The sequence below is a fragment of the Renibacterium salmoninarum ATCC 33209 genome, assembly GCF_000018885.1.
Classification (GTDB): domain Bacteria; phylum Actinomycetota; class Actinomycetes; order Actinomycetales; family Micrococcaceae; genus Renibacterium; species Renibacterium salmoninarum.
In genome coordinates, this window is sequence record NC_010168.1 from 1,938,710 (window position 1) to 1,995,088 (window position 56,379).

The window sequence follows — 56,379 nt, forward strand, 5'->3', positions numbered from 1 at the left end:
TGGGGTCCTGCAGCTTGCGGGCGGAGATCGCGTCGACACCGTTTTGCATGAGCTCGCGCAAGTAGACCTGCGGCGTCGAGTAGATGTGCCGACTAAGCAGGTCGACGACGCCGCGCAGGTCAACCTGAAACGGCCGCTCGGTAGATTCCTGAGTCACGCTTCCCCTAGATCGATTGCGGGTTGGTAGTTCTCCAAACGATATCGCGCGGGGTGGGTGGTTCCCTACTTACTCTCGGGATACAAGTACTGCTCCCGCGTTGCTCCGGGAGTGAGGACGTACTTGAGGTTCTCAAGTTGCTTGATTGGGTCCCAATTTGTTGGAGGACCGCCCCAACCGTGACGCCATTGCATTCCATTTGCTGCCCATTCAGCAGTCAATTCAGCATGACGCTCCGGAAGCTCGTCCAGGCTCCTTACTCCGTCTCGAGTCCCAAACTCTAAACCGCAACAAGGGCAAATATCAAAGGTTGATATTCCGTCGGCATCAAATGGAGGTTCGTCGAATCCAACATATCCGCAGACTGGGCAGATGTATTTCACTTACTGCCTTCTTGGATGAAATATTGAACATTTGACATTTTATTCCTCTTTGGATCAGGGATATAATATGTTCGAATTGCGCCATCCTTAGTCAATATTCCAAAATGATTTGTTTCCGGATTAAACCGAACAACATCTCCATTTTTCCGAATCATTTGCATGATCAGCAATCCATCCCTGTTGGTCTGCAGGAATTTTGCCGCCATTTCCTCATATTCTTGAGCACTCTTGGCTCCGAAATCCGCACCGTGATCTGCCTAATGGCCTGCAAGTTTTCCATTTGCGAATTTTCCATCGTAAATCGGCACCCCACACGGTCCCGACAGCTGAAGCACCCGAACCACCACTACCGCAGTGGAACCTCCACCCATTAAAATTCCGGTACCAGGCCCCGCTCCGGCGAGCGGCGTCTTACCTGGCTTCGGCTTTGGCCGAGCACCCGGCCCTGCTTCGGCAGTGAATTTCTCAATGAGCTTCGCAGCGGCTTTGAATTTTTCAATTCGCTCAGCGATCATCGGTAGCTTTGATGAGTAGCTTACCGACTGCACCGATTACCTTGCCGAGCTTCCCCCAAGGAATAAATCCTACTGCGGCCCAAAAACACGACCCTATATCGCCAGTACCTATACAGCGCTCAATGTCCTTGTAGCCAATTATTTCCAGGAACGCGTCCCCGAGCTCTTTGCCAATGATCGACCAAACGTCGCCTTCGGCGACAACTTTCCTGGCGTCCTGAAGCTCCTTCGATTCGTCAGGACTATCTGCAACGAATGCGTCAACAGTTTCAGTACTCGGGGGATTTAAGTCCGGCAGGTGGGTTTCCTAGACGAGTCAAATCCTCAAATTGGCGCTTTTGCGCAACTGCAGCCCAAGCCTCGGTCGAAGCGGCAGCGGCCGCGTCGGAGTCTTTGCCAGCTTGCACCGCAGAAGCTTCCGCCTGCTTCGCTGCTTCACTAGCGATTGCGGCAGACCTTCTTGCCGAGGCTGCCGAAACTTCCGCTTGAGTTGCTAAGCCAGCTGCCTCACGTGCATCAGAACGGGCCTGGCTCGCGGCGTCGTTAGCAAGTTTTGCAGATGCCGACGCGTCCTCAGCCGGCTTCTGCGCTTGCCTCGAATATTCAGCGGCTTGATCAGCATCAACTTTCGCAGCGTCGGCTGACCGACGCGCTTCATCCTTGAACCGGATCGCGTCATCCGAAGCTTGTTTCGCAAGCGCAGCCGATGCTGCAGCTTTTGCTGCGTTGGCCTTGGCGATTCCAGCATCATTGAGAGCCTTACTGATCAATCCATTGATCGCAGCATCGTGCGCAGCGGCCACCTGATCGCGCTTGATCGCTTCAAGTCGCCCAGTTGTCCAGAACGTCTTTAGCGCATAATCGGGCCCCAGATAGGCAATCTGAGCCGCCGCTTTAAGTTCCTTCGCTTCGGCCGGCCACGATCCGGCAAGCGCGAACGCCGCCTTACGTTGGTCTTTCCGCGCTGCGTCGAACTGTCCTTTCTCCAGAAATTCGCGAAGGGCCTGGCCTGTCCCCGCATTCAAAGCAGCCTGTGCACCCTTTTTGACCTCTTCGCCACCAGAACCGACCAGTCCGTAAACGGTCTTACGGTCGGCCGCTTCGCTGAGTTTCCAGCGATCAACCTGTAGGAATTCAGTAACATTTTCGGGTCCCGAATACATCGCGATCTGGGCCGCAAGCTGGGTCTCCAAAGAATTCTTGTTCTGGACATCAAAGTAGGGATAGATCTCATCCCATTGATCTTGCTCGCGCGCCGTCTTGAGACCTTTGACGATGAATTCCTTCATCGATTCTGGACCAGAGACAACCCCTCGCTCCGCAGCAGCCTTCTGCCACGGTCCGCCGGTTTCGACAACGCCGACTACCGCTGCCTTTACTTCCTGGATCTGCGCATTCAGATCGGCGCCCGGCGTCGTCAGCTTGCCAAGAAGGTCCGAGGTCGTCGCTGCAGCCGCCTGTGCCACCGCTGCGGCGTCATCTCGAGCCTTCTGTTTCGTGTCAGCCATTTGCTTGTCCTCGGCGGCCTGTTCCATTTTGTATTTAGTTTCAGCAGCTAACCGATCTATGTCTGCTTTGCGGGCCTGATCTCGGACAGCTTGAGCCTTCTTTGCTGCATCCGAAGATGCTTCGGCCGCATCTTTAGCGGCCTCGGCGTAACCTTTAGCTCGATCAGCGGCCCTAGCAGAGTTATTCGCCTGCCGAGCCGCTTCATCAGCATTGTCCGCGGCGTTATTGGCGTGCTTCGCCGAATTAAGCGCGGCAGTTTGTGCCTCAGTAGCAGCATCAGCAGTCTGCTGCGCCAACGAATTCACTTGCCCAGCGGCAAGCTCCGCTCGATCAGCCGCAGCCCTAGCTCGATTTGAGGCCGCTCGCGCAATTCCTGCTTCGTAGCCAGCGACGCCCGATTGACCAGCGGCGTCTGCAGCAGACGCCGCTGCATCTGCCGAATTTCGACTTGCACTTAGCGCAGCAAACGAAGCATCCAGCGAAGCCTTCGTTGACTCAGCAGCCTTACCCGCGGCAGCGGCTGCCGCCGCAGCGCCCTGCGCATTGGACGCTGCTTGCTCAGCTCGGGCCGCGGCGGCAGCGTTGGCGGCTTGCGACAATGCCTGCCGAGCCTCTTGCGCTGCATTAATTGCAACCTGGGCTGCGCGTGCGGCTTGATCGGCCAAAGAAGCCGCACGCATTGCAGCAGCACCTGCTTTGACTGCGGAATCCTTCGCCGCTGCGGCTTCGCTGGCTGCCCGCTGCGCTGCTTCCTTAGCGAGTTTTGAGGCAAAGACGGCCTGCTCCGTTGCAGCTATAGCCTTTTTATTGAAATCAATGGCCTGGTCGCTAGCACTCTTAGCTTGATTAGCCAGCTGGCTGACTGTTGCGGTCTCAGCGTCTTGGGCTGCAGCTACATATTGGCCGTATCGCAAGAAGTCGTCGAAGGCTTCTAAGTGTATTTACCTGAATAACTTCGCCGGCAACCTTCTTCACCGTTGGCGAAGAATAAAAGAGCTTGTAGATCTCTTTACGCTTATCAACAGTCTCAGCAGCAGTTTTTCCGGTCGCAACAAACTCTTGTATGGCGGCATCACCAGCGGCAATTGCATTCTTAGCTGCCGTTTTGACGCTTGGGGTGCCGTCCTCGACTGCGGAAAAAGCGTCTTTACGATCGTCAATGAGCCATGCTGCTTTCCAACCATCGACGACAAATTTTTGGAGTACCTGCCAGCTGCCATCTGCTAGCGCCGCCTCGGCAGCTTTTCTAGTATTAGCCCGTGCAACAAGCGATATTTGAATAGCAGTTGTACGGTAATCCTGCTTTAGTGCATCGTACTGTCCGGAGTCAATGAACTCTTTGAGTTGTACATCGTCGCCAAGCAAGGCGGCTCTTGCTGATAGCTTCGTAACCGCCCCACCCTGTTGCCAGAGTTTAAGGACACCCTGCTTGTCGGCAGCGGGGCTGATGGCTGAGTTAGATCCCAAGCCAACCGAGTTATCAGCCAGAGCCTGCTGAGGCGAACTCCACGCCGGTAAGACGCCCGCCACCAAGGCAACCGCCAGAAGTGCACCGACTGCAATCCGACACAGATTCACAAATGACACGAAGAAGCGTCGACGACTCACGAAGAGTCCTCCATCTATCGAGATTTGGAAACGCGATGCCTCCCTGTGCGCGGCCTTAACAAGAAAACACAAATAAATCGAATGGGCAAGACGGCTCACGAAGAATTCATGACTAGATAAGTGTGATCAATTCGATATCGGAATTGTCGATTTCTACTGTTACGCTGTGAGGTGGACAAACTGTTCGGCTGTCCGCCCAAAATCAATTCCAATTCCTTGATGACCTATGTCAAGAACTGATCGCCAATGCCCAAACCAGGGGGAACTCTTGATCAAAACAACTAGATACAGGCGAAGATCGCATCTCGTCATCGCAACAGCATCAGCGGTTTGCCTTACCGCAGCAGCAGTGCCGGTGGCGCAGGCTGCTAATCAAATAGCTACAGACGAAGGCCCTGGGTACACCGTAGAGCCCTTTGGAATTCCGTTGGAAGCCGGATATACCGTTGAAAACGGTGTTCATCCGGGCGCAGAAATGATCGCTGCGAAAACGAAAATTCTACTCAAAGAAGGCGACGGCAACATTATGTATGCCGAGTGCACTGGCGCCAAAGATCAAATTCGAATCGACGGCAGCACCTTCGAACACGTTTGTTTCCAGCCCACAGGCCCAGCCGGTTGGCTAAAAATGGAAATCCCCGATTCCTTCGGTGTAGCCACCAGAACATATGATCTCTCAGTCACATCCACCGATCAGGGAAAAACTGACACTAAAGATTTGTACGCGAAAGACGGTGGCGGACCCATTTTCAACCGAAGCACCGACAGCAACGTAACCGTGGTCGAAATTCGGATCAAGGGCACTTCTTGAACAACCGCGTTTACGCCACTCTCCTTCTTCCAGAAAGTACTGAAAAAATGTTCAAACGACGGGCATCCAAACTCGTCGCCAGCGCCGCCATCGCCACTTTTACGATCACCGGCCTGAGCGTCACCCCAGCCTCAGCCATCAGCAAAGGCTCCGAGATCCCAAATCGCGCAAAATGCCAACGTCGTCAAAGTAGTCACCGGATACGGCAGCTGCACGGGCACTCTCGTTGACGCGCAATGGATCGCAACCGCAGCATCCTGCTTTAGTCAAAACCCAGCCAACTACAGCGCACTAACGGAAAGCGCACCGGGTCTGAATGCTAGGGCAATGTTCGGCTCCAACACCAATGTTCAGACGGCGGTCGCGATCACATGGATCAAGCCTTTCAAGGGTCTTGACGACAAAGCTGACGATCCTCGCGATCTAGTCCTTGCAAAACTCGCCACCCCTGCCTTCAACACCAGCCCTATGAAACTAGCCACCACCGCACCCGCCACCGGAGCGCAACTGAACTTCATCGGCTGGGGTCGCACCGCCACCGAATGGATGCCTAAAACCGCTAAGAACGGCACCTTCAAGGTCTCCTCCATCGACGCCAAAGAAATCACAATCCTCGGCACACCCACGCCCCCGAGCTCAGAGAGTCCAAGCCTCTGCCTGGGCGACTCCGGAGCCCCCGGCATCCGCACCACACCCAACGGCCAAGAACTCACCGCGCTGAACTCCCGCTCCTGGCAAAAAACTGCCTCGGATCCCGACAAACCAAAGACGGCGCCTACGCAACCCGCCTCGACGACATCACCCCCTGGATCCAAGACACCATCAACAACGGCAAAAAGCTAGCCGGCATCGAAAACCATCAAATCGTTCGCATCAACCCGGCGAGCGACAAGGATCTCTGTGTAACTTATTTCGCACCGGAGCCAAGGACCGCCGACCATACCGCATATAAAGAAAAATGCGATAAGAGCTACAAAGCCAACTCACAACGTTTCGAGCTCATCGAACGTGGGCTAGCTACCTACCTGATCAAAGACTGGAACGGACGACAGTGCCTCACCAACACCAACGGAAAATTCGTCGTTCAGGCCGTGTGTGATGAGAACTCAAACGCTCAAAAGTGGGAATTCGTCCCGGGCGCAAACGACAGTCGCTATATCAAGAATGTGGCCAATGGGAAAGTACTAGACCTTGAAGGCAACAATCTCATTCAGACCGATCTAAACACTGAATCAACCAACCAACGCTGGGCTGTCACCAAAGAAAGCAAGGCACTTTACAACCTGTCGGCACTCGGTAGCTATGTCTCTGTCCAGACCACGGCTCCCGGAACTCCGCAATCTATCCGACACACCAATGGCGTCGGGCAAGTCGCGTTGATCACCACCAATTCCCCCGAACTCGATCGCAAAAGTTCGACCTGGAAAATAGTGCCCGGTTTGTACGACAAAACTTGTATTAGCTTCCAATCACTTAATTTCCCACAGCAGTACCTATCGGCTCGTGACGTTAATGTAGCTACTCGTGGTACCGACGCTTCAGTAGGTGGACTCCTACCAGGAGAAGGGACTTTCTGCCCGCGAGTTGGATCTACACCTGACACGATGAGCTTCGACTGGTCCGGCAATCAGGGATACGCTCTGCAGAACGTTGGCGGAGTGCTAAAGATTGGCTACCGCCAGTCTGATAATGGCGACTTCGAGCGGGATACCGCATGGAAGTTCGGCCAGGCTTGGGCTTCACCGACCCCGTAGTAACTGCACCTGGATAACCCACTGTGGGGCTCGGCAATCGCCGAGCCCCACAGTGGGTCTGAGAAACAAATACCCCTCGGGAACAACCACACAGTAGACTCGGTTTAACACTTTTAGTTACAAGTCATTAACCGATACTGAAGGATTCCAGCATGAGCAACCCCGATGATGTGGTCATTCTCGGCGGAGCACGCACTCCGCTCGGCAAGCTACAAGGTGCCTTGGCCAGTTTCCAGGCCGTAGACCTCGGTGGCTTCGCGATCAAAGGCGCTTTGGAAAAGGCAAACGTCAAAGCTGAAGACGTCGACGCCGTCATCATGGGACACGTCGTCCAGGCTGGTTGCGGCCAGAACCCAGCGCGGCAGTCCGCTATCAAAGCTGGCATCGGCTGGAACAGACCTACCGTAACCATCAACAAAGTCTGCCTCTCCGGCTTGGCTGCAGTAACAGATGCGGCTCGTTTGCTGCGCAGCGGCGAAGCCTCCATCGTGGTCGCCGGCGGCCAGGAATCCATGACCAACGCCCCGCACATTCTGCCCGGCTCGCGCAGCGGCTGGAATTACGGCAACTTCACCGCCATCGACTCCGTTGCGCACGACGGCCTGACGGACGCTTTTGACGGCGAGTCGATGGGTGCCTCAACCGAGCGGAAGAACACCGAACTCAGCCTCGGCCGCACCGAACAAGACGAAGTAGCCGCCGCCTCACACCAGCGTGCCGCGAAAGCTCAAGAATCAGGGATTTTTGACGACGAAATCGTGCCGGTCAGCCTACCCCAGCGCAAAGGCGATCCCCTTCTAGTCAGCCAAGATGAAGGCGTCCGCGCCAACACCACAGTTGAAACGCTCAGTGGACTACGTGCAGCTTTCGCCAAAGACGGCACCATCACGGCAGGCAACTCGTCGCCGCTGTCCGACGGCGCCGCCGCCTTGGTGCTGACAACCCGTGCCAAGGCCGAGGAGCTAGGCCTGAAGTGGATCGCCGTCGTCGGTAAGCCAGGACAGGTTGCCGGACCGGACACCTCTTTGCACTCCCAGCCGTCTAATGCGATCAAACAAGCCCTGGGCCGCGCTGGCTGGACCGCCCAAGACTTAGATTTCATTGAGATCAATGAAGCTTTCGGCTCGGTCGCGGTCCAGTCCCTCAAGGACTTGGATTACCCGCTGGAAAAGACCAACATTCACGGTGGCGCAATCGCCGTTGGCCACCCAATCGGTGCATCCGGTGCCCGCTTGGCGTTGCACGCAGCGCTTGAGCTCAACCGACGCGGCGGCGGCAAAGCCGCAGTGTCGCTCTGCGGCGGCGGCGGTCAAGGCGAAGCGCTCTTACTCTACACCGATTGATAAGCTCCGGTACATGAGTACCGAACGCTTTCTGGTCGCCCCGCACGCCAAAGGGCTCGACGTCGAAATCATTGAACGTGCCGCAGCGGGCAGTCTCGAGGAGGCTGCCCGCCTACTCGGCATCCAGCCTGCGGATATCGTCAAATCACTCGTAGTGAAACACAAGGATGGGACATTTCTCTTCGCGCTCATTCCCGGCGACCGGCAAATCTCGTGGCCCAAGCTGCGTGAATTGATCGGCGTCAATAAACTCTCGATGCCGTCAGCTGAGGTGGCATTAGCCGCAACTGGCTATGAGCGTGGCACCATCACACCGATCGGCGCCGAGGGCGATTGGCCCGTCTATGCGGACGCTTCGATCCGTGGAAAACGAATTTCGATGGGTGCCGGCGCGCACGGCTACAGCGCTTTTCTGGATGCTGACGCCCTAACCACGGCATATAACGCCAGGGTTGCTGATATCAGCGAAGCGCTCTAAAGCGTTAGCGTTACTCCAGCTGCCGTGCAGGCGCTGCTCGTTTGAAGCACCGAATCAGAGACCGCTGTCTCTTTTGTCTTTGGGCACCGACCCACCATTGGCATCTGCCCGAGCAAACGCCAAGTCAGAAAGCTTAGTCAAAGGCGCAGACACGTTCTCCGGGGATCGACCAGCAATATCGATCATCTTTGCCCCTAACAGCAGCCAATTCTTATTAGCCGCATCCTTCACGCCATCGCGGTAATCCACGAAGCCGTCATTGAATGCCTGACAAGCTGCCTTGGCATCCAACGCCACCGGGGTACCAGCGGGAGTTCCCGTGGTAGGAACTCCCGCTGACTGCTCGGCCACATCAGAAGGAGCTGTGGACTGCGCTCATGAAGATTCACCGCTGGCAGAATTGGGAGCCGTCGTTTGACCAGAGCATGCGCCCAGTGCGAGCACCAAACCAAAACCGAGCAACGCAATACGAGGCAAACGAGACACAATCAACTCCACTTTGAGACGACAATTCATCTACGCTATCAAACCAACTCTGGATATTCCCTGGCGTTTCCCAACAAACTTCAGTGACTTAGGCCCTGCGGAACCGCAAAGTCACAATCTGGAACGGCCGCAGCTGCAACTCCAACTCACCAGATTCGCCAACTGAATCGCCCCGGTGTGTCCGGAGACTTTCTTGTTTGAGAGGATCAGGACATGGCAGGGAAAACTACGACACGGTATCCGCAGGAGTTGAAGGATCGTGCGGTGCGCATGGTGGCGGAGATGGAGGGTGCATCTTCGGAGTGGGCGGCGATGCAAAAAGTTGCCCAGCTTTTGGGTGTGGGTGTGCCGGAAACGGTGCGTAAATGGGTCCGGCAAGCCGAGATCGATGTTGGTACTAGAACTGGAACAACGAGCACGGAATCGGCCGAGCTGAAACGGTTACGGCGTGAGAACACTGAGCTGAAACGGGCGAACGCGATCCTTCGGAGTGCTTCAGCTTTTTTCGCGGTCGAACTCGACCGCCACAACACTGATCGTGAAATACATCAAGGACCATGCCGGTCACCGCGAGAATAATGGATTGCGGTGGGGTGTCGAGTCGATCTGCCAGGTGCTTACTGGGACGGGGTGAAGACCACCCCGTCCACGTACTACGAATGGGTGGATAAAACACGATCTCACCGAGAACAACGTGATGAGGTGCTCAAGCCCGTGATCCAGAAGGTGTATGCCGCTAATTACGGGGTGCACGGCACCAGGAAAGTCTGGTTGGCGATGAACCGTGAAGGTGTGCCGGTGGCCAGGTGCACGGTAGAACGGCTCATGGGGTTACTTGGCATACAGGGTGCGGTCCGTGGCAAGGTCAAACGCACCACGATCAAAGACTCGAAGGCAGCCCGAGCGAAGGACTTGGTCCGCCGTGATTTCACACCAACGGCACCGGATCGGCTATGGGTAGCTGATTTCACCTATGTTTCGACCTGGTCCGGGTGGGTCTATGTTGCCTTCGTGATCGATGCTTACTCTCGGAGGATCCTGGGCTGGTCAGCGAGTGCTTCTATGAACACCGTGCTAGTGCTCAACGCAGTTAATCAGGCAATCTGGAGTCGTGAACGGGCCGGGGCTGAGATTTCCGGGGTGATTCATCATCACGATGCCGGGGCTCAATACGCCTCCTTGGCCTTCACCGAACGCCTGGCCCAGGCCGGTATCCGCCCCTCGATCGGTTCTGTGGGTGATAGTTACGACAACGTCTTGGCGGAAACCATCAACGGGCTTTATAAGACCGAGCTGATCAAACCCGGCAAGCCCTGGCGGACTCTAGAAGAAGTCGAAATCGGCACTGCTGAATGGGTCGATTGGTACAACCACCGAAGGCTCTACCAGTACTGCGGAGACATCCCACCAGTAGAGCTAGAAAACCACTACTACAATCACTACCAGAGCACGGCAGCCGCCGACAGGCTCATCGTCTGAGAAACCCTCCGGACACACCGGGGCGATTCAGTGCCGCTTTAGCAGAGACCTTGCCTTTGATCGAGATCGTGCGACTAGCGCCGACGGCAAGATTACCAACGGCGCAACTGACCGTCTGCCCCGTTACGGTGCAGGCACTGCCCGCATCCACTTGGCCAGAGCCACCAGTAATGCTTGCGGGCAAGACGTCGCGCGTGGTCACACCAGTGGCTGGCCGCGGCCCGTTGTTCTTGACGGTCAGTCGGTATTCGATCGGCTGACCGTCAAGGGATATTGCGTGACCTGCTCTTTGGTAATTTGCAGATCTGCTGCTGAGGCCACCGGCGTAGTGACTGTGTTGGAGTAAGAGGTTTTGGCCGCGTTGTTATCCAGCGGATCTTGATAGGAAACCGATGCGGTATTTCGTACCGTGCTTGCCGCTGAATCAGCGTTGGCAGTAACTCGGAAAGTGATAGTCGCTTTCGCGCCGGGGGCTAATATGCCACCCGCACTGGCTGTCGCAGCGTTACCCAGGCGCACGGTGACTTGATCTTGGCTGGCGTTATATTCGCCGCGATCATCGCCAGCAGCATCGGTTAAGTTTCCGATTCCGGTACCCGCGGTGATTTTGAGCGATCCCGGAACATAAGTTGTTCCAGTGGGGATTTGATCGGTCAAGACGCTCAAGGGGGCGTCCGAACCACCCGAGTTAGTAACGTCCACCTTGTACTCAAGGGTGTCACCGACTCGCACCGGTGAGTTGCCGCTGATATTTATCACAGACTTATCCGCGGTTAGACACGGAGAGTTACCAAATTTGATGTCGTCAAGGAGATTTCCTGCGCTGGGGCTGCCACCAGAAGTAGAGACTTGAGTCAAAGAGGAATCGCGTGGTGGTTTGACCAGCCGGAACAGTATAGAACCCGCTGTATGTCCCCCAAGCAGTGTTGCCATCCGTAATGTTGGGACCCTGTTGCGTCTGCACCGTGGTGCTGCCAGCTCGGACTCGCATGGTATCCGTGCCATAACGACCGCGGTGTTGAAGTGACCATTTAACGACTTGACCCGGCGTCGTCGCCACGTCTTGATAGAGCGATGCCACGACATTGGCGTTCAACTCCGCAAGCTGGTTTCCGTCCGGTGCGTTAACTCCTTGCGCGCCCTTGCCCCATATTTCGATTTTTCCGTCGGCGGCGGTGGTCTTCCATCCGGGCACATTGGCCTGGTCGAAAAGCACGACGGCGTTGTTAGCTACAGTTGGTTGCTAAAAGCTGCCATTGGTGAGCGTGACCTGTGCAGGGTAAGTGGTCTGGGTCGGATCGGTTACGGCATAATCTTCAACTTCGCCATCGGCCGCCGCGCCAGTTGGGTTGGCGACGTCGTCGGCATCACTCGCGATTCGAAAGCGCGCAACCAGGTCAGTTCCCGCACCGGTAACTGCCGGCAGGTTGGTCCAGTTGAGCGTTGCGACGCCGTTCTGACAGGTGGCGGTGGCAGATTCGTTGGCGTCAAAAACACCGTTTTTGTTGGTGTCCAGCCAAGCCTTCACCGTGCTGCCGGGACCGGTGCATAGAACTTGGACGGAGTAATTTTTCTGTCCGGGAGTGTACAGCGGAAAGCTGTTGGCACCATTGGCTAACAGCTGGGTGACACCTTCATCTGCGGTGCCAGTGGAATCATCCGCGCTCAGCGTGGCGCCAGTTCCGGCTTCTGAGTCCGGGGCAACCCGGCCAAGGTAAACCCCGGCAGATTCGGTGAGCGCTGGCGGATTGAGAAGGCTTTGTGCCGATCCGCTAGCCGTCTGCGGCACCAAATGCTGGGCCACTCCGTAGCTTGCCGGCGCATCTCCGTAGTCGAATGGCAGCATCAGGCCGAACGCGGCGGCTTGCCGCCCGCCACCTTCAATGCGAGTGCTCACCTGAGTGGTGTCACTGAACACGAACGGCGTAGAGGCTGTTCCTTCAGTGTTAGTCAACCGCAGTTGTTTTCCGGACAAGGTTCCGGCCCACATCGTCGAGCCCTTGCGGTAATCCTGGAAATCTACCCAGTCAGTTCCAGTGGTGTTGTACTGCAGAGCCTCAGAAGGGCTGGCGGTTGCTTCACCGTCAGTTGCCACCACGCGCGGAGTAATGGTGCGGCCGTTAATGGTCAGTAAAAAGTTAAAGGTGGCCGCTACTTTGGCTCCGTCAATGTCATTAGCGATCGCGACGTTTCCAGCGGGCGCGTAGGCTTGGCCAGCCGGGCTGCCAACATAAGAACTCAAGCTCTGCACGCGCAAATCCGTCGAGCCGGAGATGCTGCTCTTGGCGGACATCGTGACGGTAGCGCTGACTCCTGGTGCTGGCGAGAAAGTCTTCGACCCGCCAACAGTATTGACCGGGAATCCGGTCATATCGAACCAATAGATCCGCGGTTGATACGGCCCAGAACCAGCGGTCGCATAGTCGGCGTTGGCCGGCGCGATGCCGCCGACGAAACCTACCACCATTCCCGAAGCAACGAGAGCGAGCGATGCTGTGGCAGCCAAGGTGCCATGTAGGGCGCTCTTTGCCATCTTGAGCGCTTGCCGTCGTCGTTGCGAGACACCTTTGAAGTGCCGGCCGGTCCGAACGTGTGCGTTGCGAATCATTGTGTCCCCAAATGGCTCGACCACCGGCCAGCCAAATCTCGTCGTTCCCGCGGAAGAGACAGCGGTCAATCAGCCCTGCTGATGACCGCCGTACACCGAGGAAAATTATCTGTGATTCATTATGCTACCGGGACGTACACCAGGCTGATACCCACATCGTGGTCACATCTTGGTCTAAACTTCGCGGTCTTTGGCGGCAGCAGCCTCGACCACTTCATTCAAATCGTCCTGGCTCAATGTTTCTTTACGAAGGTGTTTGGTGCGGTATCCGGCCCGACCAACCATATGCGCGGAGACCGGAACCGTGAGGAGCTGGAAAATCCAGGCGACCAACAAGATAGGCAGCACGGACCAGCTGCGAAGTTGCAGCGCCATCGCAGCAAGAAGCAAGAAAAGCCCTAGAACCTGCGGTTTTGTCGCCGCATGCATCCGGCTCATCAAGTCGGGAAAGCGCAGTAGACCAATCGCAGCAGCCAAGGAAAGCAATGCACCCAGAATCAAAAAGATCGCGGTGAGCAGGTCGATGAAGCCGTCAAATGCGGTTTGAGTCGCAATCATTGCGGCCTCCTATCGGCTACGTATCTAGCCACCGTGACTGAACCGATGAACCCAATAACAGTGAGTCCAACTAATAGCGGCAAATTGTTCAGATGGTGGTTAACCGCCATATCCGTGGCCAAAGCGGCGGAAAAGATCGCTAACAACACATCGGCGGCAAGAACCCGGTCGAGAAGTGATGGGCCGACGGCGATGCGGTAGATAGCGCCCAGCGCGGCCAGGCTCAAAATCACCCCGACCACAATCAAGACCAAGGTCATAAGCGGCATTCCGAAGACGCTCATCCTGGCATCACCGCCGTCGTCCGCTCCGCGTTCAAGGCGGCGAGCTCGGTTTTACTGCCCATAATCCGAATCAGCCAAGCTTCGGTGGCCCGAACGTCTTCGCGGACTTTGCGGACGTCTTCTTCGTTGCGCACGTTGAGCGCGTGCAGGTACAACGTCGACGTCGAACGGTCTACCTCGATGACCAAAGAACCAGGAATAAGCGAGATGACGTGCCCAGTGGCGGTGACCATGAGATCAGAATGGCTGCGTAATGGCACCGCCACTACCGCATTGGTGATCTTGGGACCCCGTGCCAGCAGCAAGTAATTTACCTGCGCGCTGGCGAGCGCGATTCGCCAGAGGAAAACAAAGGCGTAGCCCACGAAATTAATCACATTGAACCGGCCACTCAGCTCAACTGGCGGCAGATAGAAGATTCGCGTCACGATCAGCGCGATGATTGCACCGAAAATGAGATTCCCGGGACTGAAATCCCGCCACAGCGCACCCCACACTAAGACCAGCCAAATCAGCAGGGGTAATTCCTGCTTGAGCGAGATCCGCTTTTTCGTCATGGTTTACCGCCTTGGTTCACCAGTTCTGGTCTGCTCGCATCAAGTGCTTTGACGCCTTCATCGCCTAGCACCGCGTGCACATACGAATGCCGGTCCAACATTTCTCGGGCAGCATTATCAGACAGCTCCACCAGCGGGCCGGCAAAAATCGTGAGCAATAATCCAACGCCGACCAGGCCCGCAGTGGGTCCGACCATCATCTTCGGCAGCGCAAGTGATTTGCGTTGCGCTTTGAGCGCGCTTTGCGTTTTGATCTGGCCGGGCTCCGCGTCGGTACCAGCCAAAAGCACCGGCTCCGGATTTTCTGCCTCTTCTGGACTGCGCCAAAATGCTCGATTCCAAACGCGGGCGATGGCTAGGAGAGTCAGCAATGAAACCGCGACGCTGCCACCCACAAGAACCCAAGCAAGCGGAGTGCCCAAGGCAGATCCGGCCTGTAGCAGGCCCAATTTGCCCAAGAAACCGGAGAAAGGAGGAATGCCAGCAAGGTTCATTGCCGGAATAAAGAACAACACGCCCAGTATTGGCGAGAGTTTAGCTAACCCGCCTAAGCGATCAATCGAGGTGGTGCCACCGCGCCGCTCTATAAGACCCGTGACCAGGAAGAGGCTCGTTTGAATCGTAATGTGGTGCACTACGTAATAGACCGCAGCTCCCAGGCCCAGTTTGGACGATATTGATAGGCCAAACACCATGTAGCCAATATGGCTAACCAAAGTAAAGGAGAGCAGACGTTTAATATCCGTCTGCGCAATCGCACCTAATATCCCGACCACCATGGTCAGAAGAGCCACCACCATTAAGAAGTCATTGAGCGTGTCTCCCGGGAATAATAAGGTCTCAGTTCGGACCATCGCATAAACGCCGACCTTGGTCAGCAATCCAGCGAACACCGCGGTAACCGGGGCAGGGGCGGTTGGGTAAGAGTCTGGTAGCCAAAAACTTAGCGGGAACACCGCAGCTTTGATGCCGAAAGCGATCAAGAGCATTAGGTGCAGCATGGTCTGCGTGCCCTGGTCTAGGTTGGCTAGTTTGACGGCAAGGTCGGCCATATTGATGGCCCCGGTTGCACCATAGATCATCGCAATGGCAATCAGGAACAGCAGCGACGAAACCACGCTGACCACTACATACGTGACCCCTGCCCGGACCCTTGGCCCGGTCCCACCTAAGGTCATCAGGACATAGCTCGCGGTGAGCAAAATCTCGAATCCCACGTAGAGGTTGAAAAGATCGCCGGAAAGAAAAGCATTGGAGACGCCGGCCATCAAAATCAAGTAGGTCGGGTGGAAGATCGACACCGGGCCTTCTGCATCGCCGTCGGCCGCGCCCTGACCCGTAGCGTAAATCAAGACGGCCAGGCCAACTACTGAAGAGACCACCAACATCAGCGAAGAGAACTGGTCTACCACCAGGACCACTCCCCACGGTGGCAACCAACCGCCCAAATTGACCGCTACCGTGCCACCATTCCAAACTTGCGCTAACAAGCTAAGTTCTAACAGCAGGGTTATGGTCAGCACGCCAATGCTTACGGCTTGTTGTGCTTTGGGGTGCCGAATCAGTAAAAAGGCTACGGCCGCGCCGAGAAACGGCAAGATAATTGCCAGCGGCGTAAGCGATGCGAGTGTGAGGTTCATGGTTTCTTCCCCCACTTATTTGATTTGCTCGATTGTTTGCTGATCGGGACGTCGAATTCAGTGGTCTCCAGCGGGATTTCCACATCCTCTTCAGCGTCGAAGCTGGGCTGGTTTGCCACCTTCCGGTCTTCGTCGTCGTCCTGAACTTCATCCCGGCGGGCCAGCACCCACGTCCGGTAGATGATGCCGAGCATAAACGCGGTAATCGCGAAAGAAATCACAATCGAAGTCAAGATCAGCGCCTGCGGCAGCGGATCGTTGTAGCTTTCGGCTGGCACTGATTTGCCAAAAAGCGGCGCGAGGCCGGCATACCCGCCAGTTGTCAGCAGCAGCAGATTGGTGCCGTTGGCCAGCAACATCAATCCCATCAGCACTCGGGTCAAACTACGTTCAAGTAACAAATAAATTCCGACGGCGTAAAGCACGCCCATCACTAAAAGCAAGGTCAGGTTGACGGTCATTCGGCCACCACCATGTCGTCACGACGTTCTTCTTCTCGCTCATCGATCTCAGCACCCAAACTGCGCAAAACATCGAGCACTAGGCCAACCACAATCAAGTAGACGCCAATATCGAACACTGTTGAGGTAACAAATTTAATATCGCCAAAGATCGGTAGCGAGAAGCTCCAAATTGCGGTTTGGAAGACCTGCCCGCCAAAGAACAACGGCGCAATTCCGGAAAGCGCTGCAGTGCCCAACCCGGTGCCCAGTAAAGCCCCAGCACTAATCGGCGTAGCCTCGGCCAGTTCTGCTCTGCCGCCGGCCAAATAACGCAACGTCAAAGCGAGGCCGGCCATCAAACCACCAGCAAAGCCGCCACCGGGGAAGTTGTGTCCGGCGAGCAGCAAATACACCGAGAAGATAATCATCGAGTGGAAAAGCAACCGGGTGATCACTTCGAAGATGATTGATCGCCGTTCTGGCGCAAGGGTTCGGCCAGCTACCAGCCAAGCGTCCCGGCCAACCGTGGCGAACTTGCGGGCTAACCGCAGCGCCGCGACGTCACGCGCGCCATCTGTCGAGCCGTGATGCCTGCGGCCAATGCTGCCAGTTTCCAGCGTGACCGCTCTAGGCAGCGCGTCTCCGCGATTGCGCACAAAGATCAAGCTGGCAACGCCAGTCGCGGCAATGGCCAATACCGAAATTTCGCCGAAAGTGTCCCAAGCACGCAAATCCACCAGCGTCACGTTGACGATGTTGAGCCCACCGCCGATGTCATAGGCAAGTTTGGGGAACTCTAGCGATATCGGCGCATCCACGCGCGCACCAAGCGCGATGAGTGCCACCACAACCATCGTGGCACCAAAGGCAATACCAATGAGCATCCGAATAAAACGGTGCGAACCCCTGGTCCGGTCTCGCAGCTCCGGGGGCAAGGAACGCATAGCCAAAACAAAAGCAACCAAAATGATTGATTCAACAAACATCTGCGTCAGCGCCAAATCGGGCGCACCCTGGAACGCGAAGATCAAGGCAATGCCATACCCGGTAACCGAGACCATTAACACGGCAAGGAAGCGCTTATTTGCCCTTGCCGCCGCGACCGCACCAATAATGATGACGACGGCGGCAACCAGCTGCGCAGGCGAGCCGGGGTCGAAGAAATACACTTCGGGGAACGGTCTGCCGCTCATCAGAACTGCAACGATATTCACACCGACCGTGGCCGAAAGGATCACGGCAAGGTAGAAGAACAAGGAACCACGCTGAGTGCGTCCAGTTACCCAGATTGCGACGTCGTCGATCGCGCCGATGATGTTTCGGTAACCCTTTTCGGCATCAATAAGCGGGTAAATCTTGTCTTGTGCCCGTTCGATCCGCTCACGGAAAACGAAAAGCAGCGCGCCAACGCTCAGGGTCAGTACGCTCAGCCAAAGTGCAAGATTGAAGCCGGAAAACAAGCTGAGATAAGGGTCCTTTTCACCGGAAGTCAAAAATTTATTGCTGTACGGTTCAATCCAACTCTGCACCGGGACAAACCAAATTCCCGCCACAACGGTGAGCACGGCAAGAATTGCTGGCGCCGCAAGAAACTCGGTAGAGACTTTGCCAAATGCGGTGGCCATTCCCTTGGATTTCCGTGCGAATCCGCCCCACCAGAACCTTGCGCTGTAAGCGACGGTGAGCATTGAACCAATGACTGCGCCGGCTACCACCCAAGGATTCTCAAAGTTGATCAAGGCCTGGTAAACCGCTTCTTTCGCCACGAAGCCAGCCATCAGCGGCACTCCGGCCATCGAAGCAGCACCAATTGCGGCAATCACGCCGAGCACCCGTGACGCCCGGAAGACGCCAGAAAGCTTCCTAATATCTCGAGTTCCGGTCTGATGATCGATGATGCCAACCACCAAGAATAGGGTTGCCTTAAACAGTCCGTGCGCGAGCAAAAGCGCCATACCAGCAAGTGCCCCAGCGGGTGTGCCAAGGCCGACCACAAGCGTCAGGAACCCCAACTGGCTCACGGTTCCATAGGCCAAAATCAACTTCAAATCGTTCTGGCGCAACGCTCGCCAGCCGCCCACCAGCATGGTGCCCAAGCCCAACACGATCACGGTTGGTTGCCAGAACGGGGTGTGCGCAAAAGCCGGCGCCAGCATCGCGATCAGGAAGATGCCGGCCTTAACCATGGCCGCAGCATGCAGATAAGCGCTAACGGGTGTTGGCGCTGCCATTGCGCCAGGTAGCCAGAAGTGGAATGGGATCAATGCGGATTTACTGACCGCACCGATCAAAATCAAGAACACGCCGATGTCTACCAACGTTCCGGTGGGTACGTGGTTCAGAATTTCGGAGATCTGATACGTTCCGGCCGCTTGGCCCAGCATGATGATGCCGACCAGCATGGTCAGGCCGCCAAAGGTGGTCACCATAAGCGCCTGAAGCGCAGCTCGCCGCGCGGCGATTCTGGTTCTCGAGTAACCGATCAGCAGGTAGGACAAAACCGTAGTCAGTTCCCAAAAGATGAAGAGCAAGATCAGATCGTCGGCAGCAACCAAGCCAAACATGACCCCAGCAAACGCTAGGAGCTGCGCACCGAACCCGGCGCCGTGCGCCCGGAAGGCGCCGTCGTCAGTTTTGAAATATCTTGCACAATAGGCCAGTACCAAAGCGCCAACGCCAAGGATTAACAGCGAAAGCAACCAAGCGAGGTCGTCCAACTGGAAAGAGATATTGAGGCCGAAATCCGAGATCCAGGAGAAACTCTCCATGGGCGGTTTGCCATCTTCGATCGCATCGTATTGCGCAAGGAGCCAAATAAATGAGCCAGCGGGTACCGCGGCCAGCACGTAGAACGCGTTGCGTCCCAACCAACGGAAGAAAAATGGCGCTATCAACGCCACCACAAAGTGGGCGGTGAGGATAGTTAGCACGATCGGCTCCGTCTGCTGGATTCGGTCGGGTTTGGTTATTCAGTCTATCAATTTTCATCCGCATATTTTCCTCTCGCCTCGGTTTTGCATTGGCTGGTAGCATTCACGGTATGACCGGACTCACAATGCCCACCGGAGTTGACTCACCCGCCCCCAGCACTAAGCGACAGATTGTTGCTTGGGCTGCCTGGGATTGGGGTTCGGCCGCCTTCAACGCGGTGATGACCACCTTCATCTTCACCGCGTTTTATCTCACCACCGATATTTTTGGCGGTGCAGATCACGCCTCGCAGGTGCTCGGACTGGCATTGGGCGTGGCCGGAATTCTGATGGCGCTGCTCGCGCCAGTCGCGGGCCAACGAACCGACCACAGCGGCCGACGTCGGCTCTGGTTGGGCATCAATACGCTGATTGTGGTGCTACTGACCGCGAGCTGCTTCTTTGTGTTGCCAGACCCAGCGTATTTGCTACTCGGCTGTGCTCTTTTAGCTGCCGGACACGTATTTTCTGAGCTAGCCTCGGTCAATTACAACGCGATGCTGTTACAGATTTCGACGCCGAAGACGATAGGCAAGATTTCCGGCATCGGCTGGGCATCGGGCTACTTAGGCGGCATCGTGCTCTTGGTGGCGTTGTACTTTGGCGTACTTTCGCCCGGGGTGGACTTTTTCGGTTTGGATGAAAACACCAAATACCGAGCGGTAGCTTTGATTTCCGCAGCCTGGATTGCGGTTTTCTCAATTCCGGTCCTTTTGGCGGTGCCGGAAAATCCGCGTGATTCGGTTGCACCCAAAGTTGGCTTTTTTGCTTCCTAAATATGCAGCTGTTTCGGACCATTGCTCGGCTCTGGCGAGGTGAACGGCACACACTCTACTTTTTGATTTCCAGCGCAATATTCCGCGACGGGCTGGCAGCCATTTTCACCTTCGGTGCGGTGATCGCCGTCGGAACTTTCGGTTTCGCCAAAGGAGACGTGTTGATCTTCGCGATCGCGGGCAATGTCGTGGCCGCAATCGGCGCGTTTTCGGCCGGCTATTTCGATGACAAGCTCGGACCCAAAACGGTGATTGTGATTTCGCTGGTTGGCCTGCTGGTCTCCGGCGTGGTGCTGTTCTTTAGCTCCGGAAAGACGATTTTCTGGATATTTGGCCTGTTACTTTGCCTGTTTTTGGGGCCCGCCCAGTCCTCGGCACGGACCTTCGTGGGGCGCCTCGCGCCGGCTGCTGTACGGGCTGTACGCAACGACGGGTCGAGCGGCGTCGTTCATCGCGCCCATGCTGTTCGCAGCCTTCATAGCCTGGTTCGGCACACAGCGCTGGGGAATTTTGGGCATCATGATCGTGCTCCTCGCCGGTCTAGCACTGTTGCTCCCGGTCAAATCCCCCACCCGAACCTAACCCCTCCCCGTCTCCCCTCCCACCTCCCGTCGAGTGTCGACGGTAGGTGGGAGGGGTGTTAGGCAGATCTTTTCCAGCCACGCTCGAGCAGCAAGCGCCGAATCATTTGCGCCACTCCGGGATATCCCCGATCTCGGGTCATCTCGCGAGTCACCTTTATCGTGATCCATCCTGCACGGGCCGTTTCTAAATCGCGACGAGCATCTCTAGCCTGCTGTTCGACGCTTAGGTGATGGCCGCCGTCGTACTGGATGGAGATTCGATACTGGCGATACGCCAAATCGGGCCAAGCGATTTCAGTGCCGCTTGAATCAAAAATAACCAGTCCCATCTCCGGTTCAGGTGTCCCGGAATCGACCAGAGCCAGCCGCAAATACGTTTCTGGTGGCGAGTCCGCACCCACCCGGATTGCGTCGAGGGCCAGGCGCGCCAATCTGATGCTGCGCGCACCCTTGTGATTTTCAATGATTTGGGCAAGATCCGACGTCGAACAAAGCGCAGTTCTCGCCGGACCGAAACTCCGCTGATACTGACAGACCATGGCATCACCCATCGCCACTAGCTCTGCAAAACTCAAGAGCCCAGCGAGATCTAGCCAGGTTCGCGCCGGCGAAGTGACCGCTAGCCCATAAAGGTCGGTAATCTCAGACGCACGCAGCCGCAACCTATGTGCTCGCACGCCCGCCCGCAGAATGGAGCTACTGGGCGAAAGCTTTGCGACGTGGATTTGCCGCTCCGATTGAACCCACCCCGGAATTGGTAACTTCCAAAGCTTCGCCGCTGAGCCATGACAAAGGACAGCTCGCGGCGTCACCTTGAGAATAGGAGCAACGACCGACGCAAAATCCTGCTGCACACCCCACGGAACACGAATACCGCGGCTGGCAGTGAGCAAGTCCTTACGCCTGGTTCTCGCTCTGCTAACACCCAGTTCCGCCGCTTCCGAAGTGGAAAATGACCTCTCTCGAATTTCCGCCGGCAATTGTTCAGGAGAATTCATTTCTCCATCGTGGAAGAAAAATCAGTCCGCCATGACGTTATCCACAGGGTAGAACTCCCCATCCTGCGCCGAGTGTCGACTTGTGGCTGGTTTTGACGCCGAAAACCAGCCACAAGTCGACACTCGGCGGGGGAAGGCGGAGAGGGCGGGGGGGGTTAGATTTCGGTGCGGTGGAAGTTTTGGTGGCTTCGCGACGCCGTTGGGCCGCGCTGGCCTTGGTATCGATTTCCGTATGCTCCCGAACCGTAGGGGTGCTCAGCGGGCGAGGAAAGTTGGAAGAAGCAGAGCTGACCAATTTTGGAACCGGGCCAAAGCTTGATCGGCAGCGTAGCCATATTAGAGAGCTCCAGCGTTACGTGCCCAGAGAATCCTGGGTCGATAAAACCAGCCGTCGAGTGCGTCAAAAGTCCCAACCGGCCCAGCGAGGACTTGCCTTCCAAGCGAGCAGCGACGTCGTCGGGCAAGGTTACGGCCTCATATGTGGAGCCCAGGACAAACTCACCAGGATGCAAAATAAAGGGCTCATCCGCAGCAACTTCGACCAGTCGAGTCAGCTCGGGCTGCTCCTCGGCCGGATCAATGTGCGCATATTTGTGGTTGTCGAAAAGCCGGAACAGCTTGTCGATCCGCACGTCCACGCTTGACGGTTGCACCATAGACGGCTCGAAGGGATCCAGCACAATGCGGCCAGAGTCGATTTGGGTTCGGATGTCGCGGTCGGAGATCAGCACCCTAATAAAATAGCCTACTTATCCCCGGTCATCCTCAGCGTCCGCAGCGCCTTGGCTAATCTCGGTGCGCACCGCGAACAGTTCTGGGAAGAAAGTCAGCTCCAGGGCGCGCTGCAAGAAGCCGACGCCGGAGGATCCACCAGTACCGGTCTTCATCCCGATCGTGCGCAGAACCGTCTTCATATGCCGGAACCGCCAGAGCTGAAAGTTATCCTCCAAGTCCACCAGCTCTTCGCAAGCTTCGTACAGATCCCAATACTTTTCGGTATTTTCATAGATCTTTCGGTAGAGCTGCACCAAATCTTCAGAAAACACGTGCGCCTCGGAAACATCCCGATCCAATAGCGCTGCCGGCACATCGAATCCGCGACGCGCAAGCAGCCGGATGAATTCGTCATAAATACTGGTCTCGCCTAGCAAACCGCTAAGTAACTGCTCTGCGGCCGGATCGGCCTTGAAGACTTTGATCATGCCAGCGTTCTTGTTGCCCAATAAGAACTCGACGGCGCGGTATTGATAGGAATGGAAGCCCGAGGATGCGCCCAAATCACCGCGGAATTGTGTGTACTCAGTGGGCGTCAGAGTGGCCAATACGCTCCACTGCTCGGTGAGCGAGCGCTGTATGTGCTTGATTCGGGCGATGCATTTCATCGCCATGCGCAGATCGTTCTGCTGCAAGGAGGATCTCACCGTTCGCAGCTCGTGCAAGACCAGTTTGAGCCACAGTTCGGAGGTTTGGTGCTGGATGATGAACAGCATCTCATCGTGGTGTTCGGGCGAACTCACCGGGTGCTGCGCAGAAAGCAGCTCGTCCAGCGCAAGGTAACCTCCGTAGCTCATTTTGTCCCGGAAATCGGTTTCAATACCCGTCTCAAGACTTCTGGTGTTCTTCTCTACGCTCACGCGTCAAGGTTACGCTGCCGGGCCCCTCCAAGCCCGCAGCGCCGCATCTCTTGACAGCTCGGATTCAAGGATCTACATTTAACATATTCGTTAATTAACGAATATGTTAAATGTAGAAAGGGTCAGATGGCTACCGACCAGCTCAGTACGGTCTTCCAAGCTCTGGCTGATCCAACTCGACGCGCAATTTTGGCCAGGCTTTCCGACGGCGATGCAAACGTTTCAGAATTAGCAGAGCCTTTCGAAATTAGCCTGCCCGCAATCTCGCGGCATTTAAAAGTTCTTGAAGCTGCAGGGCTGATCTCCAGGGGTCAAACCGCACAGTGGCGCAGCGCAAAATTGGAACCGATCGCGCTCGAGGAAGCATTCGAGTGGATGGCACCGTACCGGCAAATCTGGGACACCAGACTTGGCCGGCTGGAAAAACACTTGAAAACCGTTCAAGAAATGCAGGAAGAAAAATGACTGAAATCGGCACCGAACTTGTCATTGAACGAATCTTCGATGCACCGCGTGAGTTGGTCTACCAAGCCTTGTCGACGAAGACCAGATTGCGCAGTGGTTTGGACCGGTCGGCGTCGAAATCGACCGAAGCACCGTGAGCGTCGATGCCCAAACTGGCGGGCACCAGCGCCTGATGATGCGTGGTCGCGCCGATCAAGGCGACTGGGCTGGCTTCGAATGTGCCGTTGACCGCAACTTCACCGACGTCGTCGAAAATGAACTCATCGTCGGCACCGAAGAGATATTTGGTCCAGACGGATCCGCACTCATGAACACCCGCTTCGAGTTCCACGACGCGCCCGAGAACAAAACTAAATTGATCATTCGCCAAGGGCCGCTGACGGAATCCCTCGCTGGCCAAAATCGATACGGCTGGGAAAGCTCATTCACCAAACTTGATGTCCTACTGACTGCCGCCGCCTAGACCCCCAGCACCGCCTGGTGACAGACCGGTCATCAGATTCGGCTACACTTGATCTACGGATTCGCTAGAATCCATAGTGCGGGCGTAGCTCAATGGTAGAGCGCTAGCTTCCCAAGCTTGATACGCGGGTCCGATTCCCGCCGCCCGCTCCACTGTGCGAAATTCCCCCCCCCCCCCCTTGGGGGGGAATCGCAATCCCGCTGATAATCAGCGAAGACCTCTTCAGAGCAATTTCATTCTTCCTTCCAGGAGATTCCCATGAGCTCAAGCCCCAATGTTCCTGTCAAAACTCACACCCTAGACGTCGACGGCGCCAGCCTGCACTACGAAGTGCGCGGCCAAGGCCCACTGCTGGCGCTGATCGGCGCACCGATGGACGCAAACGCCTTCACGCCAATGGCCGAGCTACTTGCCGCCGACCACACCGTGCTCACGGTAGATCCACGCGGCGTTCAGCACAGTACCGTGCAGGACGCCAACCAAGATTCGACGCCGGAAATTCGCGCCGAGGACCTTTCACAACTGATCACGGCCGTCGACGCCGGCCCCGCGATCGTTTTCGGCTCCAGCGGCGGCGCGGTCACCAGCTTGGCACTAGCGCAAGCGCATCCTGAGCAGCTCAGCACGGTGATTGCGCACGAGCCACCGCTCGCGGAGCTGCTGGAAAATCATGAACAGATTTTGCGTGAAACCGACGCCACGATTGCCGCTTATCAATCCGAAGGCCTGCTTGCCGGCTGGAAGCTCTTCTTTGCCCACGCATCAATCGAGATGCCACCAGGCGCTCTCGAGTACATGTTTGGCGGCGAGCGCACCGCGCAGCAGATTTCTGACGACAATCACTTCTTCTTACACGAGATGAAACTCAGCACACATTGGCAACCCGGTATCGCTCGGCTGAGCTCGGTGCCGATCAATCTCATCATTGGGGTGGGAGATGACTCAGCGGGCCAGTTTTGTGACCGTACCTGCACTGCTCTCGCCAGCGCGCTGAACACCGAAGCAGTCCACTTTCCCGGCGGCCACACGGGTTTTGTCGAAGATCCGGCGGGCTTCGCCGTGCGGCTTCGATCGGTACTAGCTGAGGTTCGATCGTGACAGATCAGACTTATCCGCAACAGATTGACCTAAAGTTCTCCGGGCCGACTTTTGTTGATGACACCAGTGGCTGGACCTTCATCACGGTGCCAGATTCCGTATCGCACTTCGGCACGCGCAAACATGTGAAAATCGAGGGAACCGTTGACGGCCACCCTATTGCGGCAACATTGATGCCTTCGGGCGACGGCACGCACTGGCTGCCGCTGAAAGCAGCGGTGCGCAAAACCCTTGGCATCGGAAGGTGGCGACTAGGTCAAGGTCCATTTGCAGAACCGCCTGACCTAGCTGCCGTTTGCTCTGCCGTAGGTTGGTGAGTACAGAAGTAGCTCCGAGCAGACAGGAACCCCCATATGACTCATCGCGTCAAGGGCGTCGTAGCCAGCGCCAAGAACGCCCCGGTAACCATTGAGACCATTTTGGTCCCTGAACCGGGGCCGGGCGAGGCCTTGGTGGACATCATTAGTTGCGGCGTTTGCCACACCGATCTGCATTACCAGCAGGGCGGCATTAACGATGAGTTTCCGTTCCTGCTGGGGCACGAAGCCACCGGCGCGGTCGCTTCGGTGGGGGCAGGGGTTACCGAAATCGCGCCGGGCGACAGGGCGATCTTGAACTGGCGCACCGTTTGTGGCGAATGCCGGGCCTGCCGTCGGGGTGAGGCTCAGTACTGCTTCAACACGCACAATGCCAGTCAGAAAATGACTCTGGAGGATGGCACTGAGCTCAGCCCAGCTTTGGGTATTGGGGCGTTTGCGGAAAAGACACTGGTTGCCGCCGGCCAGTGCACCAAGGTGCGCGACGACGTCGACCCGGCGGCAGTTGGGCTGTTGGGTTGCTGGATCATGGCCGGGCTTGGTGCCGCAATCAATACTGGCGCGGTTCGCCGCGGTCAATCGGTCGCGGTTATTGGCTGCAGCGGTGTGGGCTGTGCCGCCATCGCGGGTGCTCAGCTAGCCGGTGCCAGCAAGATTATCGCGGTGGATATTGACCCGAAGAAGTTGGCGGCTGCAGAAAAAATCGGCGCCACTCATATCGTTGATTCTTCAAAGGAGGATCCGATCGAGGCAATTCGCGCGCTCACTGGTGGTTTTGGTGCGGATGTGGTGATCGACGCCGTCGGCCGGCCGGAAACCTATCGGCAGGCTTTCTATGCGCGAGATTTAGCTGGCGCCGTGGTGCTGGTTGGTGTGCCTACGCCTGAGACGGTCATTGAATTGCCGCTGCTAGATGTTTTTGGTCGTGGCGGTTCGTTGAAATCGTCGTGGTACGGCGATTGCCTGCCTAATAGGGACTTCCCCGCCCTGGTGGATTTGTACCGATTGGGCCGACTGGATCTGGACGCGTTCGTTTCAGAGCGCATCGGTCTGGACGATATTGAGGAAGCCTTCAACAAGATGAAGTCCGGTTCGGTGCTGCGCTCGGTGGTGGAACTGTGAGCGCTAGCGTGCACATTGGGCAACTGGTCACTGAGGGGAAGTTTTCGCTCGACGGTGGCAGTTGGGACGTGGAAAACAACGTCTGGATCATCGGGGACGACGCCGAAGTGCTGGTGATTGATCCCGCTCACGACGCCAGCGCAGTATTTGCCGCGGTGGCTGGACGGCGAGTCAGCGCGATCCTGCTCAGCCATGGTCATGACGATCACATTCGGGCTGTTGGCGAGTTTCAGCAACTCTGTGGAGCGCAAATTTTCCTCCACTCAGCGGACAACATGCTCTGGGAAGCTGTTTATCCTGGAGCCGAAGCCCCTAGACCGCTAACCGAGGGCGATGAGTTTCCCATCGGTTCAGACCAGCTGAAATTACGCGTTTTACACACCCCTGAACATTCGCCGGGCTCGTGCTATTTCTACCTACCAGACGCGAAAACAGTATTTTCTGGCGATACGCTCTTCCAGGGCGGGCCGGGCGCAACTGGCCGTTCGTACAGCGACTTCCCGACGATTATCGAATCGATCACAGCCAAATTGCTGACACTTCCCGGCGAAACTTTGGTCCGCACCGGTCACTGAGTTCAGCTGGGTGTTCAGCGGTGCACAATCTGCAGTAGTTGACCGGGCCGACGGAAAGCGGAGCGGCGCAGGTTGACCTTGAGCATCAACTCGCCCCGACGAGCGAGCACCACACCAATAACGACGGCGGCTATCACCGGGACCCCGCCCGCTAACAACAGTGCTGCGTGCGGTCCAATATGCTCAGCGAGCCAACCAGTCATGAGGCCACCAACTGCCTGACCACCAATCAATACCATGATGTAAAGGCTAATCACTCGGCCGCGGATCTGCATGTTAGTGGATACCTGCACTAGCTGGTTTGCGCCGGTCAAAAACAGCAGACAGCTGAATCCCGCAACGACCATTACCGCACCGAAGCTCCACATAGATGGCATAAAGGCCGCCACCGCGAGCGATAAACCGTAGAAACCCGCACTCACCACTACCGAACGTAGCCGCAACTCCTTGCGCCGCGTTGAGGCCAAGGCACCAATGAGCGCGCCAATTGCCACCAAGGTGTTTAGCAAGCCGTATCCGCCGGGCCCTGCGTCAAAAACATGATCGGCAAAGGCAGCCATCACCACGGGCAGGCTCATGGCGAACACTGCGACGAACCCGGCCATAATCGTCGAAAACAAGATTGGCGGCTTTGAAGCCAAGTAGCGTGCTCCCTCAGCAAGCATCCCTTTAGATCGAGGCGCGGGCGTGGACCGAATCAGCTCCGAGCCACGCATCCCCGAAAGCATCGTCACGGTAAAGAGGCAAGCAACCGCGTTGGCGGCAAAGGCCCAGCCGCCGCCCACCGCGACCAGCATCAGACCGGCGACCGCTGGGCCGATCATGCCACCCAGCTGAAAAATCGAGGAATTAATGCTGATTTCGTTGCGCAAATGAGTGGGGCCCACTAGTTCATTCACAAATACCTGCCGCGCGGGCTGATCAACTACAGTAACCAAACCCAATACCAAGGCGACGACGTAAACATGCCAAACCTGAAGCGCGCCGCTCAAGGCCAGAACGGCCATAATCCCAGCCAGAACCGCTGCCGCTGATTGCGCAATCATCAAAAGGGTGCGCTTGGAGAAGCGATCTGCAAGCACGCCTCCCCATGGCCCCAACAGTAAAGTTGGCGCGAACTGCAGGGCTACCGTGATCCCGACGGCGGTCACCGAGCCGGAGAGCTGCAGCACAATCCAGTCTTGGGCGATGCGCTGCATCCACAACGCGATGACGGCAATGAAATGCGCGATGGTGAAGTAACGGTAGTTTCGAATAGCAAAAGCCGCAAAGGTACTTTTGACGCTCTTGTTTTGCACTACCAGGCTGATCGGCGCGGTAACAGCAGAATTCGGAATGATTCGGTTACTGGAAACTTTTGTTGTTGGAATTTGGGCAGTTGCAGGGGAAGCCACGGGAATCCTTGGATAGGGCCTGAACGAGGGAATACTTCAACGTTATCTGTGGTCAACCTCATTCTGAAGTCATATAATCCCTCTAACTGTCATTACGTATTGCAATGAATGGAGATTCGGTGTTCGACAATGACCAGCTGCGCAGTTTCCTTGCCGTTGCTGAAACTTTGAACTTCACTAGAGCCGCCGAGCGCCTAGGTTTGAGTCAACCCACGATCAGCCAGCACATTCGAAAGCTTGAAGACGCAGCCGGCCGGCAGTTGGTGCTCCGGGACACTCGGGAAGTTCGTCTAACCGATAACGGCGATGCAATGGCATGGTTCGCGCGCAACATTCTGGCCGCTCAAGATGATGCAGCGCGCTATTTTTCCGGTGCGGCGATGCGTGGTCGGCTCAGATTTGGCACCGCAGATGATCTCGCCTACACGCGACTGCCCACCATTTTGCGCGACTTCCGGCAGCTCTACCCACAGATCAATTTGGATCTGACCGTGAGCCAGAGCGATCAGCTCTACCGACGAGTTAAAGCTGGCCAGCTGGATCTCGTTTTTGTTAAATTGGTCTCTGGCGCTCAAGAAGGCACCGTGGTGCGGCCTGACCACTTTTCTTGGGTCGGGCTAGAGGGCACACAGCTGATTCCCGGTGCACCTGTGCCTCTGATCACTTACCCAACACCCAGCCTTAGCCGGTCCCTGGCGATTGACGCTTTGGAAAGCACCGGTCGGACCTGGCGAATTACCTGCAATACCAAGGAAATCAACGGAGTAATCGCGGCGGTGAGAGCCAGAATCGGCATTACCGTGATGCCCTCCACCTTGATTCCTGATGACCTTGTTTCGATCACTCGGCGTTTCGACCTGCCGCCGGTGGGCGAGGTTGATTTCACGCTGGTTCGTAACCCGCTCGCCAGAACCGACGTCGTTGATGCCCTAGAGCAAGCCATCATGGGACGCAAACTCAACCCAGCCAGGAACTGACGCTTAGAATAGACGCACCATGATCCGTACTATGTTCAAATCAAAGATTCACCGCGCCACGGTCACGCACGCAAATTTGCACTACGTTGGCTCGGTCACGGTAGATAAAGACCTGCTTGACGCCGCAGACATCCTGCCCGGCGAGCTTGTTGCGATCGTCGATGTAACCAACGGTTCCCGTTTGGAGACTTACACGATCGAAGGTCAAGCCGGCTCCGGAGTGATCGGCATTAACGGCGCGGCGGCGCACCTAGTCAACATTGGCGACACAGTGATTTTGATTAGTTACGCCCAAATGACCACGGCAGAAGCGCGAGAGTACTTGCCGTCAATCGTGCACGTCGATGCCGCCAACAAGATTGTGCAGCTGGGAACTGACCCGGCAGAAGCTCTTACCGAAGGCCTGAACCGGCCACCATTTTCCACCACGGCCTAAGCATAGGTGGTGTGCTGATTGGCTTTTCCCTTGTCTGGATAGTCATTGCCCTCGGCTACTTCCTTGGCCGGTTCAAAGTTCTCGGTGACTCCGGCCAGCAAGTTCTCAATCGTTTCAATTTTTTTGTTGCAAGCCCAGCACTGCTTTTCGAAACAATTTCGCAAGCAGATTTACACACCGTTTTCGGCCCAGGATTTTGGATAGTCGCCGGTTCCGCGTTCGTGGCTGCCGTCGTCTACGTCATCCTTACCTTGATTCGACGCAAACCTTTCGACGCCGAATCCATCATGGGCACCATGAGCGCTTCCTACGTCAATGCCAATAATCTAGGCCTGCCAATCGCGGTTTATGTGCTCGGCAACGCCGCACTCGCTGCGCCCATCGTGATCTTTCAGCTAGCGATCTATCAACCGATTTTCGTCGTGCTCATTGAATTAGTCCGGCACCGGCGGAATGCCTCAGCTGGCAAGTTGCTGTTGAGCGTTGTGAGTAACCCGCTGCTGCTCGCCTCGGTTGCCGGCACCGTGATCGCGGCTTCTGGCTGGCATCCACCGGATCTCATGCTGCAACCTTTCCAATTGATCGGTGGCGCTGCGGTGCCTTGCGCTTTGATCGCCTTCGGCATCTCCCTCTTTGGCTCTAAACCGCTTCAAGACCTCAACAGTCGCCTCTCGGTGCTGCTATCCACCGCGGTCAAACTTGTCATTCAACCGCTGGCGGCGTAGGTATTGGCAACCACCGTGTTTCATTTGAGCGGCCCGGCGTTGTTTGCCGCCGTCGTGCTTGCCGGCCTGCCCACGGCCCAGAATGTCTTTGTGATTGCCGCCCGTTACCAAGCCGGTGTGGCCCAGGCCAAGGACACGGTGTTGCTCACCACCGCGATTGCGGTGCCGGCAATGCTGGTAGTCGCCGCAGTTTTGGCCTGAGGCTAGTCAAATTCGGGCAGAACTTCGTCTTCAGCAGGTACTCTAACCTCATGGCTTCCAAGAGCGCGGCGGATATCGTCGCTAACATCACCCAGGGCTACACCTTCGACACCCCGGCAATTGCCCTCGGCGCTGCGCTGGTTGAGGATCAGGTTTACAAAGACGCCCAAGTGCGGCTTCCGTTGTCCATGATGAACCGGCACGGTCTCGTTGCGGGCGCAACCGGCACCGGTAAGACGGTGACCTTGCACATGATTGCCGAGCAGCTTTCGACGGCGGGCGTGCCCGTTTTCATGGCAGACATCAAAGGCGATTTGTCTGGCTTGGCAACACCGGGAACCGCGAGCGATAAGCTCACCGCTCGCACCCAAAGCTTGGGCCAAGAATGGGCGGCTAAAGCGTTCCCCGTTGAATTCCTCGCACTCGGCGGCGACGGCAATGGTGTACCGGTCCGCGCGTCAATCACCTCGTTTGGGCCGATTCTGCTTTCCCGCGTGCTGCAGCTCAATGAGACGCAAGAGTCCAGCCTGCAGCTGATATTCCATTACGCCGACACCCAAGGTTTGGAACTTTACGACCTTAAAGATCTGCGCGCAGTGCTTCAGGTCCTCACCTCAGATGAGGGCAAAGCAGCTCTCGCCGAGCTGGGCGGGCTGTCCAAAGCTACCGCGGGTTTGATTTTGCGCGAGCTAGTCACTTTGGAAGCACAGGGCATGACCAAATTCTTTGGCATGCCAGAATTCGATACCGCTGAGCTGATTCGGGTAGCTCCCGACGGCCGCGGTGTGATCACCTGTTTGGAACTGCCTAATGTGCAGGACAAGCCCATGTTGTTCTCTACCTTCCTGATGTGGTTGTTGGCGGATTTGTTCCGCGACCTGCATGAAGTGGGCGATCAAGAAAAGCCGAAACTGGTGTTCTTCCTCGATGAGGCGCACTTGCTTTTCAAAGACGCCACTAAAGCGTTCTTGGCCGCTATTACGCAGACAGTCCGGCTGATTCGCTCCAAGGGCGTTGGCATCTTCTTCGTCACCCAGACGCCAAAAGACGTGCCCTCGGATGTGCTGGCTCAGCTGGCAAACCGGGTGCAACATGCGCTGCGTGCGTTCACTCCTGACGATGCCAAAGCACTCAAAGCTACGGTGTCCACCTTCCCGATCAGCGATTACGATCTGGAAAAAACCTTGACCAGTGCGGGTATCGGTGAAGCGGTAGTCACCGTGATGAATGAAAAAGGCGCGCCGACGCCGGTCGCTTTGACCCGGTTGCGGGCACCAGAATCCGTGATGGGGCCAAGCGCGGAAGATACGGTCAAGTCAACGGTTGCTGGCTCGCCGCTCCTGGCAAAGTACGGCACCGAGGTGGACCCGATTTCTGCTTTTGAGAAACTGCAAAACCAAGCAGCACCGCCCACCGGTGATTCGGTAGGCGATCCTGCGCCGCCTATGCCGGCTCCGCCGGTTCCGATCCCGCCGCCACCAGCACCTGAGCAGCAGCAAGGCGGCTTTGGCGCTGAAGTTGCTGGCGCGCTGGGCGGAATCCTGGGTCGCGGCTTGCAGTCGATGGTGCGCTCAATGGGTACCAGCTTGGGACGCAACATCATGCGCGATATGTTCGGTACCACCAGCCGTCGTCGTCGTTAGTCGTTGCCCTTGACCCATTCAACAACGGCTGAGACTCCTACAAGCGAGCAACGCGGGTCCAAGCTGGTCCGAGTTGCCGCGGTGTGGCTTTTTGGTCTTCTTTTGAGCATTGCCGCTGCCATCATCACTATCCAGGTAGTGAATGCGAATTTATACGGGCCACAGCAGCCGGTACGCGACTATTTGCAAGCGCTTCAGGACGGCGATGGATCGCGCGCATTGGGCTTGCTAGGTGCAAATCTGCCCAACGCCTCAGCAGCTCTACTCGATGGCCAAGCCCTCAAAACAGCCGCTGCTGGAATTAGCGATATTCAGGTGGGAAATCCGACGACCTTGGACAATGGCCGGGTCAAGATTTCGGTGAATTTTCAAATGGCAGGCTCCGGACACAGCAGCGATTTCACCTTGGAACCGGTTGGCTCGCAATGGATCTTCTTCAATAAATGGAAGTTTGTGCCAACTTCGTTGCCGGTACTGGATGTCTCGGTAGTCAACCAGACGCAGGCCACCATCAACGGTGTTGATGTACCGATGCCAGCGGGGAAAAACACCTTTTCATTGCTCTATCCCGGCAGCTACGAGGCGGGTTACCAAGGCAAGCTCTTCACGGCGAAGCCCGGTACGGTGCTTGTTGATTCGCCGATTTCCAGGCCATCACCGGTTACTTTGGCCCCTGAGCCGTCGGCTGAATTAGTCGATCAGGTCAATAAGGCGCTCAAACAGTACACCGACCAATGCGCTCAGCAAAAGGTGCTCCGACCAAGTGGTTGCCCACTCAATTACCGGACAAACAATCGAATTACCGGCGATATTGCTTGGACGATCGTTTCCTACCCACAAGCAGCAATTTCGGCCTACAACGGCAGCTGGGTCATTGCCCCGTTGAAGTTCAAAGCGGAAATCAAATTCTCCGAAAAGGACAGCTTGAGCGGTGCAGCGAGCGATGTGGACAAAGTGCAAGAGTTCTTCTTTTCAGCCAAATTGAACATTAGCGGCGAAAAAGTCGAAGTAACTCCGGTAGTTCAGTACTAGGCCCGCGCAGGCAAGTACGGCCAGCCTAACCTTCTTGAGGATTGCCTTCGCTTGCTATCGAGAATCAGTCAGAATAACTAGGCTAGTGTAATGAGCCAATTCAACACACTTCTGCAAGAGCAAATCGGTCACGAGTTCGCTGCTTCACAGCAGTACATTGCGGTATCCGTCTGGTTCGATTCCCAGGACCTGCCGCAGCTGGCCGCTCACTTCTACAAGCAATCGCTCGAAGAGCGCAATCACGCCATGATGATGGTTCAGTACATGCTGGACCGCGACCAGGACGTCAAAATTCCTGGCATCGGCGAGATTGTGAACAACTTCAACGATGTCACTGAGCCGCTGAAACTGGCCCTAGAGCAGGAAAAGCAGGTTACTTCGCAGATCGAGAAGTTGTTCGCCACGGCCCGCACCGAAAACGACGCTCTCGGTGAGCAGTTCATGCTTTGGTTCCTCAAAGAGCAGGTCGAGGAAGTCGCCTCGATGAGCACTTTGGTCAACATCGCCGAGCGCGCAGACAGCCTTTTCGACATCGAGAACTTCATTGCCCGCGAAACCATTGGCGACGGCGGCGAGGATTCCTCAGCGCCCGAAGCCGCCGGCCGAGCGCTCTAAACCGTCACCCGCACCGCACTTCACCGCCCCGCCGTCGAGTGTCGACTTGTGGCTGGTTTTCTTCGGAGAAACCAGCCACAAGTCGACACTCGACGCGTTTAAGGGATACTGATGATTGGGGCCGCAAATTGAGCGGCTCCGAAGGCATCGCTAGTTGGAATTCGACCGACAACATTGGCAAACAGGCCACCTGGGAAGCGTTGTCCGTGACCGAGCAGGGTCAGGGCAAGTACCTAGTCAGCATCCGGACCGGAGGCAATGGCTATAACGGCATTAGCCCCTTCGTTTTCACGGTGCTGGATGGCAAAGTGCAGTCCATGGTGATTAGCGCTGGCTAGAGCCCCAGTTTCTCTAAGAATTCGCTCTCAGTTCCCAAGACATGTTCTGCGAGGAAAGCTTCCACGGTGGAGTACCACACCCGGGCGTGCTGAGGTTTGAGAATCCAGTGACCTTCGTCGGGAAAGTACAGGAATCGGTGCACTGTCTTCCCTTCCGAATCCGTCGCATCCGGTGATTCTGAGAGCAGGTCAGACCAAAGCCGGAATCCTTCGCCCACAGTGACTCGGTAATCTTTATCGCCATGGATCACCAGCATCGGACTGACGATATTTTGCACATACGTGTTCGGGGATCGATCCGCCATCAATTCCGGCGCCATCTTCCGATTCCAGTAATGAGCGGCATCGGTCCGCTTGCTATGGCCTTCCAGCTCCCAGGAACTGGCATGCGTCACACCGGCTGTGACAACCGAAGTGAATCGCCCCGGTGTGTCCGGAGACTTTCTTGTTTGAGAGGATCAGGACATGGCAGGGAAAACTACGACACGGTATCCGCAGGAGTTGAAGGATCGTGCGGTGCGCATGGTGGCGGAGATGGAGGGTGCATCTTCGGCGTGGGCGGCGATGCAAAAAGTTGCCCAGCTTTTGGGTGTGGGTGTGCCGGAAACGGTGCGTAAATGGGTCCGGCAAGCCGAGATCGATGTTGGTACTAGAACTGGAACAACGAGCACGGAATCGGCCGAGCTGAAACGGTTACGGCGTGAGAACGCTGAGCTGAAACGGGCGAACGCGATCCTTCGGAGTGCTTCAGCTTTTTTCGCGGTCGAACTCGACCGCCACAACACTGATCGTGAAATACATCAAGGACCATGCCGGTCACCGCGAGAATAATGGATTGCGGTGGGGTGTCGAGTCGATCTGCCAGGTGCTTACTGGGACGGGGTGAAGACCACCCCGTCCACGTACTACGAATGGGTGGATAAAACACGATCTCACCGAGAACAACGTGATGAGGTGCTCAAGCCCGTGATCCAGAAGGTGTATGCCGCTAATTACGGGGTTTACGGCACCAGGAAAGTCTGGTTGGCGATGAACCGTGAAGGTGTGCCGGTGGCCAGGTGCACGGTAGAACGGCTCATGGGGTTACTTGGCATACAGGGTGCGGTCCGTGGCAAGGTCAAACGCACCACGATCAAAGACTCGAAGGCAGCCCGAGCGAAGGACTTGGTCCGCCGTGATTTCACACCAACGGCACCGGATCGGCTATGGGTAGCTGATTTCACCTATGTTTCGACCTGGTCCGGGTGGGTCTATGTTGCCTTCGTTATCGATGCTTACTCTCGGAGGATCCTGGGCTGGTCAGCGAGTGCTTCTATGAACACCGTGCTAGTGCTCAACGCAGTTAATCAGGCAATCTGGAGTCGTGAACGGGCCGGGGCTGAGATTTCCGGGGTGATTCATCATCACGATGCCGGGGCTCAATACGCCTCCTTGGCCTTCACCGAACGCCTGGCCCAGACCGGTATCCGCCCCTCGATCGGTTCTGTGGGTGATAGTTACGACAACGCCTTGGCGGAAACCATCAACGGGCTTTATAAGACCGAGCTGATCAAACCCGGCAAGCCCTGGCGGACTCTAGAAGAAGTCGAAATCGGCACCGCTGAATGGGCCGATTGGTACAACCACCGAAGGCTCTACCAGTACTGCGGAGACATCCCACCAGTAGAGCTAGAAAACCACTACTACAATCACTACCAGAGCACGGAAGCCGCCGACAGGCTCATCGTCTGAGAAACCCTCCGGACACGCCGGGGCGATTCACTGGCTTACCGATGTCAGTGCTTCCGTAACCGCCGCTTTGGTGATTTTAGGCACCGTGATGCTGATCGACCTACGCAACCCCACGCAAAACGCTGCACCACTTTTGGTTGCTATGAAGGGCTCATAGCAACCAAAAGTGGTGCAGCGTTTGAGAAAGAAGGATAAAGAGTTAGATGTTGAAGCCGAGGGCTCGCATCTGATCTTTGCCGTCATCGGTAATTTTCTCTGGACCCCATGGCGGCATCCATACCCAGTTGATCCGCCATTCGTCGACAAGGCCGCCAAGTGTCTTTTCAACTTGCTCTTCAATGACGTCTTGCAGCGGACAGGCCGCCGTGGTCAGCGTCATATCCAGCAGCAGCGCACCGTCCTCGGCGTAGCGCAGACCGTAGAGAAGCCCCAGGTCCACCACATTGACGCCAAGCTCAGGGTCAATAACGTCGCGCAGCGCTTCTTCCAGCTCTGGCAATTCGACAGTTGCACTCATGCGATTAGCCTACGCCTGAGCTTCAGCAGTCAGGAAGCGATCGTAGCCTTCTTCTTCCAGACGGTCAGCCAGCTCTGGGCCACCTTCTTCAGCCACTTTGCCGTCCACAAATACGTGTACGAACTCCGGCTTGATGTAGCGCAAAATCCGGGTGTAGTGCGTGATCAGCAGCGTGCCCATGTTGCCACCCTCTTGGGCGCGGTTGACGCCTTCGGAAACAATCTTCAGCGCATCAACGTCCAGGCCGGAATCGGTTTCGTCAAGAATCGCGAACTTCGGTGCGAAAAGCTCCAGCTGAAGAATTTCGTGGCGCTTCTTTTCACCACCGGAGAAGCCTTCGTTGACGTTACGCTGGGCAAATTCGGTGTCAATGCGCAGCTGAGTCATCGCAGCCTTGACGTCTTTGGTCCAGGTCCGCAGTGCAGGCGCTTCGCCGTCAATTACGGTCTTTGCCGTGCGCAGGAAGTTGCTCATGGTGACACCGGGGATCTCCACCGGGTACTGCATGGCTAAGAACAGCCCTGCCCGTGCGCGCTCATCAACGCTCATCTCCAAGACGTTTTCACCGTCCAGGGTGATTGAGCCCGAATCCACAATGTAGCGCGGGTGACCGGCAATAGTGGAGGCCAAAGTCGACTTACCTGAGCCATTCGGGCCCATAATGGCGTGCGTTTCGCCGGTGCGAATGACCAGGCTTACGCCTTTGAGGATTTCCTTTTTGCCTTGCTCCGTCTCAATGCTGACGTGCAGGTCCTTGATTTCCAGAGTGGACATGTCTTCTTCTTTCCTTAAAAAGTCTTTAATTAATCAGTTCGACGCCGTTGAGAATCTGGGCGATGTCCACATAGACATCCTGGCCCTCGATGCTCAAGGCGAAAACCGGAATAGGTTCGTAAGCGGGCAACGTCTGCGGTTGGCCGGAGCTGAGATCAAAGCTGGAACCATGTGCCCAGCACTCAATCGTGCAACCTTCGACGTCACCTTCGCTGAGCGAAATCTCAGCGTGCGAGCAAGTGTCTCCGACCGCGTGCAATACGCCCTCAGAATCTTTCACAATTGCCACCGGAACATTGTCAATCTCAACGCGCAGTGCGCTTTTTACGCCAACTTCGTACACTCGGCACACCAGCTCAGCAGCCATTTAGAGCGCCCCCGAAGCCTCGAGTTCGCGCTCCAACGCCGCAACCAGTTCTTCTTCGAGTGCGGGCACTTTGATCTTTTGGATGACCTCGTTGAGGTAGCCACGAACCACCAAACGGCGCGCATCTCGCTCAGAAATGCCACGAGCCATCAAGTAGAACAAGTGCTCATCATCGAATCGTCCAGTGGAGCTAGCGTGGCCGGCACCCTCGATCAGACCCGTCTCAATCTCCAAGTTCGGCACTGAATCAGCGCGCGCACCGTCGGTCAGGATCAGGTTCTGGTTCTTCTCGTAGCTATCAGTGCCAATCGCCTGCTTCTGAATGAGCACATCGCCAACCCACACGGTATGTGCGCCAGCGCCCTGCAAAGCACCCTTGTAGAGCACATTGGACTTTGAGTTGGGCACGTTGTGGTCAATGAACGTCCGGTGCTCCAAGTGCTGACCGGCATCGGCAAAGTAAAGACCGAAAAGCTCGGCTTCAGCTCCCTCGCCGGCATAACGTGCATTGACATTGAGCCGAACTATTGAGCCGCCCAAGGTGATCACTACGTGTTTGAGCTTGCCGTCCTTAGCCACGACGGCGTCGTGCTGGCCCAGGTGCTTTGCAGTGTAATCCCAGCGCTGCACGCTGACGACGGTAAGCTCGGCACCTTGACCCACAATGATCTCGGCATTGCCGTTGTGATCGGCGCTGCCGCGGTGATCCAAAATCACGACGGCGCGCGAGTTGGCACCGGCTTCAATCACATAATGTGCATTTGAGCGACGGCCTTCACCTTGCCCAGTCACTGTGACTTTGAGCGGTTCGGTGAGTTCAGCATTTTCCGGAATCCGCACATAGATTGCCTCAGCCGATTTTGCGGAGGCAATGGCCGCGGCACGATCTGCTGGTACAAGAGCGGTTCCGCGGGGCGTCTGTCCCAAGCTCAAAGCGGAACCGAGGTATCCCTCGGCCGCTTCGAAAGTGGTTTCAATGGCAGCTGGATCGGTATCAACTTCGGTGAAGAACTCAGCGAGCTTCTTCACCGAAGTGAAGCGCCATTCCTCTTCAAGACCGCTAGGAACTTTGAAATCCGCCACGTTCTGACTAGTCAGTCGCTCGGCGCGTGAAGCCATCACTTCGGTGCCGTGGCTGTGGTGCTTGTCCACCTTGGAGTCGAGTAGGGTCTCGCCCTCTTCGCTCATTCCGGCGATAACGGGGGTGCTCACTACTAGCCCACCGATCCTTCCATTTGCAGTTCGATCAGCCGGTTCAGTTCTAACGCATATTCCATCGGCAGTTCGCGCGCAATTGGCTCAATAAAGCCGCGCACGATCATCGCCATCGCCTCGTCTTCACGCATTCCGCGAGACATCAGGTAGAACAGCTGTTCTTCGCTAACCCGTGAAACGGTAGCTTCGTGGCCCATCGAGACATCGTCTTCACGGATATCGACATAGGGATAAGTGTCCGAGCGGGAAATCGTATCCACCAGGAGCGCATCGCAGCGCACGGTGTTTGCCGAGTGCTCCGCACCTTCACGAATCTGCACCAAACCACGGTATGCCGCACGGCCACCACCACGGGCCACCGATTTGGAGATAATCGAAGACTTAGTGTTTGGCGCGATGTGTACCATCTTCGAGCCGGTGTCCTGGTGCTGACCCTCGCCAGCGAACGCGATCGAAAGCGTCTCGCCCTTTGCGTGCTCGCCAACTAGGTAGACCGCAGGGTATTTCATCGTGACTTTGGAACCGATGTTGCCATCGATCCACTCCATGGTGGCGCCTTCGTGTGCAATCGCACGCTTGGTAACCAAGTTGTAGACGTTGTTCGACCAGTTCTGGATCGTGGTGTAACGAACGCGAGCGTTCTTCTTCACAACGATTTCCACGACAGCGGAGTGCAAAGAATCCGAGGTATAGATCGGCGCGGTACAGCCCTCGATGTAGTGCACATAGGAGCCCTCATCCGCGATGATCAGCGTCCGCTCAAACTGGCCCATGTTCTCGGTATTGATCCGGAAATAGGCTTGCAGCGGGATTTCCACGTGTACGCCCGGCGGGACGTACACAAAGGAGCCGCCGGACCAGACCGCGGTATTCAGCGAAGCGAATTTGTTATCGCCCACCGGAATGATCGTGCCGAAATATTCCTGGAAGATCTCCGGGTGTTCTTTCAACGCGGTATCCGTGTCGAGGAAGATCACACCTTGCTGCTCAAGGTCTTCGCGAATCTGGTGGTAAACAACCTCAGACTCGTACTGAGCGGCAACGCCCGAGACCAAGCGATTGCGCTCAGCTTTCGGGATGCCCAAGCGCTCGTAAGTGTTGCGGATGTCGTCCGGCAGCTCTTCCCAGGAACCGGCCTGCTTCTCGGTGGAGCGGACGAAGTATTTGATGTTGTCGAAGTCAATGCCGGAAAGGTCCGCACCCCAGTTGGGCATCGGCTTCCGGTCAAAGTACTTCAAGCCTTTGAGTCGCAAATCGAGCATCCACTGCGGCTCGTTCTTCTTCGAGGAAATATCCCGAACAACTTCTTCGCTCAAACCACGGCGAGCGTTGTCGCTCACTTCGTTTTTATCCGACCAGCCGAAAGCGTAGTTTCCGATGCCTTCCAGCTCCGGATTGCGTTCCAAGATGTCGGTTATCACCGTGTCGGTGGCCTCTTTCTGGGCTGTGTCTGTCTGACTGTCGGCCAGTTGATCTGTCATCAGTTGCTGCCTTTCTGCAGATCGGTGGATGCGATTGATGCTGATTGCCCCGGCTCGTCTTCTTGTGGAAGTCGGCCGGTAGGAATGTGGGTTGTGCAAACGTGTCCGCCGCTGGCCAAGGTAGATAGCCGCCGGACGTCAACGCCTAACAGACGGGAAAAAGCTTCAGTTTCCGCTTCGCAGAATTCTGGGAATTCGGCTGCCAACTCCAAAGCAGGGCAGTGACCCTGGCAAAGCTGCACAGCCTGCAACGGCCCGGAGCCCAGCAACTGATTTGCCGAGGATACATAGCCATCTCCGCTGAGTGCCTCGGAGAGAATCGCGGCTCGCCGCACGACGTCGTCGCCAGCTTCGGCGAGGAGCGGCTCGTAACGCTTTTCCATCTTGGCAAACCGTTGCTCAGCGAACTCTTGAATGGCTCGCTCGCCTTTGACCTCAACCAATTGCGACAGCGCGGTCCGAGCTATCTGCAGGTAGTCATTGCCCAAGTCAGATTGGCCATGGCTGGAAAGGACGTAACGTCGCGCTGGACGCCCGGCACCCTTGCCTGAGCCGCGAACAAGTTTAACCTCGATGACGCCGCTCTTGGCTAACTGATCAAGGTGCCGACGAACCGCGGCTGGCGTAAAACCGAGCAAGGTACCAAGTTGGGCGGCGCTGGCTGGGCCGTGTTCCAACACCGCACTGCGAACTCTGTCTCGAGTGCGTTCATCACTTTCAATACCGGGCGGAACCGAAGTTCCGAAGGGTATTCCAAGGGCCGGCGAGGGCACGCCGGATTCCTGAGATTCAACCTTCATGGAATACACAACACAATTATGACCTAATAGCTTCCCGTCAACTAGTTAGGCGGGCCTTCCCCGGTAATTTTGGCTATATTTGTCGCGACTATTTGAGGAACTAGCCGCCGATTCCGTTAAGGAACTTTGCCATCAATGGTCCCAAGACCACGGAGGCGTACCCGCCGTCTTCAATAAACATTGCCGCTGCAAGGTCACCTTGGATCGCTATCAGCCAGGAGTGCGTCTTCGGCGGCGTATCGGTGCCGAATTCCGCGGTGCCAGTCTTCGCAAAGACCTGCCCGCCCGGCAGATTCAACAGCGGTCCGGCGTTTCGTTCGCTGACCACTCCGGCCATCAGTTCTTTCAACGAACCGGTCTCCCCCGCGGTCAACGCGACCGGCGGAGTCGCAGCAGCCGAGTTCGACGCCCGGCTTGCTGGGCTGGACGGGCTGGATGGTGCAGCAGAACCCGACGGCGTCGGATTAGTGATGACCAACTTTGGCTTGACCAAAGCGCCAGCAGCCACGCTAGCGGCAATATTTGCCATCCCTACCGGCGAAACCTGGACCTTACCCTGCCCAATCATCGAAGCAGCGTGCTCAGCGGGAGTTCCATCCAGCGGTACCGAACCGTCGTAACTGCTAGCGCCAACGTCCGTTGGCACGCCGATGCCAAGCGAGGCAGCGGCAGAGGCCAACTCCGCCTGGCTAACGGCACCGGCTTGCGAGATAAATGCGGTATTGCAGGAGTATGAAAACGCCGTCCGCAATGGCACATTGCCCAGTTTGGCAGCATTGTAAGTTGGTGCGTTTTTGAAGGTAGTGCCGCCGGCCTCAAGGGTCGGAGTGCAGGGCACTACCGAATCCGGTGTCTGCCCTTTTCGGAGCATCGCGAGCGAAGTAATTGTTTTAAATGTTGACCCCGGCGCGTACTGACCCAGCATCGCCGTATCGTAGCCATTGCTGCCCGGACCGCTAGCGGCGGCCAGAATTGCACCGGTAGAAGGCTTGATCGCCACAATTGACGAAGCAGAAACCGATGCCTGATTTGCTGGATCGGCCAAAAGCCCTTCAGCTAAGTTTTGAACCTTGCTGCTCAACGTCGTGGTGAGGTTGGCGCCCGGCTTGGACTGAGTATCGAAGAGAACTCTGGGCTGATCCGAAGCGGCCGCCTTGGGATCTTTTTCCACTACCTGAATTCCAGGCGTGCCAGCGAGCTGCTTGTCATACTGTGCTTGCAAGCCGCTAAGCCCAGTATGATCGCCGCTTTTGATTCGGCCATTGGACTTGTCGATCAATTCAGCCGTCGCCTCACCCACGGTGCCCAGAATCGGACGCGCAAATCCGCGTGTTGGCGCGAGTGGAAGCTTGTCTTTGATCGCCACCGCACCGGCGATAGCGCCAATTTGCTGATCGGTAACGGTTCGGCTGGCATCGTCTCGCAAGGAAAGAGCTTCCACAAAAGCTTGTGGTCCGGCGGCGGCAACCTGCTTAGCATAAGCGTCTAAATCAACTTGGACTAGAGCGGCAAGTGCACGCGCTGAAGCGTCAATAACACCTGCATCAGCTTTTGTCTTATCGATCCCGATTCGCAGCACCGGACGATCCTCCACCAGAACTTCGCCGCCGTCGCCCAAAATCTGACCTCGGGCTGGCGCGCTGCTTCGCAAATGCAGCGAGTCGCCGTCTTTAAATCCTGGAATAACCATTTGCGGTGACCATGCGGTGGTCCAGGTGCTGTCTTTGCGGCTGAGCGATGCGGTGGTGCTGTAAGTCCAGGTGCCGCCGTTGAAACCCCAATCGTAATTGAGCTTGGCGGTTACCTGGTCTTTAGAGTCTTTTGCTGGATCAACTGAGAGGAAGCTGACTTTCGGTTGCACCGAAGCCAATGCCTTAACCATCGCAGCGACTTTGTCATTAACCTCGGAACCGTCTTTGGCTCCGGTAAAGGACAACGCGTTCACATTCAGCGAGGATAAGCCGCTAGCTAGCTTTTGCGCGGCATCTTTTGCACCGTTGTCCCCGTTATCGCAGGCGCTCAGGGTCAAGGCAGAAACGGATACAGAGACGGCAATCACTAAGGCTTTTCGATTGAGCATTCCACTAGTATGCCAAAGCTTGGCGATTGGAACGCTACTACCTGTCGTAGAATACTTCAGTGTCCGATGCCCTCGCTGCCGCCCTAACCATAGATGGCTTAGTCAAAGACGTCGGCCCATTTCCTGCGCTCGATGGACGAATGAAACGCGTTATTAGCGATCTGTCCCTCACCGCACACTTCGGCCAAGTCACAGTACTTCTGGGCAGCAACGGAGCGGGTAAGACCACCACACTGGAATGTGCGCAAGGCCTGCAGCGACGTCAGGGTGGCAATATTTCGCTGCTTGGCCAGGACCCAGAAAAAGCTGATGCCTCGTTACGGGCCCGAGTCGGCGTGATGCTTCAAGACGGCGGCTTGCCCCCCGCAATGCGCCCGGTTCAGCTGCTAGAACTTGTTGCCGGCATGTATCAGAACCCGCTGCCAGTCAATGAATTGGCCGAGCAACTGGGCATCAACGAATTTGCCAACACCACAATTCGGCGACTTTCGGGCGGCCAAAAGCAACGAGTGGCACTCGCCGCAGCTCTGATCGGGCGGCCAGAAGTTGTTTTCCTCGATGAGCCCAGCGCTGGGCTCGACCCGCAATCAAGGCAACTGGTTTTCGATCTGATCAGACAGCTGCGCGCTGACGGCCTCGCCGTGATTTTGACGACGCATCTGCTCGACGACGCACAGCGGCTTGCTGACTACGTTTACATCATTGATGACGGCCGAACAGTAGCCGAGGGAACCGTGCCGGAGCTGCTGAGCAACGCCGCAAAAGTTGAAGCAGAACGCAGCTTCTCCTTCGATGCCAGTGCTGCGCTGGACTTCAGCGGCGCGCTCCGGGCAGAAGTAGCCATCGTGGAAACTCGGCCAGGCAGCTATTTGCTCACTGGACCGCTCTTGCCGGAAGATTTAGCCGCCTTGGCAACTTGGTGGGCTGAACACCATGTCATGCCAAGTGCCATTAATTTGGCTTCGCACTCACTCGAAGACGTCTTCCTTGACATTGCCAACGCCGCTGCGGCAGAACGGAGCGGCACATGAACTCGGCAACCTCATCAAACGTTTCCCGGCCAGCTATCTCTCAACCCGCGTCGCTTGGCCGCCGCATCTTGCAACAAGGTCGCCACGAAACCTTGACCATGTTGCGCAACGGCGAGCAGCTAACGCTGGCGATCGTGTTGCCGTTACTGGGCCTGATTGCCCTGACGGTCACGCCGCTCCTTGACAATTTAGGCCAGGCCAGAATCGACATTGCTGCGCCAGGAGTGCTCGCACTGTGTGCGATGTCTACCGCACTGACCGGGCAAGGCATCGCAACCGGCTTTGACCGCAGATACGGCGTGCTCCGGTTTCTTTCGACGACGCCGCTGGGACGTACCGGTTTGATTGTTGGCAAGGTTGCGGCAGTGCTAGCGGTATTGGTCATTCAGGTTGTGGTGATTTCCGCCGTTGCGCTGCTACTGGGCTGGCAGCCTAATTTCCCGGGTTTGTTATTGGGCATCACGTTGCTGATCTTGGGAGCGCTAGCTTTTAGCTCCTTGGGTTTACTGATCGCCGGTACCGCTCGTCCGGAAGCAACTTTGGCGTTGGCGAATCTGCTTTGGATCCTTTTCGGCGCGCTTGGCGGCATCGTGCTGCCAGCCAACCGGTTACCCGGGATGATGCAAGACATCGTGCATTTCTTACCCTCAGGTGCATTGGGCGATTCAATGCGACAAGCATTTTTAGGCGGCGGACTGGACGTGTTTTCCGTCGTGATCTTAGTACTTTGGGCTGTCCTCGCTTCGGCGGCAGCGATCAAGTGGTTTAAATGGAGTTGAGATGAGTTCTTTGTACCGGTCCATCACGGCCAAATTGCCGACGGCGGTAAACCCCACCGTCCGTCGTCTGGCCATTGCCTCGCTCATTGGTCAGGCGGTACTGATTGGAACAGGCGGCGCCGTCCGGTTAACATCTTCCGGCTTGGGCTGCCCCACTTGGCCCAGGTGCACGCCAGAATCATTGGTCAACACCCCTGAAATGGGCATCCACGGAATCATTGAATTCGGCAATCGTGCGTTGACTTTTGTGCTCGCTATTATTGCCGTGTCGATGCTGGTCTTTCTTTGGAACTTGCGCAAAGAACGCAAAGATCTGTTTTGGTTGGCGTTTGGACTTCTTGCCAGCATTCCGGCTCAAGCCATCATCGGCGGTCTTTCGGTCCTGACAAAGCTCAACCCTTGGGTAGTGGGCTTGCACTTCTTAGTTTCGTCCGCACTAGTGGTATTCGCCAAGCTCTTGGTCAATCGAGCCTACGGTCGGCCGCCGGCGTCGCAAAAGCCCGTTCGCCCGCTACTGCGTCAGCTAGCTCTAACCAGCGCAGTTTTGGTCGGCATTGCGGTAGTCATCGGTGTCATGGTTACTGGCTCTGGCCCGCATGCCGGTGACGCAAATGCACCGCGAAACGGCTTAGATTCAGATCTCATCACCCGAATCCACGTGCTGCCGGTTTATCTTTTAGTCGCGGTTTCGGTGCTTCTGCTCGTCGTGACCTGGAAACGCGGCAAGGGCGATTTGCTCCGCTCCGCAAGCTTATGGCTCATCGCTACTGTCGTCTTGCAAGCCGTCATCGGCTACACCCAGCACTTCACCGGCTTGCCGCCACTCTTGGTTGGCCTACACATGCTTGGCGCTGCCGCTTTGCTCGCAGCGGGCACAAATGTTGCCGACGTCGCGCTACATTCTCGGAGGGCCTAGCGCAGGGCATTAGCCCATCAGCGGCATGCCAACAAAGGGATCAACGGCAAGAGCTACGAAAAGTAGCGTCAAGTAGCTGATTGAGCCATGGAAGACTTTCATTGCGCTCTTATTGGTCACAGTGTCGTGTGAAGCTTTCGAATGCAGGCGATGCGCTTCGAGCAAGAACCAGAGACCAGCTGCCCCTGCGACTACGGTATAGACGATGCATGCGTGCCCAAGTGGGATCAGCAAAAGCGAGCAGACCACCATTGCCCAGGTGTAAAGCACCACCTGAACGGAAACGATTCGTGCGCCAGCCACCGCACCCAGCATCGGAACGTTCGCAGCTTTGTAGTCCTCGCTGTAGCGCATAGAGAGCGGCCAGTAGTGCGGTGGTGTCCACAAGAAGATCACCATGAACAAGATAATCGCGGGCCATTCGACTTTATTAGTTACAGCTGCCCAAGCGATCAGCACCGGCATGCAGCCAGCAACGCCGCCCCAGACAATATTTTGCGCGGTGCGACGTTTCAAAATCAGCGTGTAGACCACCACGTAGAAGAAAATCGCCGCAATGCCCAGCAAGCCGGCCAGCGGGTTTGCGCCAAACCAGAGAATCGCTATCGACAAAATGCCCAGTGCCCAGGAGAACACCAAGGCTTCGCGTGGGGTGACCGCACCTGTCACCAAGGGGCGGTCTTCCGTCCGGTGCATGATCTTGTCAATGTCCCGGTCGATGTAGCAGTTGAATGCGCCGGCACTTCCGGCAGCAAATGCGCCGCCGATCATGGTGGCAAGAATAAGCCAAATATTTGGCAGCCCTCGGGCGGCAAAAATCATGGTTGGCAAGGTGGTGACGAGCAAAAGCTCCATCACTCGGGGCTTCGTCAAAGCGATATAAGCCTTGGTTTTGGCCGCAAAACCTAGTTTGTGCGGCGGGTTCCCCGCTGCCGCGGTGGTCGCTGGTGCCTGCGTCAAGCGCACGAATGCCCCACTTACCTCAAAAGATGTGATCTGACAATGCTAATCCTAGTCAATATTACCCGCACTTACTCGAACGCTGCGCCGCCAGCTCGATCACGCAATTCTGATCCGACTATGTGACTCAGCAGACGTTGCCAGTTGGCGTTACACCAAGCCTTAAAGCACTAAGCTGGGGAGGGAGTTCAAGGATCCGTATTTTCTGTATGAAAGGGCACTGACTTTCGATGCCACAGGAACAGCAAGAATTTTCATGGACCACGCTCGATCAGCGGGCCGTCGACACGATTAAAGTGTTGGCTGCGGACGCGGTTGAGAAAGTTGGCAATGGGCACCCCGGAACGGCAATGAGCCTAGCTCCGGCGGCTTATCTCATCTTCCAGAGGCTACTGAAGCACGATCCGGGCGACCCGCAGTGGGCTGGCCGCGACAGGTTTATCCTCTCGCCAGGCCACAGTTCACTGACGCTTTACATTCAGTTGTTCCTTTCCGGGTATGGCTTGGAGCTGAGCGATCTGGAAGCGCTGCGGACTTGGGGAGCGCTCACTCCAGGGCACCCGGAATACAAACACACTAAGGGCGTTGAAATCACCACTGGCCCCTTGGGTCAAGGTTTGGCTTCCTCGGTGGGCTTTGCGTACTCGCAGCGCCGGATGCGCGGCTTGTTTGATGCAGATGCTGCTCCGGGCACCAGCCCTTTCGACCACAATATTTGGGTCATCGCCTCTGATGGCGACCTGCAAGAGGGCGTCACCAGCGAGGCTTCATCGTTGGCTGGGCACCAGGAACTCGGCAACCTCGTGGTCGTTTACGATCAAAACCACATTTCAATTGAAGACGATACTGACATTGCTTACTCAGAAGACGTTCTCAAGCGTTATGAGGCCTACGGGTGGCATGTACAGCGCGTGGATTGGACGAAGACCGGCGACTACGTCGAAGACGTCGAGGGCCTGTACCACGCGTTAATCGAAGCTAAAAACGAGACCTCTAAGCCGTCGATCATCGCACTTCGGACCATCATTGGTTGGCCTTCACCGACCAAGCAGAACACCGGCAAGATTCACGGATCTGCGCTGGGCGCCGAAGAAGTGGCTGGTTTGAAGAAGGTTTTGGGATTCGGCCCAGAGAAGACTTTCGACGTCGATCCGGAGGTACTTGCGCACGCCCGCGAAGTTGCCGCACGCGGTGCAGAGGCACACGCTGACTGGGATAAAGAACTCACCAGCTGGCAAGCCGGCAACCCTGACGGTGCCGCATTGCTTGACCGAATCGAATCGGGCGCTTTGCCCACCGATTGGGCCGGCGCTTTGCCCACCTTCGAAGCAGGCAAAGACGTCTCGACCCGCGCGGCCTCCGGCAAGGTCATCAATGCCATTGCAAGTGAATTGCCCGAGCTGTGGGGTGGCTCTTGCGATTTGGCCGAGTCAAACAACACCACAATCGAGGGCGCGCCGTCGTTCGTTCCTAGTGACCGGCAGACTGGCGCATGGAGCGGCAACCCTTACGGTCGGGTACTGCACTTCGGCATCCGCGAACATGCTGCCGCCGCGATCGTCAATGGCATCCACTTAGGTGGCCCGACGCGCGCATTCTCCGGAACATTCTTGATTTTCTCGGACTACCAGCGCCCGGCTATTCGACTTGGCGCCCTGATGGGCGTACCCAGCATCTACGTTTGGACACACGACTCGATCGGTCTGGGCGAGGACGGCCCCACGCACCAACCAGTGGAGCAGCTGGCCAGCTTGCGAGCCATTCCGGGCCTCGACGTCGTCCGGCCAGGTGACGCAAACGAGGTCGCCCAGGCTTGGAAGGGCATCCTGGAGAACCGGAACAATCCGGCCGGAATCGTGTTAACTCGGCAAAATATTCCGACCTACGCCCGCGCTGCTGGTGCCGCGACTGCCAGCGAGTTTGCTTCGGCCGACGGCGTACTCAAGGGCGGCTATGTGCTTGCCGAATCAACCTCGATCAACGCAGCTGGTGAAGCTTCAGTAGCAACCCCGGAAGCGATTTTGATCGCTACCGGATCTGAAGTACAGCTTGCCGTTCAAGCCCGTGAGACCTTGCAGGCCGAAGGCATTCCTACCCGAGTGGTGTCAATGCCCTGTGTTGAATGGTTCCACGCTCAGAGCCCCGAATACCGTGCATCAGTGCTGCCAGCGGCGGTCAAGACCAGAGTTTCGGTTGAAGCCGGCGTTGCCATGCCTTGGCGGGAATTCTTGGGCGATTCTGGCCGTTCGATCTCACTGGAACACTTCGGCGCTTCGGCCGACTACAAGCGTTTGTATGCCGAGCTCGGCATCACGGTTGAAACCGTCGTTGCCGCGGCAAAAGATTCACAACAAGCCGCAGCTTCTGCAGCAGTCGCATCCTAGGGCCCTGTTCAACGGGCACACTCGAACCACCAAGGAGAGCTTGACATGACTACCAACACCTCAGAACTTTCAGCTGCCGGAGTTTCCATCTGGCTCGATGATTTGTCCCGCGAACGACTCACTTCTGGCAGTTTGCAAAAACTGATTGATGAGAAAAACGTCGTGGGCGTCACCACCAATCCCTCGATTTTCCAGGCCGCGATCTCAAAAGGCACCTCCTACGAACAGCAGGTCAGCGAATTAGCTGCCCAGGGTGCCGATGTGGAAGCCGCAGTTTTCCAGATCACCACCCAAGACGTCGCCAACGCCTGTGATTTTTTCGCTGGGATTGCGGTGGCGAGCAAGGGTGTAGATGGCCGTGTTTCGATCGAGGTTGACCCACGCAAAGCTTGGGACACCCAAGGCACCATCGAGGAAGCCAAGCGTCTGCACGCTGCCGTCGGCAAGGACAATGTACACATCAAGATTCCGGCAACATTAGAAGGCCTCGAAGCAATCACCGAAACCCTCGGTGCAGGCATCAGTGTTAACGTGACCTTAATTTTCTCCTTGGGGCGCTACCGGGCCGTCATCAATGCGTTTCTGCTAGGCATTGAAAAAGCCAAAGCTAACGGTCATGATCTGAGCCAAATTCATTCCGTAGCCTCGTTCTTCGTTTCGCGGGTAGATACCGAAATCGATAAGCGACTCGACGCTTTGAACACTGATGAGGCAAAGTCACTCAAGGGCAAGGCCGGTGTGGCCAATGCGCGCCTTGCCTACCAAGTCTTTGAAGAAGTTTTCTCCTCCGAGCGCTGGGCGCTACTTGCCGAGGCTGGCGCTTTGCCGCAGCGTCCGCTTTGGGCCTCTACCGGCGTCAAAGACCCGGCGTACCCAGATACCTTGTACGTTACCGAGCTCGTTGCACCGAACGTAGTGAACACCATGCCGGAGAAGACCCTCGACGCCACGGCAGACCACGGCGTGGTATCCGGAAATACGATCTCCGGCCGCTACGACGAAGCCAACGGCGTGCTCAATGCCCTTGAAGGCCTTGGCATCTCCTATAACGAAGTCGTGGCCCTCTTGGAAAAAGAAGGCCTAGAAAAGTTTGTGGCAAGTTGGAAAGAACTGCTTGACCACGTCCAGGATGCGCTCAATTCAGCAGCAACGAAGGGGTCAGAGTCCTAATGTCGAGCCTTGGATACGAAGCAACGGGTGCAGCTCAGGCTGCCGCTGACTTGCACATTCCCGCACTAGTTGCGGATAAAGTCGCCTCGAGAATCTTCGCAAAAGACCACACTTTGTGGGGCACGGACGCTGAATCAGAAGCTTCGATCCGGTTGGGCTGGGTTGAAGCTGCTGCAGTGTCACAGCCTCTGGTTGCGCAGATCGTTGCCCTTCGCGAAGAACTGCAGGCCGAAGGCGTTACGCACATTGTCTTGGCTGGCATGGGCGGCTCGTCCTTGGCACCCGAAGTGATCACGAAGACCGCTGGCGTGGAGTTGACGGTTCTGGATTCGACGGATCCGGAGCAGGTTCGGGGCGCCGTACAGGACCGGTTGGCACAGACTGCGTTGGTGGTTTCTTCGAAGTCCGGCTCTACTTTGGAAACTGACTCGCAGCGTCGAATTTTTGAGCAGGAATTCAGCGCGGCCGGCATTGATGCTAAACGCCGCATCATCGTGGTCACGGATCCGGGCTCCCCGCTAGATGCGTCAGCTCGCGAGGCCGGTTATCGCGCGGTCTTCAACGCTGACCCAAACGTAGGCGGCCGCTACTCGGCCCTCACTGCTTTTGGCTTGGTGCCTTCAGGCCTGGCTGGCGTTGACATTCAGCAATTACTGGATGAAGCCGAAGAAGCCGGTGAAGTGCTTCGTGATGACGCCGAGGACAACATTGGTTTGGCCCTAGGCAGCGCTCTGGGCAGCACCAATCCGCTGCGGAACAAAATTGTGATTGTGGACGAAGGCTCCGGAATCGTTGGATTTGCAGATTGGGCAGAACAGCTCATTGCTGAATCCACTGGAAAGCTCGGCACCGGAGTGCTACCGGTTGTCGCCACCATGGACTCCCCCGAAGTAAGTTCCGGCGCAGAAGACATTCTGGTCGTCCGTTTGGTCGGAGCGGAATCCGACGCTGAAGCAAGCGGAAATCAGGTTGTGCTCAGCGTTGATTCAGCGCAGGGTGGTCTCGGTGCACAGATGATGCTGTGGGAATTCGCTGTGGTGGTTGCTGGACGGCTATTGGGCATCAATCCCTTCGATCAGCCTGATGTTGAAGCTGCTAAGAAAGCCGCGCGCGGTCTTTTGGACGCCCGACCAGAACCAGTAGCAGCTAACTTCACCGATGGCGCCATTGAAGTGCGCTCGTTGCCCGCTACGGCGGAATGGCTCAGCTCTGCGACAACCCTCGAACAAGCGCTCGAAGCGCTTTTTGGCCAGCTTGGCTCCGACGGCTACCTCAGCGTCCAGGCTTATCTGGACCGGATCACGCACGCTTCGCTGGCTGGCGTAGCAGATCAGCTTGCTGCCGTTACCGGACGACCCGTGACCTTCGGCTGGGGGCCACGCTTCTTGCACTCAACAGGCCAATTCCATAAGGGCGGGCCAGCAGTTGGCGTGTTCTTGCAAATTACCGCCGCTGCGACAAATGATCTGGCAATTCCGGATCGCCCGTTCAGCTTCGGTGAGCTCATCGAAGCCCAGGCTGCCGGTGATGCGCAAGTGCTCTCCGACCATGGCCGACCGGTGCTGCGACTTCATCTCACCGAACGCGCCGACGGCGTCGCTCAGTTGGAATCGGTCATAGCGCAATTGCAAAATACCGCACGGCCGAACAACGAGCGCTGAGTTAGATGTCTGATTCTGAATCGAACGGCAGCCGCCGCACGAATCCCCTACGGGACGCGCGCGATCGTCGCCTTTCGCGGGTTGCAGGGCCATCATCGCTGGTAATTTTCGGCGTCACTGGAGATTTGTCCCGCAAGAAATTGATGCCCGCGGTCTACGACCTGGCGAACCGCGGTTTGCTACCGCTCAGTTTCGCACTGGTCGGTTTTGCCCGCAGGCAGTGGGAAAACGAAGACTTCGCGCAAGAGGTGAAAGCTGCCGTCAAGGAACATTCACGTACGCCCTTTGATGAGGCAGTTTGGAACCAGCTGGCCGAAGGGATTCGCTTTGTTCAGGGCGAGTTTGACGACGACGAAGCCTTTCAGAAACTCAAGGACACCCTTGACGAGCTAGATGCAGATCGCGGCACCCGAGGTAATCACGCCTTTTACCTTTCGATTCCGCCGAAAGCATTCGAGCTGGTGTGCCGACAGCTCTCCGCCCACGGCTTGGCGCAGTCGTCCGCTGGACACTGGCGTCGAGTCGTGATTGAAAAGCCATTTGGCCACGACCTAGCTTCGGCGCGCGCACTGAACGACGTCGTCGAATCTGTCTTCCCGCCTGATGCGGTCTTCCGGATTGATCATTACCTGGGCAAAGAGACCGTGCAGAACCTCTTGGCACTGCGCTTTGCAAACCAACTCTTTGAACCATTGTGGAATGCCAAATATGTTGACCACGTGCAAATCACGATGGCCGAAGATATTGGCACCGGGGGTCGGGCGGGCTACTACGACGGCGTCGGCGCAGCGCGTGATGTGATCCAGAACCACCTTTTGCAATTGCTGGCACTCACGGCAATGGAAGAGCCTATTTCTTTCAATGCTGAAGACCTGCGTGCGGAAAAAGAAAAGGTATTAGCCGCCGTCAAGCTGCCTGCAGATCTCTCTGGGCATTCAGCTCGCGGGCAATTTACTGGCGGTTGGCAGGGCGGCGAGAAGGTACAGAGCTACTTGGAAGAAGACGGAATTCCTGCCGATACAACCACGGAAACCTACGCAGCGGTGCGGCTGGATATCAACACGCGACGCTGGGCCGGTGCACCATTTTATTTGCGCACCGGAAAACGGTTGGGTCGCCGAGTCACCGAAATTGCGGTGATGTTCAAACGCGCACCGAACCTGCTGTTTACCGATCACAGTGAAGACGAGTTTGGCCAAAATTCGGTAGTCATCCGGGTGCAGCCAGATGAAGGCGTGACTATTAGGTTCGGTTCAAAAGTACCTGGTACTCAAATGGAGGTCCGTGATGTCACGATGGACTTTGGTTACGGACATGCCTTTACTGAGTCCAGTCCCGAAGCTTACGAACGGCTCATTTTGGACGTGCTATTGGGCGAACCACCGCTTTTCCCACGGCACCAAGAAGTTGAGCTGTCTTGGAAGATCCTTGATCCTTTCGAAGAGTTTTGGTCCAAAGAAAACAAACAGCCCGAAGGCTATGCGCCAGGAAGCTGGGGACCAGCCTCAGCAGATGAATTACTAAGCCGCGACGGACGAAGCTGGAGAAGGCCGTGATTGTCGATCTGCCCAACACCACTACGTCAAAGGTCTCTAAGGAGATCCAATCGATGCGGGAGCAAGGTGGCGTAGTTACCTTGGGTCGAGTGTTAACGCTCGTCGTACTAACCCGTAGCGGCTATGAAGAAGAGGCCATTGAGGCCGCCAACTTGGCTAGCCGTGAGCACCCTTGTCGGATCATCGTGCTTGCCGAGGGCGGCACCGATGAAGCCACTCGATTGGATGCCCAAATCCGAGTTGGCGGCGACGCCGGCGCATCCGAAGTGATCGTGCTACACGGCTATGGCGAGCTCTGTTCGCAAAGCGAATCATTGGTATCTGCATTGCTCTTGCCCGATGCTCCGATTGTGGCTTGGTGGCCGCACGGGATCCCCGAAGTCGCTTCGCAAACTTCGATCGGCAAGATAGCCCATCGCCGGATCACCGATTCGGCAAACGAACCGGATCCTCGTGCCGCTCTTGAGCACATCAGGAAGAGCTACGCAGAAGGCGATACCGATCTAGCCTGGACTCGACTGACCAATTGGAGAATCCAACTGGCCGCGGCCTTCGATCAGCTCGACGACGAACCGGTGCTCTCGCTGACCGTTGAAGGCGCTAGCGACTCCCCCAGTACTTTGCTCCTTGCGGCTTGGTTGCATAGCGCCCTCAAGGTGCCCACCACGGTAGTGGAGGATCCCGCAGGTACGGGAATCCGCAGGGTACTCCTTGAGCGCGCTGGTGGTTCAGTGGAGCTGCTTCGCCAGGGAACCACGGAGGCGACGTTGACGCAACCGAATCAGCCAGTGCAACATATCTCGCTGCCCCGATGCTCGCTGCAAGATTGCCTTTCAGAGGAGCTTCGTCGGCTTGATCCAGATGAAGTATTTGGCGAGGTCATCACTACTGGGTTACGCGAACTGCTATCAGAGGATGTGTCCACATTGGCGAAAGTGCAGACCTCATGAGCGTGCGGATCAATGTCCACCCCAGTTTCGACGTTCTAGCTGCCACCACAGCGGCACGAATAATCACCAAGCTTCTAGATACCCAAAACGAACGTGGCGAGGCCACTGTGGTGCTGACAGGCGGCACAGTGGGCATAGCTACGTTGAAAGCCATCGTCGACTCGCCTGCGTGCGAGGCTGCGAACTGGGCCAAGGTCAATTTTTGGTGGGGTGACGAACGATTCCTCCCGGCCGGGGATCCAGACACTAATGCCCAACAAGCTCAGGAAGCGTTGCTGTCGCACATTGGTGTTGACCCGAGCCGAGTTCATCCGATGGGTGGCCCCGATCGGTTTGCCACGCCGGAAGAATCAGCGGCTGATTATGCTCGGGAGTTGGCTGAAGCTGCCGCCGCGCAAAGTCATGATGACGACGGCGCAGATCTGGACACCAAGGCTTTGCTTTGGCGTGCCATGCCGCAGATAGATGTGTTGTTGCTCGGAATTGGGCCGGATGCGCATATCGCGTCCCTTTTCCCCGAAATCGCCGGAATCAGGGTCAAGGATTCGTTGGTGGTTGGCGTGCAGAATTCGCCTAAGCCGCCGCCGCTGCGCGTCTCGCTGACGTTACCCGCAATCAATTCCGCACACGAAGTCTGGATGGTTGCTGCTGGCAGCGACAAAGCAGACGCGGTCGGTCTGGCGCTGGCTGGAGCTAATCCAGTGCAGGTTCCTGCCGCTGGACCTGCGGGCCAGTCCAAGACGCTGTGGCTTATTGATCAGGACGCAGCTGCGAAGGTACCGGAAAACTTAATGCTCAACGGCTCACACTAAGCGCCCTTCGGGTTAAGTTTCCTCGGGCTAGGATTGTGCAATGGCGCAAGGCGAGCACTCCAGCGAACGACTGGCAATCCTGGACACCTTCGTCGTCGCTAGTGTACTGACTGTTGCCGCTATCAGGCTTTTTCTGGTGATCACTGGATTCCCCAGCATGGGTGGTGCCTTTTTCCATATTGCGCACGTGCTCTGGGGCGGTGCAGGACTCACCGCTGTA

60 protein-coding genes, 1 tRNA gene and 3 pseudogenes (2 of these 64 only partly in view) are annotated in these 56,379 nt (G+C 56.6%); 34 read left to right on the forward strand and 30 right to left on the reverse strand.

All coding sequences use genetic code 11. From position 1 onward, the window contains the following. The 5 genes from RSAL33209_RS09665 to RSAL33209_RS09685 all read right to left on the reverse strand — a co-directional run. Window positions 1–157: the 5' end (the start) of an HSP90 family protein gene (locus RSAL33209_RS09665; protein ID WP_012245586.1), read on the reverse strand. The gene continues 1,715 nt to the left of window position 1, outside the view; only the first 157 of its 1,872 coding nucleotides appear in the window; it begins with the start codon at window positions 155–157; the stop codon falls past the left edge of the window. A gap of 379 nt (window positions 158–536) precedes the next feature. Next, window positions 537–746: a hypothetical protein gene (locus RSAL33209_RS17790; protein ID WP_049758958.1), complete on the reverse strand. Its 210-nt coding sequence runs from the start codon at window positions 744–746 to the stop codon at window positions 537–539. Window positions 747–797: 51 nt separating this feature from the next. Continuing rightward, the gene (locus RSAL33209_RS09675) at window positions 798–1,088 is read right to left on the reverse strand and encodes a hypothetical protein (protein WP_012245588.1); all 291 of its coding nucleotides are present in this window, start codon (window positions 1,086–1,088) and stop codon (window positions 798–800) included. 236 nt (window positions 1,089–1,324) lie between these two features. After that, window positions 1,325–3,478: an ALF repeat-containing protein gene (locus RSAL33209_RS16310; RefSeq protein ID WP_049758959.1), complete on the reverse strand. Its 2,154-nt coding sequence runs from the start codon at window positions 3,476–3,478 to the stop codon at window positions 1,325–1,327. After that, window positions 3,438–4,172 (reverse strand): ALF repeat-containing protein, encoded by a 735-nt coding sequence (locus RSAL33209_RS09685; RefSeq protein ID WP_158539308.1) that lies wholly within the window; start codon window positions 4,170–4,172, stop codon window positions 3,438–3,440. The genes RSAL33209_RS16310 and RSAL33209_RS09685 overlap by 41 nt, the downstream gene beginning before the upstream one ends. Before the next feature lie 268 nt (window positions 4,173–4,440). Here RSAL33209_RS09685 and RSAL33209_RS16315 point away from each other — a divergent pair, with 268 nt between their 5' ends. Next, on the forward strand, window positions 4,441–4,983 hold the full coding sequence (locus tag RSAL33209_RS16315; RefSeq protein ID WP_145962070.1) for a hypothetical protein: 543 nt from the start codon (window positions 4,441–4,443) through the stop codon (window positions 4,981–4,983). A 10-nt stretch (window positions 4,984–4,993) separates the two neighbouring features. Here the strand turns inward: RSAL33209_RS16315 and RSAL33209_RS19275 are convergent, their stop codons facing one another. Continuing rightward, a complete protein-coding gene (locus tag RSAL33209_RS19275; protein ID WP_267895893.1) occupies window positions 4,994–5,122 on the reverse strand; it encodes a hypothetical protein in 129 nt (42 codons plus the stop codon). 23 nt (window positions 5,123–5,145) lie between these two features. On the opposite strand from RSAL33209_RS19275, the gene RSAL33209_RS09695 reads away from it, so the two are divergent. From RSAL33209_RS09695 to RSAL33209_RS09710, 4 genes are all read left to right on the forward strand, one after another. Then, window positions 5,146–5,826 carry a trypsin-like serine protease gene (locus tag RSAL33209_RS09695; RefSeq protein WP_080503803.1) on the forward strand — a complete coding sequence of 227 codons (681 nt, stop codon included), beginning with the start codon at window positions 5,146–5,148 and terminating at the stop codon, window positions 5,824–5,826. Between the two features lie 29 nt (window positions 5,827–5,855). Beyond that, window positions 5,856–6,737 (forward strand): AbfB domain-containing protein, encoded by an 882-nt coding sequence (locus RSAL33209_RS09700; RefSeq protein WP_233496589.1) that lies wholly within the window; start codon window positions 5,856–5,858, stop codon window positions 6,735–6,737. A gap of 152 nt (window positions 6,738–6,889) precedes the next feature. Beyond that, window positions 6,890–8,080, forward strand: coding sequence for an acetyl-CoA C-acetyltransferase (locus tag RSAL33209_RS09705; RefSeq protein WP_012245594.1), 1,191 nt, complete (start codon window positions 6,890–6,892; stop codon window positions 8,078–8,080). A gap of 13 nt (window positions 8,081–8,093) precedes the next feature. After that, window positions 8,094–8,558 carry an aminoacyl-tRNA deacylase gene (locus RSAL33209_RS09710; protein ID WP_012245595.1) on the forward strand — a complete coding sequence of 155 codons (465 nt, stop codon included), beginning with the start codon at window positions 8,094–8,096 and terminating at the stop codon, window positions 8,556–8,558. A 54-nt stretch (window positions 8,559–8,612) separates the two neighbouring features. Here the strand turns inward: RSAL33209_RS09710 and RSAL33209_RS09715 are convergent, their stop codons facing one another. Further along, window positions 8,613–8,909 carry a hypothetical protein gene (locus RSAL33209_RS09715; protein WP_012245596.1) on the reverse strand — a complete coding sequence of 99 codons (297 nt, stop codon included), beginning with the start codon at window positions 8,907–8,909 and terminating at the stop codon, window positions 8,613–8,615. Between the two features lie 348 nt (window positions 8,910–9,257). Here RSAL33209_RS09715 and RSAL33209_RS17105 point away from each other — a divergent pair. Continuing rightward, window positions 9,258–10,523: pseudogene (locus RSAL33209_RS17105) on the forward strand (IS3 family transposase). Here RSAL33209_RS17105 and RSAL33209_RS17110 read toward each other — a convergent pair. The 10 genes from RSAL33209_RS17110 to RSAL33209_RS09765 form a co-directional block, all read right to left on the reverse strand. Continuing rightward, entirely contained in the window at window positions 10,513–10,797 is a 285-nt protein-coding gene (locus RSAL33209_RS17110) for a DUF11 domain-containing protein (RefSeq protein WP_080503804.1), read from the reverse strand. The pseudogene RSAL33209_RS17105 and the gene RSAL33209_RS17110 overlap by 11 nt on opposite strands. After that, entirely contained in the window at window positions 10,761–11,282 is a 522-nt protein-coding gene (locus RSAL33209_RS17795) for a COG1361 family protein (protein ID WP_012245600.1), read from the reverse strand. Before RSAL33209_RS17795 ends, RSAL33209_RS17110 begins: the two co-directional genes overlap by 37 nt. 46 nt (window positions 11,283–11,328) lie before the next feature. Then, window positions 11,329–11,739, reverse strand: coding sequence for a hypothetical protein (locus RSAL33209_RS17800; RefSeq protein ID WP_012245601.1), 411 nt, complete (start codon window positions 11,737–11,739; stop codon window positions 11,329–11,331). 27 nt (window positions 11,740–11,766) lie between these two features. After that, window positions 11,767–13,131: a CshA/CshB family fibrillar adhesin-related protein gene (locus RSAL33209_RS09735; RefSeq protein WP_041684648.1), complete on the reverse strand. Its 1,365-nt coding sequence runs from the start codon at window positions 13,129–13,131 to the stop codon at window positions 11,767–11,769. 174 nt (window positions 13,132–13,305) lie between these two features. Next, window positions 13,306–13,689, reverse strand: a complete 384-nt coding sequence (gene mnhG, locus RSAL33209_RS09740) for a monovalent cation/H(+) antiporter subunit G (protein ID WP_012245603.1) — start codon at window positions 13,687–13,689, stop codon at window positions 13,306–13,308. Beyond that, on the reverse strand, window positions 13,686–13,973 hold the full coding sequence (locus RSAL33209_RS09745) for a monovalent cation/H+ antiporter complex subunit F (RefSeq protein ID WP_012245604.1): 288 nt from the start codon (window positions 13,971–13,973) through the stop codon (window positions 13,686–13,688). Before RSAL33209_RS09745 ends, mnhG begins: the two co-directional genes overlap by 4 nt. Then, a complete protein-coding gene (locus RSAL33209_RS09750) occupies window positions 13,970–14,530 on the reverse strand; it encodes a Na+/H+ antiporter subunit E (RefSeq protein WP_012245605.1) in 561 nt (186 codons plus the stop codon). Before RSAL33209_RS09750 ends, RSAL33209_RS09745 begins: the two co-directional genes overlap by 4 nt. Continuing rightward, entirely contained in the window at window positions 14,527–16,170 is a 1,644-nt protein-coding gene (locus RSAL33209_RS09755) for a Na+/H+ antiporter subunit D (protein ID WP_041684650.1), read from the reverse strand. The genes RSAL33209_RS09750 and RSAL33209_RS09755 overlap by 4 nt, the downstream gene beginning before the upstream one ends. After that, window positions 16,167–16,631: a Na(+)/H(+) antiporter subunit C gene (locus RSAL33209_RS09760; RefSeq protein ID WP_012245607.1), complete on the reverse strand. Its 465-nt coding sequence runs from the start codon at window positions 16,629–16,631 to the stop codon at window positions 16,167–16,169. The genes RSAL33209_RS09755 and RSAL33209_RS09760 overlap by 4 nt, the downstream gene beginning before the upstream one ends. Continuing rightward, window positions 16,628–19,543 carry a Na+/H+ antiporter subunit A gene (locus RSAL33209_RS09765; RefSeq protein ID WP_012245608.1) on the reverse strand — a complete coding sequence of 972 codons (2,916 nt, stop codon included), beginning with the start codon at window positions 19,541–19,543 and terminating at the stop codon, window positions 16,628–16,630. The genes RSAL33209_RS09760 and RSAL33209_RS09765 overlap by 4 nt, the downstream gene beginning before the upstream one ends. Window positions 19,544–19,653: 110 nt before the next feature. Here RSAL33209_RS09765 and RSAL33209_RS09770 point away from each other — a divergent pair. Then, window positions 19,654–20,940 (forward strand): annotated as a pseudogene (locus RSAL33209_RS09770) (MFS transporter). Window positions 20,941–20,998: 58 nt separating this feature from the next. Here the strand turns inward: RSAL33209_RS09770 and RSAL33209_RS09775 are convergent. From RSAL33209_RS09775 to kynA, 3 genes are all read right to left on the reverse strand, one after another. Next, window positions 20,999–21,835 (reverse strand): endonuclease domain-containing protein, encoded by an 837-nt coding sequence (locus RSAL33209_RS09775; protein ID WP_145962071.1) that lies wholly within the window; start codon window positions 21,833–21,835, stop codon window positions 20,999–21,001. 260 nt (window positions 21,836–22,095) lie between these two features. Further along, entirely contained in the window at window positions 22,096–22,671 is a 576-nt protein-coding gene (dcd, locus tag RSAL33209_RS09780) for a dCTP deaminase (RefSeq protein WP_012245612.1), read from the reverse strand. An 18-nt stretch (window positions 22,672–22,689) separates the two neighbouring features. Next, on the reverse strand, window positions 22,690–23,574 hold the full coding sequence (gene kynA / locus RSAL33209_RS09785; RefSeq protein WP_012245613.1) for a tryptophan 2,3-dioxygenase: 885 nt from the start codon (window positions 23,572–23,574) through the stop codon (window positions 22,690–22,692). Window positions 23,575–23,700: 126 nt separating this feature from the next. Here kynA and RSAL33209_RS09790 point away from each other — a divergent pair, with 126 nt between their 5' ends. From RSAL33209_RS09790 to RSAL33209_RS09820, 8 genes are all read left to right on the forward strand, one after another. Further along, window positions 23,701–24,039, forward strand: coding sequence for an ArsR/SmtB family transcription factor (locus RSAL33209_RS09790; protein ID WP_012245614.1), 339 nt, complete (start codon window positions 23,701–23,703; stop codon window positions 24,037–24,039). Next, window positions 24,036–24,176: a hypothetical protein gene (locus RSAL33209_RS17560; protein WP_012245615.1), complete on the forward strand. Its 141-nt coding sequence runs from the start codon at window positions 24,036–24,038 to the stop codon at window positions 24,174–24,176. The genes RSAL33209_RS09790 and RSAL33209_RS17560 overlap by 4 nt, the downstream gene beginning before the upstream one ends. Then, window positions 24,158–24,502, forward strand: a complete 345-nt coding sequence (locus RSAL33209_RS09795; protein WP_233494332.1) for an SRPBCC family protein — start codon at window positions 24,158–24,160, stop codon at window positions 24,500–24,502. The genes RSAL33209_RS17560 and RSAL33209_RS09795 overlap by 19 nt, the downstream gene beginning before the upstream one ends. 78 nt (window positions 24,503–24,580) lie before the next feature. Then, window positions 24,581–24,654: transfer RNA gene (locus RSAL33209_RS09800), tRNA-Gly, on the forward strand. 106 nt (window positions 24,655–24,760) lie between these two features. After that, window positions 24,761–25,600: an alpha/beta fold hydrolase gene (locus RSAL33209_RS09805; protein WP_012245617.1), complete on the forward strand. Its 840-nt coding sequence runs from the start codon at window positions 24,761–24,763 to the stop codon at window positions 25,598–25,600. Then, window positions 25,597–25,917 carry a DUF1905 domain-containing protein gene (locus RSAL33209_RS09810; protein ID WP_012245618.1) on the forward strand — a complete coding sequence of 107 codons (321 nt, stop codon included), beginning with the start codon at window positions 25,597–25,599 and terminating at the stop codon, window positions 25,915–25,917. Before RSAL33209_RS09805 ends, RSAL33209_RS09810 begins: the two co-directional genes overlap by 4 nt. Window positions 25,918–25,953: 36 nt before the next feature. After that, window positions 25,954–27,039 (forward strand): S-(hydroxymethyl)mycothiol dehydrogenase, encoded by a 1,086-nt coding sequence (locus RSAL33209_RS09815; RefSeq protein ID WP_012245619.1) that lies wholly within the window; start codon window positions 25,954–25,956, stop codon window positions 27,037–27,039. Further along, window positions 27,036–27,614: an MBL fold metallo-hydrolase gene (locus RSAL33209_RS09820; RefSeq protein ID WP_012245620.1), complete on the forward strand. Its 579-nt coding sequence runs from the start codon at window positions 27,036–27,038 to the stop codon at window positions 27,612–27,614. Before RSAL33209_RS09815 ends, RSAL33209_RS09820 begins: the two co-directional genes overlap by 4 nt. A gap of 14 nt (window positions 27,615–27,628) precedes the next feature. Here the strand turns inward: RSAL33209_RS09820 and RSAL33209_RS09825 are convergent, their stop codons facing one another. After that, window positions 27,629–29,008, reverse strand: coding sequence for an MFS transporter (locus RSAL33209_RS09825; RefSeq protein WP_012245621.1), 1,380 nt, complete (start codon window positions 29,006–29,008; stop codon window positions 27,629–27,631). Window positions 29,009–29,127: 119 nt separating this feature from the next. Between RSAL33209_RS09825 and RSAL33209_RS09830 the strand changes: the two genes are divergently transcribed. The 8 genes from RSAL33209_RS09830 (at window position 29,128) to RSAL33209_RS09860 (ending at window position 34,975) form a co-directional block, all read left to right on the forward strand. Beyond that, entirely contained in the window at window positions 29,128–29,985 is an 858-nt protein-coding gene (locus tag RSAL33209_RS09830) for a LysR family transcriptional regulator (protein WP_041685558.1), read from the forward strand. Window positions 29,986–30,004: 19 nt separating this feature from the next. Then, window positions 30,005–30,421 carry an aspartate 1-decarboxylase gene (gene panD, locus RSAL33209_RS09835; protein ID WP_012245623.1) on the forward strand — a complete coding sequence of 139 codons (417 nt, stop codon included), beginning with the start codon at window positions 30,005–30,007 and terminating at the stop codon, window positions 30,419–30,421. 11 nt (window positions 30,422–30,432) lie between these two features. Continuing rightward, the gene (locus RSAL33209_RS09840; protein WP_012245624.1) at window positions 30,433–31,146 is read left to right on the forward strand and encodes an AEC family transporter; all 714 of its coding nucleotides are present in this window, start codon (window positions 30,433–30,435) and stop codon (window positions 31,144–31,146) included. A 3-nt stretch (window positions 31,147–31,149) separates the two neighbouring features. Continuing rightward, window positions 31,150–31,347 (forward strand): AEC family transporter, encoded by a 198-nt coding sequence (locus tag RSAL33209_RS18760; RefSeq protein WP_012245625.1) that lies wholly within the window; start codon window positions 31,150–31,152, stop codon window positions 31,345–31,347. Between the two features lie 50 nt (window positions 31,348–31,397). After that, window positions 31,398–32,990 (forward strand): helicase HerA-like domain-containing protein, encoded by a 1,593-nt coding sequence (locus tag RSAL33209_RS09845; protein WP_012245626.1) that lies wholly within the window; start codon window positions 31,398–31,400, stop codon window positions 32,988–32,990. A gap of 9 nt (window positions 32,991–32,999) precedes the next feature. Next, window positions 33,000–34,022: a zinc ribbon domain-containing protein gene (locus tag RSAL33209_RS09850; RefSeq protein WP_114597622.1), complete on the forward strand. Its 1,023-nt coding sequence runs from the start codon at window positions 33,000–33,002 to the stop codon at window positions 34,020–34,022. Window positions 34,023–34,112: 90 nt separating this feature from the next. Beyond that, the gene (locus tag RSAL33209_RS09855) at window positions 34,113–34,637 is read left to right on the forward strand and encodes a ferritin (protein ID WP_012245628.1); all 525 of its coding nucleotides are present in this window, start codon (window positions 34,113–34,115) and stop codon (window positions 34,635–34,637) included. 128 nt (window positions 34,638–34,765) lie between these two features. Further along, window positions 34,766–34,975 (forward strand): hypothetical protein, encoded by a 210-nt coding sequence (locus tag RSAL33209_RS09860; RefSeq protein ID WP_049758961.1) that lies wholly within the window; start codon window positions 34,766–34,768, stop codon window positions 34,973–34,975. Here RSAL33209_RS09860 and RSAL33209_RS09865 read toward each other — a convergent pair. Next, window positions 34,972–35,370 carry a prolyl oligopeptidase family serine peptidase gene (locus RSAL33209_RS09865; protein WP_012245629.1) on the reverse strand — a complete coding sequence of 133 codons (399 nt, stop codon included), beginning with the start codon at window positions 35,368–35,370 and terminating at the stop codon, window positions 34,972–34,974. The genes RSAL33209_RS09860 and RSAL33209_RS09865 overlap by 4 nt on opposite strands. Window positions 35,371–35,440: 70 nt before the next feature. On the opposite strand from RSAL33209_RS09865, the pseudogene RSAL33209_RS17120 reads away from it, so the two are divergent. Next, window positions 35,441–36,706, forward strand: a pseudogene (locus RSAL33209_RS17120) (IS3 family transposase). Window positions 36,707–36,905: 199 nt separating this feature from the next. Here RSAL33209_RS17120 and RSAL33209_RS09880 read toward each other — a convergent pair. The 7 genes from RSAL33209_RS09880 to RSAL33209_RS09910 all read right to left on the reverse strand — a co-directional run bounded on the left by RSAL33209_RS09880 (window position 36,906) and on the right by RSAL33209_RS09910 (window position 43,940). Next, the gene (locus RSAL33209_RS09880) at window positions 36,906–37,223 is read right to left on the reverse strand and encodes a metal-sulfur cluster assembly factor (RefSeq protein WP_012245631.1); all 318 of its coding nucleotides are present in this window, start codon (window positions 37,221–37,223) and stop codon (window positions 36,906–36,908) included. Between the two features lie 9 nt (window positions 37,224–37,232). Further along, window positions 37,233–37,997 carry a Fe-S cluster assembly ATPase SufC gene (gene sufC / locus RSAL33209_RS09885; protein ID WP_012245632.1) on the reverse strand — a complete coding sequence of 255 codons (765 nt, stop codon included), beginning with the start codon at window positions 37,995–37,997 and terminating at the stop codon, window positions 37,233–37,235. A 25-nt stretch (window positions 37,998–38,022) separates the two neighbouring features. Beyond that, window positions 38,023–38,364, reverse strand: a complete 342-nt coding sequence (locus RSAL33209_RS09890) for a non-heme iron oxygenase ferredoxin subunit (RefSeq protein ID WP_012245633.1) — start codon at window positions 38,362–38,364, stop codon at window positions 38,023–38,025. After that, entirely contained in the window at window positions 38,365–39,552 is a 1,188-nt protein-coding gene (gene sufD, locus RSAL33209_RS09895) for a Fe-S cluster assembly protein SufD (RefSeq protein ID WP_049759089.1), read from the reverse strand. 26 nt (window positions 39,553–39,578) lie between these two features. Next, window positions 39,579–41,060, reverse strand: a complete 1,482-nt coding sequence (sufB, locus tag RSAL33209_RS09900) for a Fe-S cluster assembly protein SufB (protein WP_012245635.1) — start codon at window positions 41,058–41,060, stop codon at window positions 39,579–39,581. Further along, window positions 41,060–41,869, reverse strand: a complete 810-nt coding sequence (locus RSAL33209_RS09905; protein ID WP_012245636.1) for a helix-turn-helix transcriptional regulator — start codon at window positions 41,867–41,869, stop codon at window positions 41,060–41,062. Before RSAL33209_RS09905 ends, sufB begins: the two co-directional genes overlap by 1 nt. A gap of 91 nt (window positions 41,870–41,960) precedes the next feature. Beyond that, window positions 41,961–43,940 carry a penicillin-binding transpeptidase domain-containing protein gene (locus RSAL33209_RS09910; RefSeq protein WP_012245637.1) on the reverse strand — a complete coding sequence of 660 codons (1,980 nt, stop codon included), beginning with the start codon at window positions 43,938–43,940 and terminating at the stop codon, window positions 41,961–41,963. 59 nt (window positions 43,941–43,999) lie between these two features. On the opposite strand from RSAL33209_RS09910, the gene RSAL33209_RS09915 reads away from it, so the two are divergent. The 3 genes from RSAL33209_RS09915 to RSAL33209_RS09925 are packed head-to-tail and all read left to right on the forward strand — an operon-like array spanning window position 44,000 to window position 46,666. Continuing rightward, window positions 44,000–44,971, forward strand: coding sequence for an ABC transporter ATP-binding protein (locus tag RSAL33209_RS09915; protein ID WP_012245638.1), 972 nt, complete (start codon window positions 44,000–44,002; stop codon window positions 44,969–44,971). Continuing rightward, window positions 44,968–45,750, forward strand: a complete 783-nt coding sequence (locus tag RSAL33209_RS09920; RefSeq protein ID WP_012245639.1) for an ABC transporter permease — start codon at window positions 44,968–44,970, stop codon at window positions 45,748–45,750. The genes RSAL33209_RS09915 and RSAL33209_RS09920 overlap by 4 nt, the downstream gene beginning before the upstream one ends. A 1-nt stretch (window position 45,751) precedes the next feature. Then, the gene (locus RSAL33209_RS09925) at window positions 45,752–46,666 is read left to right on the forward strand and encodes a COX15/CtaA family protein (RefSeq protein WP_012245640.1); all 915 of its coding nucleotides are present in this window, start codon (window positions 45,752–45,754) and stop codon (window positions 46,664–46,666) included. A gap of 9 nt (window positions 46,667–46,675) precedes the next feature. Here RSAL33209_RS09925 and RSAL33209_RS09930 read toward each other — a convergent pair whose 3' ends face one another. Then, window positions 46,676–47,632, reverse strand: a complete 957-nt coding sequence (locus tag RSAL33209_RS09930; RefSeq protein ID WP_012245641.1) for a heme o synthase — start codon at window positions 47,630–47,632, stop codon at window positions 46,676–46,678. Window positions 47,633–47,856: 224 nt separating this feature from the next. Here RSAL33209_RS09930 and tkt point away from each other — a divergent pair, with 224 nt between their 5' ends. The 7 genes in view from tkt to RSAL33209_RS09965 are tightly spaced (at most 45 nt apart) and all read left to right on the forward strand, a layout consistent with a single transcriptional unit that may run on beyond the window. Further along, on the forward strand, window positions 47,857–50,010 hold the full coding sequence (tkt, locus tag RSAL33209_RS09935; RefSeq protein ID WP_012245642.1) for a transketolase: 2,154 nt from the start codon (window positions 47,857–47,859) through the stop codon (window positions 50,008–50,010). Between the two features lie 45 nt (window positions 50,011–50,055). Next, window positions 50,056–51,180, forward strand: a complete 1,125-nt coding sequence (gene tal, locus RSAL33209_RS09940; RefSeq protein WP_012245643.1) for a transaldolase — start codon at window positions 50,056–50,058, stop codon at window positions 51,178–51,180. Beyond that, window positions 51,180–52,841: a glucose-6-phosphate isomerase gene (locus tag RSAL33209_RS09945; RefSeq protein WP_012245644.1), complete on the forward strand. Its 1,662-nt coding sequence runs from the start codon at window positions 51,180–51,182 to the stop codon at window positions 52,839–52,841. The genes tal and RSAL33209_RS09945 overlap by 1 nt, the downstream gene beginning before the upstream one ends. A 5-nt stretch (window positions 52,842–52,846) precedes the next feature. Further along, complete coding sequence (gene zwf / locus RSAL33209_RS09950) at window positions 52,847–54,397, forward strand: glucose-6-phosphate dehydrogenase (RefSeq protein WP_012245645.1); 1,551 nt, start codon at window positions 52,847–52,849, stop codon at window positions 54,395–54,397. Further along, on the forward strand, window positions 54,394–55,347 hold the full coding sequence (locus RSAL33209_RS09955) for a glucose-6-phosphate dehydrogenase assembly protein OpcA (protein WP_012245646.1): 954 nt from the start codon (window positions 54,394–54,396) through the stop codon (window positions 55,345–55,347). Before zwf ends, RSAL33209_RS09955 begins: the two co-directional genes overlap by 4 nt. Continuing rightward, entirely contained in the window at window positions 55,344–56,159 is an 816-nt protein-coding gene (gene pgl, locus RSAL33209_RS09960; RefSeq protein ID WP_012245647.1) for a 6-phosphogluconolactonase, read from the forward strand. Before RSAL33209_RS09955 ends, pgl begins: the two co-directional genes overlap by 4 nt. 40 nt (window positions 56,160–56,199) lie before the next feature. Continuing rightward, on the forward strand, window positions 56,200–56,379 hold the 5' portion of the coding sequence (locus RSAL33209_RS09965) for a hypothetical protein (protein WP_012245648.1). The gene runs 144 nt beyond the window's last position; only the first 180 of its 324 coding nucleotides appear in the window; it begins with the start codon at window positions 56,200–56,202; its stop codon lies beyond the right edge, outside the window.

Excerpts from the sequence above, each read along its gene's own strand:
- RSAL33209_RS17790 (WP_049758958.1), bottom strand. The coding sequence starts at position 746 with ATGGCGGCAAAATTCCTGCAGACCAACAGGGATGGATTGCTGATCATG.
- RSAL33209_RS19275 (WP_267895893.1), bottom strand. The coding sequence starts at position 5,122 with ATGGCTGAGGCTGGGGTGACGCTCAGGCCGGTGATCGTAAAAGTGGCG.
- RSAL33209_RS09705 (WP_012245594.1), top strand. The coding sequence starts at position 6,890 with ATGAGCAACCCCGATGATGTGGTCATTCTCGGCGGAGCACGCACTCCG.
- RSAL33209_RS09710 (WP_012245595.1), top strand. The coding sequence starts at position 8,094 with ATGAGTACCGAACGCTTTCTGGTCGCCCCGCACGCCAAAGGGCTCGAC.
- RSAL33209_RS09735 (WP_041684648.1), bottom strand. The coding sequence starts at position 13,131 with ATGATTCGCAACGCACACGTTCGGACCGGCCGGCACTTCAAAGGTGTC.
- mnhG (WP_012245603.1), bottom strand. The coding sequence starts at position 13,689 with ATGATTGCGACTCAAACCGCATTTGACGGCTTCATCGACCTGCTCACC.
- RSAL33209_RS09745 (WP_012245604.1), bottom strand. The coding sequence starts at position 13,973 with ATGAGCGTCTTCGGAATGCCGCTTATGACCTTGGTCTTGATTGTGGTC.
- RSAL33209_RS09750 (WP_012245605.1), bottom strand. The coding sequence starts at position 14,530 with ATGACGAAAAAGCGGATCTCGCTCAAGCAGGAATTACCCCTGCTGATT.
- RSAL33209_RS09755 (WP_041684650.1), bottom strand. The coding sequence starts at position 16,170 with ATGAACCTCACACTCGCATCGCTTACGCCGCTGGCAATTATCTTGCCG.
- RSAL33209_RS09760 (WP_012245607.1), bottom strand. The coding sequence starts at position 16,631 with ATGACCGTCAACCTGACCTTGCTTTTAGTGATGGGCGTGCTTTACGCC.
- RSAL33209_RS09790 (WP_012245614.1), top strand. The coding sequence starts at position 23,701 with ATGGCTACCGACCAGCTCAGTACGGTCTTCCAAGCTCTGGCTGATCCA.
- RSAL33209_RS17560 (WP_012245615.1), top strand. The coding sequence starts at position 24,036 with ATGACTGAAATCGGCACCGAACTTGTCATTGAACGAATCTTCGATGCA.
- RSAL33209_RS09805 (WP_012245617.1), top strand. The coding sequence starts at position 24,761 with ATGAGCTCAAGCCCCAATGTTCCTGTCAAAACTCACACCCTAGACGTC.
- RSAL33209_RS09815 (WP_012245619.1), top strand. The coding sequence starts at position 25,954 with ATGACTCATCGCGTCAAGGGCGTCGTAGCCAGCGCCAAGAACGCCCCG.
- panD (WP_012245623.1), top strand. The coding sequence starts at position 30,005 with ATGATCCGTACTATGTTCAAATCAAAGATTCACCGCGCCACGGTCACG.
- RSAL33209_RS09845 (WP_012245626.1), top strand. The coding sequence starts at position 31,398 with ATGGCTTCCAAGAGCGCGGCGGATATCGTCGCTAACATCACCCAGGGC.
- RSAL33209_RS09855 (WP_012245628.1), top strand. The coding sequence starts at position 34,113 with ATGAGCCAATTCAACACACTTCTGCAAGAGCAAATCGGTCACGAGTTC.
- RSAL33209_RS09880 (WP_012245631.1), bottom strand. The coding sequence starts at position 37,223 with ATGAGTGCAACTGTCGAATTGCCAGAGCTGGAAGAAGCGCTGCGCGAC.
- sufC (WP_012245632.1), bottom strand. The coding sequence starts at position 37,997 with ATGTCCACTCTGGAAATCAAGGACCTGCACGTCAGCATTGAGACGGAG.
- RSAL33209_RS09890 (WP_012245633.1), bottom strand. The coding sequence starts at position 38,364 with ATGGCTGCTGAGCTGGTGTGCCGAGTGTACGAAGTTGGCGTAAAAAGC.
- sufD (WP_049759089.1), bottom strand. The coding sequence starts at position 39,552 with ATGAGCGAAGAGGGCGAGACCCTACTCGACTCCAAGGTGGACAAGCAC.
- sufB (WP_012245635.1), bottom strand. The coding sequence starts at position 41,060 with ATGACAGATCAACTGGCCGACAGTCAGACAGACACAGCCCAGAAAGAG.
- RSAL33209_RS09910 (WP_012245637.1), bottom strand. The coding sequence starts at position 43,940 with ATGCTCAATCGAAAAGCCTTAGTGATTGCCGTCTCTGTATCCGTTTCT.
- RSAL33209_RS09920 (WP_012245639.1), top strand. The coding sequence starts at position 44,968 with ATGAACTCGGCAACCTCATCAAACGTTTCCCGGCCAGCTATCTCTCAA.
- RSAL33209_RS09925 (WP_012245640.1), top strand. The coding sequence starts at position 45,752 with ATGAGTTCTTTGTACCGGTCCATCACGGCCAAATTGCCGACGGCGGTA.
- tkt (WP_012245642.1), top strand. The coding sequence starts at position 47,857 with ATGCCACAGGAACAGCAAGAATTTTCATGGACCACGCTCGATCAGCGG.
- tal (WP_012245643.1), top strand. The coding sequence starts at position 50,056 with ATGACTACCAACACCTCAGAACTTTCAGCTGCCGGAGTTTCCATCTGG.
- RSAL33209_RS09945 (WP_012245644.1), top strand. The coding sequence starts at position 51,180 with ATGTCGAGCCTTGGATACGAAGCAACGGGTGCAGCTCAGGCTGCCGCT.
- zwf (WP_012245645.1), top strand. The coding sequence starts at position 52,847 with ATGTCTGATTCTGAATCGAACGGCAGCCGCCGCACGAATCCCCTACGG.
- pgl (WP_012245647.1), top strand. The coding sequence starts at position 55,344 with ATGAGCGTGCGGATCAATGTCCACCCCAGTTTCGACGTTCTAGCTGCC.